The sequence below is a fragment of the Enterobacter sp. 120016 genome (assembly GCF_018383635.1).
GTDB lineage: Bacteria > Pseudomonadota > Gammaproteobacteria > Enterobacterales > Enterobacteriaceae > Enterobacter > Enterobacter asburiae_D.
This window is the reverse complement of sequence record NZ_JAHAWC010000002.1, coordinates 56,165-113,835: the sequence shown is the minus strand read 5'-3', so window position 1 is coordinate 113,835 and position 57,671 is coordinate 56,165. Positions and strand designations below refer to the sequence as shown.

The 57,671-nt window shown below is 57.8% G+C and carries 47 protein-coding genes (2 of these 47 running past the window's edge); 15 read left to right on the top strand and 32 right to left on the bottom strand.

The features are described from left to right. Positions 1 to 93, top strand: the 3' end of a protein-coding gene (ppx, locus tag KIF87_RS04800) for an exopolyphosphatase (RefSeq protein WP_121425173.1). Its footprint begins 1,446 nt before the window's first position; only the last 93 of its 1,539 coding nucleotides appear in the window; its start codon lies off the left edge, out of view; its stop codon occupies positions 91 to 93. Positions 94 to 97: 4 nt separating this feature from the next. Here the strand turns inward: ppx and KIF87_RS04795 are convergent, their stop codons facing one another. Next, a complete protein-coding gene (locus tag KIF87_RS04795; protein WP_213328081.1) occupies positions 98 to 2,338 on the bottom strand; it encodes an EAL domain-containing protein in 2,241 nt (746 codons plus the stop codon). Positions 2,339 to 2,708: 370 nt separating this feature from the next. On the opposite strand from KIF87_RS04795, the gene KIF87_RS04790 reads away from it, so the two are divergent. After that, a complete protein-coding gene (locus KIF87_RS04790) occupies positions 2,709 to 2,879 on the top strand; it encodes a YfgG family protein (RefSeq protein ID WP_023333002.1) in 171 nt (56 codons plus the stop codon). On the opposite strand, the gene KIF87_RS04785 is transcribed toward KIF87_RS04790, so the two are convergent. Continuing rightward, on the bottom strand, positions 2,876 to 3,766 hold the full coding sequence (locus tag KIF87_RS04785) for a LysR family transcriptional regulator (RefSeq protein WP_213328080.1): 891 nt from the start codon (positions 3,764 to 3,766) through the stop codon (positions 2,876 to 2,878). The genes KIF87_RS04790 and KIF87_RS04785 overlap by 4 nt on opposite strands. A 97-nt stretch (positions 3,767 to 3,863) precedes the next feature. On the opposite strand from KIF87_RS04785, the gene KIF87_RS04780 reads away from it, so the two are divergent. The 3 genes from KIF87_RS04780 to KIF87_RS04770 are packed head-to-tail and all read left to right on the top strand — an operon-like array spanning position 3,864 to position 6,367. Beyond that, on the top strand, positions 3,864 to 5,093 hold the full coding sequence (locus KIF87_RS04780) for an MFS transporter (RefSeq protein ID WP_213328079.1): 1,230 nt from the start codon (positions 3,864 to 3,866) through the stop codon (positions 5,091 to 5,093). Between the two features lie 51 nt (positions 5,094 to 5,144). Beyond that, positions 5,145 to 5,612: a DUF6130 family protein gene (locus tag KIF87_RS04775; protein ID WP_213328078.1), complete on the top strand. Its 468-nt coding sequence runs from the start codon at positions 5,145 to 5,147 to the stop codon at positions 5,610 to 5,612. Positions 5,613 to 5,623: 11 nt separating this feature from the next. Then, positions 5,624 to 6,367, top strand: coding sequence for an alpha/beta fold hydrolase (locus KIF87_RS04770; RefSeq protein WP_213328077.1), 744 nt, complete (start codon positions 5,624 to 5,626; stop codon positions 6,365 to 6,367). Positions 6,368 to 6,456: 89 nt separating this feature from the next. Here the strand turns inward: KIF87_RS04770 and iolB are convergent, their stop codons facing one another. From iolB to KIF87_RS04720, 10 genes are all read right to left on the bottom strand, one after another. Continuing rightward, complete coding sequence (iolB, locus tag KIF87_RS04765) at positions 6,457 to 7,281, bottom strand: 5-deoxy-glucuronate isomerase (protein ID WP_213328076.1); 825 nt, start codon at positions 7,279 to 7,281, stop codon at positions 6,457 to 6,459. A 9-nt stretch (positions 7,282 to 7,290) separates the two neighbouring features. Continuing rightward, positions 7,291 to 8,181, bottom strand: a complete 891-nt coding sequence (gene iolE, locus KIF87_RS04760) for a myo-inosose-2 dehydratase (protein ID WP_213328075.1) — start codon at positions 8,179 to 8,181, stop codon at positions 7,291 to 7,293. A gap of 11 nt (positions 8,182 to 8,192) precedes the next feature. Further along, on the bottom strand, positions 8,193 to 10,097 hold the full coding sequence (locus KIF87_RS04755; protein ID WP_213328074.1) for a bifunctional 5-dehydro-2-deoxygluconokinase/5-dehydro-2-deoxyphosphogluconate aldolase: 1,905 nt from the start codon (positions 10,095 to 10,097) through the stop codon (positions 8,193 to 8,195). A 12-nt stretch (positions 10,098 to 10,109) separates the two neighbouring features. Further along, positions 10,110 to 11,243, bottom strand: coding sequence for a Gfo/Idh/MocA family protein (locus tag KIF87_RS04750; protein WP_213328073.1), 1,134 nt, complete (start codon positions 11,241 to 11,243; stop codon positions 10,110 to 10,112). Between the two features lie 8 nt (positions 11,244 to 11,251). Beyond that, entirely contained in the window at positions 11,252 to 12,280 is a 1,029-nt protein-coding gene (locus tag KIF87_RS04745) for an ABC transporter permease (RefSeq protein ID WP_028014045.1), read from the bottom strand. An 11-nt stretch (positions 12,281 to 12,291) separates the two neighbouring features. Then, a complete protein-coding gene (locus tag KIF87_RS04740; RefSeq protein WP_213328072.1) occupies positions 12,292 to 13,839 on the bottom strand; it encodes a sugar ABC transporter ATP-binding protein in 1,548 nt (515 codons plus the stop codon). Between the two features lie 48 nt (positions 13,840 to 13,887). Further along, entirely contained in the window at positions 13,888 to 14,817 is a 930-nt protein-coding gene (locus KIF87_RS04735; protein WP_213328071.1) for a substrate-binding domain-containing protein, read from the bottom strand. A 31-nt stretch (positions 14,818 to 14,848) separates the two neighbouring features. After that, on the bottom strand, positions 14,849 to 15,835 hold the full coding sequence (gene iolG / locus KIF87_RS04730; protein WP_148242429.1) for an inositol 2-dehydrogenase: 987 nt from the start codon (positions 15,833 to 15,835) through the stop codon (positions 14,849 to 14,851). A 289-nt stretch (positions 15,836 to 16,124) separates the two neighbouring features. Beyond that, on the bottom strand, positions 16,125 to 18,050 hold the full coding sequence (iolD, locus tag KIF87_RS04725; RefSeq protein WP_213328070.1) for a 3D-(3,5/4)-trihydroxycyclohexane-1,2-dione acylhydrolase (decyclizing): 1,926 nt from the start codon (positions 18,048 to 18,050) through the stop codon (positions 16,125 to 16,127). Positions 18,051 to 18,061: 11 nt separating this feature from the next. Next, entirely contained in the window at positions 18,062 to 19,567 is a 1,506-nt protein-coding gene (locus tag KIF87_RS04720) for a CoA-acylating methylmalonate-semialdehyde dehydrogenase (RefSeq protein ID WP_213328069.1), read from the bottom strand. A 292-nt stretch (positions 19,568 to 19,859) separates the two neighbouring features. Here KIF87_RS04720 and KIF87_RS04715 point away from each other — a divergent pair, with 292 nt between their 5' ends. Continuing rightward, positions 19,860 to 20,693 (top strand): MurR/RpiR family transcriptional regulator, encoded by an 834-nt coding sequence (locus tag KIF87_RS04715; RefSeq protein WP_023338648.1) that lies wholly within the window; start codon positions 19,860 to 19,862, stop codon positions 20,691 to 20,693. A gap of 62 nt (positions 20,694 to 20,755) precedes the next feature. On the opposite strand, the gene KIF87_RS04710 is transcribed toward KIF87_RS04715, so the two are convergent. The 5 genes from KIF87_RS04710 to KIF87_RS04690 form a co-directional block, all read right to left on the bottom strand. After that, the gene (locus KIF87_RS04710; RefSeq protein ID WP_213328068.1) at positions 20,756 to 21,136 is read right to left on the bottom strand and encodes a DUF1641 domain-containing protein; all 381 of its coding nucleotides are present in this window, start codon (positions 21,134 to 21,136) and stop codon (positions 20,756 to 20,758) included. Then, complete coding sequence (locus KIF87_RS04705; RefSeq protein ID WP_213328067.1) at positions 21,136 to 22,332, bottom strand: NAD(P)/FAD-dependent oxidoreductase; 1,197 nt, start codon at positions 22,330 to 22,332, stop codon at positions 21,136 to 21,138. The genes KIF87_RS04710 and KIF87_RS04705 overlap by 1 nt, the downstream gene beginning before the upstream one ends. Before the next feature lie 217 nt (positions 22,333 to 22,549). Then, positions 22,550 to 22,885, bottom strand: coding sequence for a YcgJ family protein (locus tag KIF87_RS04700; protein ID WP_349628204.1), 336 nt, complete (start codon positions 22,883 to 22,885; stop codon positions 22,550 to 22,552). A gap of 886 nt (positions 22,886 to 23,771) precedes the next feature. Next, the gene (locus tag KIF87_RS04695; RefSeq protein ID WP_213328066.1) at positions 23,772 to 24,794 is read right to left on the bottom strand and encodes a hypothetical protein; all 1,023 of its coding nucleotides are present in this window, start codon (positions 24,792 to 24,794) and stop codon (positions 23,772 to 23,774) included. A gap of 131 nt (positions 24,795 to 24,925) precedes the next feature. Continuing rightward, the gene (locus KIF87_RS04690) at positions 24,926 to 25,849 is read right to left on the bottom strand and encodes a hypothetical protein (RefSeq protein WP_213328065.1); all 924 of its coding nucleotides are present in this window, start codon (positions 25,847 to 25,849) and stop codon (positions 24,926 to 24,928) included. A gap of 296 nt (positions 25,850 to 26,145) precedes the next feature. On the opposite strand from KIF87_RS04690, the gene KIF87_RS04685 reads away from it, so the two are divergent. Both KIF87_RS04685 and KIF87_RS04680 read left to right on the top strand, forming a co-directional pair. After that, positions 26,146 to 26,580 (top strand): VOC family protein, encoded by a 435-nt coding sequence (locus tag KIF87_RS04685; protein ID WP_213328064.1) that lies wholly within the window; start codon positions 26,146 to 26,148, stop codon positions 26,578 to 26,580. Between the two features lie 148 nt (positions 26,581 to 26,728). Beyond that, positions 26,729 to 26,947: a DUF7661 family protein gene (locus KIF87_RS04680; RefSeq protein ID WP_213328063.1), complete on the top strand. Its 219-nt coding sequence runs from the start codon at positions 26,729 to 26,731 to the stop codon at positions 26,945 to 26,947. Between the two features lie 146 nt (positions 26,948 to 27,093). Here KIF87_RS04680 and guaA read toward each other — a convergent pair whose 3' ends face one another. Together guaA and guaB are read right to left on the bottom strand one after the other, a co-directional pair. Next, entirely contained in the window at positions 27,094 to 28,671 is a 1,578-nt protein-coding gene (gene guaA / locus KIF87_RS04675; RefSeq protein ID WP_213328062.1) for a glutamine-hydrolyzing GMP synthase, read from the bottom strand. A gap of 67 nt (positions 28,672 to 28,738) precedes the next feature. Beyond that, positions 28,739 to 30,205 carry an IMP dehydrogenase gene (gene guaB / locus KIF87_RS04670; RefSeq protein ID WP_029741666.1) on the bottom strand — a complete coding sequence of 489 codons (1,467 nt, stop codon included), beginning with the start codon at positions 30,203 to 30,205 and terminating at the stop codon, positions 28,739 to 28,741. A gap of 159 nt (positions 30,206 to 30,364) precedes the next feature. Between guaB and xseA the strand changes: the two genes are divergently transcribed. Genes xseA through KIF87_RS04655 form a run of 3 tightly spaced genes read left to right on the top strand, consistent with a single transcriptional unit; the run spans position 30,365 to position 33,167 of the window. Beyond that, positions 30,365 to 31,738, top strand: coding sequence for an exodeoxyribonuclease VII large subunit (gene xseA, locus KIF87_RS04665; protein ID WP_213328061.1), 1,374 nt, complete (start codon positions 30,365 to 30,367; stop codon positions 31,736 to 31,738). A gap of 58 nt (positions 31,739 to 31,796) precedes the next feature. Beyond that, positions 31,797 to 32,816, top strand: a complete 1,020-nt coding sequence (locus KIF87_RS04660) for a M4 family metallopeptidase (RefSeq protein ID WP_213328060.1) — start codon at positions 31,797 to 31,799, stop codon at positions 32,814 to 32,816. Beyond that, positions 32,817 to 33,167 carry a protealysin inhibitor emfourin gene (locus KIF87_RS04655; RefSeq protein ID WP_024908659.1) on the top strand — a complete coding sequence of 117 codons (351 nt, stop codon included), beginning with the start codon at positions 32,817 to 32,819 and terminating at the stop codon, positions 33,165 to 33,167. Here KIF87_RS04655 and KIF87_RS04650 read toward each other — a convergent pair. From KIF87_RS04650 to KIF87_RS04590, 13 genes are all read right to left on the bottom strand, one after another. Next, positions 33,164 to 33,385: a zinc ribbon domain-containing protein gene (locus KIF87_RS04650; RefSeq protein WP_023294288.1), complete on the bottom strand. Its 222-nt coding sequence runs from the start codon at positions 33,383 to 33,385 to the stop codon at positions 33,164 to 33,166. The two genes, KIF87_RS04655 and KIF87_RS04650, sit on opposite strands and share 4 nt — an antisense overlap. Before the next feature lie 50 nt (positions 33,386 to 33,435). After that, positions 33,436 to 34,470 carry a Gfo/Idh/MocA family oxidoreductase gene (locus KIF87_RS04645; RefSeq protein ID WP_213328059.1) on the bottom strand — a complete coding sequence of 345 codons (1,035 nt, stop codon included), beginning with the start codon at positions 34,468 to 34,470 and terminating at the stop codon, positions 33,436 to 33,438. Between the two features lie 58 nt (positions 34,471 to 34,528). Next, the gene (locus KIF87_RS04640) at positions 34,529 to 36,073 is read right to left on the bottom strand and encodes a peptide MFS transporter (protein ID WP_032659418.1); all 1,545 of its coding nucleotides are present in this window, start codon (positions 36,071 to 36,073) and stop codon (positions 34,529 to 34,531) included. Between the two features lie 300 nt (positions 36,074 to 36,373). Next, positions 36,374 to 37,846 (bottom strand): ribosome biogenesis GTPase Der, encoded by a 1,473-nt coding sequence (der, locus tag KIF87_RS04635; protein ID WP_023308811.1) that lies wholly within the window; start codon positions 37,844 to 37,846, stop codon positions 36,374 to 36,376. Between the two features lie 112 nt (positions 37,847 to 37,958). Beyond that, on the bottom strand, positions 37,959 to 39,137 hold the full coding sequence (gene bamB / locus KIF87_RS04630) for an outer membrane protein assembly factor BamB (RefSeq protein ID WP_213328058.1): 1,179 nt from the start codon (positions 39,135 to 39,137) through the stop codon (positions 37,959 to 37,961). Between the two features lie 10 nt (positions 39,138 to 39,147). Then, a complete protein-coding gene (locus tag KIF87_RS04625; protein ID WP_213328057.1) occupies positions 39,148 to 39,768 on the bottom strand; it encodes a YfgM family protein in 621 nt (206 codons plus the stop codon). Positions 39,769 to 39,781: 13 nt separating this feature from the next. Next, positions 39,782 to 41,056, bottom strand: a complete 1,275-nt coding sequence (gene hisS, locus KIF87_RS04620) for a histidine--tRNA ligase (RefSeq protein WP_032622984.1) — start codon at positions 41,054 to 41,056, stop codon at positions 39,782 to 39,784. An 80-nt stretch (positions 41,057 to 41,136) separates the two neighbouring features. Then, positions 41,137 to 42,255 (bottom strand): flavodoxin-dependent (E)-4-hydroxy-3-methylbut-2-enyl-diphosphate synthase, encoded by a 1,119-nt coding sequence (gene ispG, locus KIF87_RS04615; RefSeq protein WP_023308814.1) that lies wholly within the window; start codon positions 42,253 to 42,255, stop codon positions 41,137 to 41,139. Between the two features lie 26 nt (positions 42,256 to 42,281). Further along, positions 42,282 to 43,295 carry a cytoskeleton protein RodZ gene (rodZ, locus tag KIF87_RS04610; protein ID WP_213328056.1) on the bottom strand — a complete coding sequence of 338 codons (1,014 nt, stop codon included), beginning with the start codon at positions 43,293 to 43,295 and terminating at the stop codon, positions 42,282 to 42,284. A 293-nt stretch (positions 43,296 to 43,588) separates the two neighbouring features. Continuing rightward, positions 43,589 to 44,755 (bottom strand): dual-specificity RNA methyltransferase RlmN, encoded by a 1,167-nt coding sequence (rlmN, locus tag KIF87_RS04605; protein ID WP_014171168.1) that lies wholly within the window; start codon positions 44,753 to 44,755, stop codon positions 43,589 to 43,591. 169 nt (positions 44,756 to 44,924) lie between these two features. Continuing rightward, entirely contained in the window at positions 44,925 to 45,356 is a 432-nt protein-coding gene (gene ndk / locus KIF87_RS04600; protein ID WP_003860625.1) for a nucleoside-diphosphate kinase, read from the bottom strand. Positions 45,357 to 45,512: 156 nt separating this feature from the next. Further along, positions 45,513 to 47,837 carry a peptidoglycan glycosyltransferase PbpC gene (pbpC, locus tag KIF87_RS04595; RefSeq protein WP_213328055.1) on the bottom strand — a complete coding sequence of 775 codons (2,325 nt, stop codon included), beginning with the start codon at positions 47,835 to 47,837 and terminating at the stop codon, positions 45,513 to 45,515. 1 nt (position 47,838) lies between these two features. Then, on the bottom strand, positions 47,839 to 52,791 hold the full coding sequence (locus tag KIF87_RS04590; RefSeq protein WP_213328054.1) for an alpha-2-macroglobulin family protein: 4,953 nt from the start codon (positions 52,789 to 52,791) through the stop codon (positions 47,839 to 47,841). 286 nt (positions 52,792 to 53,077) lie between these two features. Here KIF87_RS04590 and KIF87_RS04585 point away from each other — a divergent pair, with 286 nt between their 5' ends. The 4 genes from KIF87_RS04585 to KIF87_RS04570 form a co-directional block, all read left to right on the top strand. Further along, complete coding sequence (locus KIF87_RS04585; RefSeq protein ID WP_213328053.1) at positions 53,078 to 54,622, top strand: PTS transporter subunit EIIC; 1,545 nt, start codon at positions 53,078 to 53,080, stop codon at positions 54,620 to 54,622. Positions 54,623 to 54,634: 12 nt separating this feature from the next. Continuing rightward, the gene (locus KIF87_RS04580; RefSeq protein ID WP_042718127.1) at positions 54,635 to 56,002 is read left to right on the top strand and encodes a 6-phospho-alpha-glucosidase; all 1,368 of its coding nucleotides are present in this window, start codon (positions 54,635 to 54,637) and stop codon (positions 56,000 to 56,002) included. 90 nt (positions 56,003 to 56,092) lie between these two features. Further along, the gene (sseA, locus tag KIF87_RS04575; protein WP_213328052.1) at positions 56,093 to 56,938 is read left to right on the top strand and encodes a 3-mercaptopyruvate sulfurtransferase; all 846 of its coding nucleotides are present in this window, start codon (positions 56,093 to 56,095) and stop codon (positions 56,936 to 56,938) included. Beyond that, positions 56,938 to 57,671, top strand: the 5' portion of a protein-coding gene (locus KIF87_RS04570) for a MurR/RpiR family transcriptional regulator (RefSeq protein ID WP_213328051.1). Its footprint extends 37 nt past the window's final position; the window shows 734 of its 771 coding nt (coding positions 1-734); it begins with the start codon at positions 56,938 to 56,940; the stop codon falls past the right edge of the window. The genes sseA and KIF87_RS04570 overlap by 1 nt, the downstream gene beginning before the upstream one ends.

Here is a 57,671-nt window from a genome sequence, read left to right as displayed (position 1 = left end):
CTGCTGGACCTGGAAAAAGAGCAGCAGTACTGGGAAGCGGTCACCGGCTGGCTGCTCAAAATTGAAGAAGAGAGCGCCGACGTCGCCGCGTAACGGCTCAGGCGTCCGCGGTGGACGCCTCAGCTTCCAGCAGTGACTCAAGCGGTTCCGGCCTGCCAATCAGATAGCCCTGCACATAATCGATGCCTAGCGCGTGAACCGCGCTACGTATCTCTTCCGTCTCGACGTACTCAGCCACCACCAGCATCTTCTTCATGCGCGCCAGATGGCAGATAGACGCCACGATCTGATAATCCAGGCTATTGTTGACGATATTGCGGATAAAGCTGCCGTCAATCTTGAGAATGTCGGCATCCACGCTTTTCAGCCGCGCATAGCTCGCATACCCGGTACCAAAATCATCAATCGCAATGCGTACCCCCATTTTCTGCAGCTGCTGGAGAATATGTAGCGCCTGCTCCCCGCTGCCGAAGGTGCTGCACTCCGTCACCTCAAAAATCAGCTGCCACGGCTCAATGGCGTATTTCGCCAGCAGGCGACTGACCTCAAGCGGGAACTGCACCCGACACACGGTCGATGGGGCCAGATTAATAGCAAAGCGCTGGCCGGGCAGTCTTTCGCGATGCGCGGCAAGGAAGCGCAGGGTATGCTCCAGCACCCACAAATCCACCCGCGAGGAGAGGCCAAACTCCTGAGCGACGGGCAGGAACTGGTCGGGAGAGATCAAAAGCCCGTTGATATCCGGCATCCGCAGCAGAACTTCGTGATAGCGATCGCCGCGCAGGCCGCGAACGGGTTGAACCAGCAGGGCAAATTCGTCGTTATCGAGCGCCTTTTGCAGGCGGCTCATCATCGCGACTTTATCCTTCAGGCTGCGCTGCAAATGGACCGCCCCACGCTGCTGAAGATTTTCCGGATGGTTGGAGGAGAGCGACAGATCGGCAACCACCCCCAGTTCACCCAGCACCAGATAAAGATGGTTAACCGGGGACCGGACATAGCAATAGCTCACGCCCACCTGCGGCTGCAGCGGCATGCCGTCCCAGACAAAGCGGAACTGTTTGATATGCTCGTCCAGGGCCTCAATCCGCTGCTGGTGCGATTCCGCGTTGAGCCGTACCGCCATATCGTACCCGGTCAGGTGATAGACCTGCTCATTGGGCTGGAGCGTGCCATTGACCCACTGCGCCAGCTGCTGTTTGTACTGAATGCGCAGCAATACGCCGTAATTTCGGCCCAGAATTTCCAGCTCCGGAATCCGCAGCAGGCACAGCGCCGACCACGGGTTTTTCGCCAGTTCGCGCGACAGCGCCCGCAGGTTAGGCATATGGACGACCGGGTCGAGTAGCGCCAGCCTGCGGGAGCGTTTGTTCACCGCGCGCTGCCGGGTCGCCAGCATCGACATATAAATCACCACAAACGAGAAGACCAGGTAGCTGGAAGAGGTGATCGCCAGCTGAATGTCATACCCCTGGTTCACCGGGATATAGCGGTAAAAATAGTGAATAGACACCAGCAGTACCGGTATCCAGATCAGCGACACCAGCTTATAGCCAAAGCGCATCGCGCCCCAGAGCATCACCGGCATCAGCAGCGACAGGGTGTAGTTAGTGGTAAAAATGGAGCTGTTTTCATTCATCGGGAGCAGCAGCAGCGAAAGCAGCCCGCCAAGCGCGATAGCCCACACCAGAAACTCAACGATCGTCACCTTTTTGTCTATCTGGGAACGGATCTGCGAAACAAGGCTTTTGACATAACGCGGATGGCGAATCAGGCGGATCAGCAGATAGCTCAGCGGCACGCCCGTCAGCCCGCTCACCAGCAGCGTCTGATAGTTGATGAGCGTGCGTATATTGAGAGGGTTTAATCCCGCCAGGCTCTGTCGGCTCTCATACACGCCTAAATACACCGCAAACTGAAACAGCACCAGAAACAGCGTCGCGGGGCAGAAGGCCTGCCAGAAGATACGCTGCGCCATCAGCCGGATATCGCCGTACGCGGTCATATTCCGTCTGGGCGCAAACACCCGGTAGCCGCCCCAGCTGAGCACCAAAGGGACGATAAAATGGAGTACGCCGGCGACCGTTTCGAACATGCCGACCGAGGGGTAGTAGCGGATAAACAGCGACAATGCGATCCCGGGCAGCGCTTCCAGCCCAAAGAACATCATCAGCGAAAGCAAAAATGAGAGGGGTAAATAATAGAGTGCCACAATGCCGTCGCCCAGCTGCGTGAACGTATTCGCAACGCTCAGCACGGGAAGTAAAACCACAGGCAAAATAAGCGGCAGTGCCCACCAGCGGTTTTCATTTTTTTTCAGTAAAGCGAGAATGTTCATAGATGCCCGGTTAAACCCCTTTCGCTCCAGAGGGAAAATAAAGACAGGCATCCAACCTGACGTACGCGCCGCCCGGCGGCGTGCGGGGCGAACAGTGTGGAGGAAGGATTTTAAATATCAGGGCCGGGAACCCGTTGACTTAAATCAAACTAATTTACGCAAATATCTTTTTGCGGCGTTTTTTTGAAATTATTTTCTTCATATTATCAATATGGTAAATGCATTAATTAATTTCAATAACATTAATTAATGTAAACATTGACGGTTATTTACACACAGCAGAATTGACCCCACCTTCCCGCTGTGCCTTAATATCCTTATCGCCCAAAAGGGCTTATCCAGGATAAACAGAGTGAATCAGGTCACGCGTATGCGCAAACGACATCAATTTAACACCCGAATGACCCGCATCATACTGCTCATCAGCTTCCTGTTTTTCTTTGGCCGCTTCGTTTACTCTTCGATTGGCGCCTGGTATCACCATCAGGACAAAACCCAGTCGCAGCAGTCCAGCCTGACCGTCGACACCGCTGACCGCTAGGCCGCCGGATGGTTTTGCACTATCCGAATAATGCCTGCTATCCCTTTGCTGAGGATTTTATCCTGCCGCATCACCACCGCCAGCTGCCGCTGCAGCACGGGCGTAAGCGACATCACGCATAGCCCTTCGCGATCGGTATCCTGTTCGACCGCCATTCGCGGCACAATACTGTAGCCCAGCCCCGCGCGAACCATGCGTTTGATCGCCTCAATGCTGCCAAGCTGCATCGCCGGCGCGATCGCTAATCCACTGGCTGCAAACCAGCCGTCGATCAGCGCCCGGGTGCCGCTGCCTGATTCAAAGGCAATCAGCGGCTGAGCGTGCAGCGCCTCCGGGGTGAACGCCCTGAAAGCATCCTGCTGCTCCCGCGACGCGATAAAGACAAACTCTTCGTCCATCACCGGCATGACGTCCAGCGCTCTGCCGCTCACCGGCAGCGTCACCAGCCCCATATCGAGACGGTTCTCTTCGATGGCCCTGACGATGTCGAGGGTGTTGCCCGTCGTGACTCCCACGCTCAGGAGCGGATAGTCGCGGCGCAGCTTCTCCAGCAGCGGCGGCAGAAGATGGATGCAGGCCGTAGCCCCCGTACCCAGCGTAATGGTGCCGCTCACACCGTGGCTGAAGGCGCTCACGGACCGGATAGCGTCATCCACCGCCTGCTGAATACGCTCCCCGTGCACCAGCAATGCCTGCCCGGCGGCCGTTGCCTTAATCCCCCGCCCAGTCCGCTCCACCAGCCGCGTTTGCAGAAACTGCTCCAGCTGGCGTATTTGCAGGCTGACGGCGGGCTGGGAAATGCCCAGCACATCCGCTGCCGCTGAAAAGCTGCCGCGCTGGATCACCAGACGGAACGTGGCGAGATAGCCCAGATTAAGCGTCGTCATTCAAAGTTTCTCTTATACCGCGCATAAGGTTGCTGCCCTGCCAGCACAATACCGCGCGAGTTATGCTCAGGACAACTGCATAGCGGAATGAAAAATAATGGAAACACCTGCCCTGCCTCGCCGCCTCGCCCTCATGGCGGGATGTAATCAACTCATCAACTGGGGGATCTCGTTTTATATGCCCGGCACCTTTGCGCTGGCCATTGCAGCCGACCGGGGATGGTCATCCCCGCAGATTTACCTCGGCCTGACGCTGGCGATGCTGGTAATGGCGGCGGTTTCCCCCTTTATCGCCCGCCTGCTGGCACGCTTTGGCGGTCAGACGGTGGTGATGAGCGGAACGTTGCTGATCGCCGCAAGCTGCGCAGGGATGGCCTATACCCAGACGCTTTTTGGCTGGTACTGCGCCTGGCTGGTCACCGGCGTCGGGATGCGCCTGTCATTGTACGATGCGCTGTTCGCCGCGCTGGTGAACCTCTACGGGCAGCAGGCGCGAAGAACAATCTCACGCGTCACGCTGGCGGGCGGGCTGGCCTCCGCCGTCTTCTGGCCGCTGGGCGATGCTCTGCTTCAGGTGATGAGCTGGCAGGAGGCGCTGCGCGTCTATGCTCTCTTCGGCCTGCTAAGCGCGGCGCTGATAAGAACGCTTCCCCGGCAGCGGTTGGCGGTGACGAAAAAGGTCACCGCGCCGCCGCTGAACAACGAGCGGCGTAACGGCTGGCTTTATGCCGCCTTCATTGCCCTCATCACCTTTGTCTCTAACGGCACGTCCACCCATCTGCCGGAGTTTATTGCCCATTTCGGCCTGCCGGTCGCCATCGGCATGCTGTGGGGGATCGGCCAGACGGGCGCTCGCTCGCTGGAAGTGTTGGCGGGTGCCCGCTTAACCCCCTTCAAACTCACGCTTTTTACCGCGCTCGCCATGCCGCTCTGCTTCCTTCTGGGGATGAGCAGCGCCCTGTTTGCGTGGTGTGCGGCCGGGTTTGTGCTGGGCTATGGCGCCATCAACGGGCTGGTCACCATCGTGAAAGCCACGCTGCCGCTGGAGCTGTTTAGTACCGAAAGCTATGCCCGCCGCACCGGCATGCTGCTGATCCCCGGCCAGCTGATGGCGGCAGCCTCACCGTTTGCCTATGCGTGGCTGAATAAAACGCTGGGGATCGCAGGTGCAATGTGGGTTTCAACGGGGCTGACGCTGGTGATTGCCGGGCTGGCGATAGCGATTGTGCGCCGTCCCGGCAGGCAAACCGTATCGCACTGTATCCAGAGCGCCACGCTGACAAACGGGTACAAAACGCCGCCTCCGGCAAATATCTCCGATACATAAAAATGGTTTTCTTTCCCTGTCGCCATTCAGAACCGATGAGGAGAGAGACCGATGATTCGTCGCTATGCACTAATCCCCCTGCTTGCCCTGGCATCTGTAGCCCATGCCCAGGGCACACCGCTGGACAAACTGAGCGCCGAGGACGTTAACGGCCCCGCCGCCGTTGCGCCGCTGGCGCAGCCGCAGCCGCCCGCAAAGCTGATCGTCGATCCGCCGCTTGCCGGGCCGCTGAGCAAAGGCGCGGTGTTTATTCAGTACCGTGCCGAAAACCTGCGCATCGAGCCGGTGTTCGGCCCCGAAGCGCTCAGGGTTACCCCGCGCATCGGTCACATTCACGTGGTGGTGGATGACGAGCCGTGGCACTGGGCTGACGCCAGCGGAGAGCCGGTGATCCTGGTGGGGCTGCCCGCCGGTAAACACAAGGTGACCCTTATTCTGGCCGACCCGACGCATAAGCCGCTCGACCACAAAACCGTTGAATTCACCGTCCCGCCCCACGCGGCGGTCCATCACTTTTAAGGAGTCTGAAGATGAAAGCACTGTCTGTAGTGACGGCAGGTCTGCTGGCGCTTTCCGCCAGCGCCTTTGCGCAGAGTAAAACCAGCGTCGTGCTGGTCCACGGCGCGTTTGCCGACGGCAGCAGCTGGAATAAGGTGATTACCCTTTTGCAGAAACAGCACGCAGAGGTCATTGCCGTCCAGCTCCCGCTCACCTCGCTTAAGGATGACGTTGCGGCCACAAAACGGGCCATCGCCCGTGCGCAGGGTGACGTGGTTCTGGTGGGCCACTCCTGGGGCGGCACCGTGATTAGCGAGGCGGGCAACGATGCGCGGGTAAAATCGCTGGTGTATGTGGCGGCGTTCGCGCCGGATTCCGGCCAGTCGACGGCGGACCTGGCAGGAAGCTATCCTGCCCCGCCGGGCAGCGCGGGCATCGCTAAAACGGCGGACGGCTATTTATACCTGCCGACAGGAGCCGTCAGAAAGGACTTCGCGCCTGACGTGAAGCCAGCCATTCAAGATACGATTGCAGCCACGCAGGGGCCGATTAAGGCCGAGGCGTTTGGTGAAAAGGTTGCCCACGCGGCGTGGCATGACAAACCGAGCTGGTATGTGGTCAGCAAGAATGACCGAATGATCAACCCCGATCTTGAACGGGCGATGGCGAAGACGATCCACGCGAAAACCGCCGAGGTGGCGGCAAGCCACGTGTCGATGGTTAGCCAGCCGGAGGCTATCGCCCGGACGATTGAGCAGGCGAGGCGGATGCACTGAGAAAAATTCGCCCGGCGGCGCTACGCTTGCACGGGCCTACGATTTCGTAGGTCGGGTAAGCGCAGCGCCACCCGACAAGAAAGGCCGTCTCAGTCCCCCCTCTCCGCGGGATAATCCCGATTAATCCACGCGTGGTCCTCCTCCCAGGTGAACATCCATTTACGCACCGGCCCGGCCATCACGTTGAGGTAATAGCTGTCATACCCGGCCATCGTCGCGACCGGGTGGTAGCCCTTCGGCACCATGACCACGTCACGGTTGTAGACCGCCATGCACTCATCCAGCGTTCTGTCGTCGGTGTAAACGCGCTGCATGCAGAACCCCTGCTCCGGATTGAGGCGATGGTAGTAGGTCTCCTCCAGATAGGTCTCCTGCGGCGGGTTATCCGTGTCATGCTTGTGGCTCGGGTACGAGCTGGTGCAGCCCTCGCTGGTCCACACCTCCACCACCAGCAGGCTGTCGGCAGGCCTGTCTTCCGGCAAAATGTTGTGCACGTAACGCTGGTTGTTGCCCTTGCCGCGTGCTTCGCCAGCGATATCCTGCGGCGCAATCAGCCGCGTCGGATACGTGCCTTTGCCCGGCGCGGCGCAGACCGCCAGCTCCAGCTTCGTCAGCGCCTTCACCTGCACCGTCTCCTGCGGGGTGACGTAAACCGCCCACGGCTTGATGCGCTCGAACGGGCTCATCCGTTCGCCGATGTCGTTAAACTGCGCGGAAGGCGTGCGGATGGAGGCGCGTCCGGCCACCAGCACCAGGCAGCGCTCTTCGCGGACGGCGGGCAGCGTCAGCGTCTGCCCCTCCTGCAGCTCATACGCCTCAAAGCCGACGTACCCCCACCCGGCGCTTTCCGGCGTGACGGACTGGGTGCGCCCCTCCGCGTTCGGCTGTTGCCAGCGTGATAACAGACGTGACATGTCCCCTCCTCAAATCAGTCCGGCGTCGCGCGCCAGACGGCTCAGGTTGTTATACCCCAGACGGGCGTAGGTCAGCGGATGGGCAATCGCCGGATCCTGCTCCGCCTCGACCACCAGCCAGCCGTGATAATCCTGGGCCTTCAGCAGCCGCATAATCGGCGGGTAATCGACGCAGCCGTCGCCCGGCACGGTAAACACGCCGCTCAGCACCGCATCGAGGAAGCTGGTTTTGCGGTTTTTCACGTCCGCCAGCACGTCGGCGCGTACGTCTTTGCAGTGAACGTGGTTGATGCGCGACGCCCAGCGCTGCGCCACCGCCAGCGGATCGGCCCCGGCAAAGGTCAGATGGCCGGTATCCAGCAGCAATCCAACCGCCTCCCCGGTGTGGATCATCAGGTTGTCCACGTCGTCGGCAGATTCAATCACCGTGCCCATATGGTGATGGTAGGCAATCTGCACGCCCTGCTGCTGGGTGTAGCGGGCAAATTCAGTGAGCTTCTCGCCGTACTCTTTCCAGCGCGCCTGCGGGAAGCGCGGGCGCAGGTGAACCGGGGTCTGCTGCTCGCCGTGAATGCAGCCGCTTACTTCCGCAAAGACCAGCACCTTCGCCCCCAGCTCGCGCAGCAGCGTCAGGTGGGACTGCACGGCGGCGATCTCCTCCTCCACGCTGCGCTCCAGCAGGCGGCCGGAGTACCAGCCGGAGACCAGCTGCAGGCCGTGGCGCTGCAGGATGGGGCCAAGCAGGCGCGCTTCGCGCGGGAATTTATTGCCCAGCTCGAAGCCGGCAAAACCGGCCTCTTTCCCTTCGCTCAGACAGGTCTCCAGCGACGTCTCCGCGCCGAGAGAAGGCAGGTCGTCGTTCGTCCACGTCAGCGGGTTAATGCCTAATTGCACACTCATTGTCGTCTCCATTATGCGTGTCCGCGCTCGCGCCACCAGGCGATAAGCTGCAGGTAGTTGTCCCGGATGCGCGCCACCAGCTGCGCATCGTCAATATCGTGCTTCAGCCACGCGCGGGAGGCATCGCCAAACAGCGTGCGCCCCACGGCGAAGCCTTTCACCAGCGCCTGCCCCGCTGCGGCTTTGAAGTCGGCGCGCAGCTGTTCCGCCGGAGCGTCCAGGCCGAGGATCACCACCCCGCGGCAGTGCGGGTCCCGGCGTTCGATAATCTCGCTCAGCGCCGTCCAGCCGTCGGCGGAAAGCGGCGGCAGCTTCCACCAGTCCGGGTAAATACCCAGGTTGTAGAAGCGGGAGATGGCGCGCAGGTAGAGCTCGTCGCTGCGCGGCATGCTGGCGGGCAGGATCACCTCCAGCAGCAGCTCGTGCCCGGATCGGCAGCAGGCGTGGTACACCTCGGCGATTTTCTGCTCCTGCTCCAGGCGCAGGCCGTGGGCATCTTCCGGGTGGAAGAAGACCAGGCACTTCACCACGTGCTCCTGCGGCCAGCTGATAAGCTGGGTGCCGATGTTGCCGTGCTCCATCTCCAGCGGCCGGGAGCCCGGCAGCTCGATGGGGCGGCCAATCCACCACCCTTCCCCGGTGATCGCGTTCAGCGCGTCCTGACCAAAGGTGCCGTCGCACAGCAGGCCGGCTTTGCCCTCCAGTCCCGCGCGGCTCGCCGCCTCGCGGCTGGCCTGCAGGATCAGCTGCTTCAGCGCCGGAATGCGCTTAAGCGACGCGCCGCACTGCATCGCCATATCCTCAAGCTGGCTACGGTGGTCGAAGGCCATCACGCACAGCTCCGGCCATTTGCGGCGGCGGGTGGTCACCCGGTGGAGATGGTTAAGACGCGGGTCGAGATCCGGGCGCGGCACGTTCGCAGCGCGGGAGAGATAGTCATCCAGCTCGATTTTGCTCGGCATCGCCGGGGCGCAGCCGTGGCGCGAGACCACCAGCGCGCCGCAGGCGTTGGCGTAGCGGCACGCCTGCTCCCAGCCCTCGTCGTTCAGGTAGCCGCGCAGCAGGCCGGACATAAACGCATCCCCCGCCCCGAGGACGTTCAGCACCTCCACGCGCACGCCGGTCACCGTCAGGCCGTCGTCCAGACGGGGCGGAATGGCGTCGGTGTAGACCGAGCAGCCGAGCGCGCCGCGTTTGCAGACCAGCGCAGCTTCGCTGACGGCGCGCACCTGCCCCAGCGCCTGCAGGGTATCCGTGCTGCCGCCCGCAATGTGAAACTCCTCTTCGGTGCCGACAATGACGTCGAAGAGGTGCAGCACCTCCTGCAGCTCGCGGGTGACCTTATCGGCGGCGATAAAGCGCGTTTCGCCGTCGCCTAAGGCGGTCAGCCCCCACAGCACCGGACGGTAGTCGATGTCCAGCACCGTGCGCACGCCGTGACGGCGGGCATAGCCCAGCGCCGTCAGCACCGCCTCGCGGGTCTGCGGATGAGAAAGGTGGGTCCCGGTGATGGCAAGACAACGTGCGGAGGCAATGTAGCTTTCGTCCACATCGCTGGCGGTAATCGCCATGTCCGCGCAGTTATCGCGATAAAAAATCAGTGGAAAGGTGTCCCGGTCTTTAATGCCGAGCAGCACCAGCGCCGTGAGGCGTTGTTTATCGGTAATCAGATGGCTGGTATCGCAGCCCACCTGGTTGAGTTCTTCCCGCAGGAAGCGGCCCATATGTTCATCGCCGACGCGCGCCAGCATCGACGAACGTAAACCCTGACGCGCGGTGCCGTACGCCACGTTGCCGGACGACCCGCCGAGATATTTGGCGAAGCTCGACGCGTCCTCCAGACGGGCACCAATCTGCTGGCTGTAGAGGTCTACCGCCACGCGGCCCATGCATATCACATCAAACTGCTTTTCCACGTTGATACCTCATCAGACAATGTCGTTCACGTTCAGCCAGCGGCCTTCCCGGTGCGAGAGCGCAATCGCGTCCAGCACGCGCGACACCTTCCAGCCCTCTTCGAAGTCCGGCCACATCGGCACATCGGCGGCAATCCCGTCCACCAGGTCGCGCACCTCCACCGTTTTTTGATCGTTAAAGCCAATCCCGTGGCCCGCGCCCATGCAGAACGCGGCGTAGTCCGGGTGCGCGGGGCCAACGAGCAGCGTGCGGAACCCCTGACGGTTCACCGGATCGTCATGCAGATAGAGCTTCAGCTCGGCCATGCGCTCCTGGGTGAAGCTGATGGCGCCTTTCGTCCCGGTGATGACGTACGACAGCCCCATCTTGCGGCCGCAGGCAACGCGGGAGGTTTCAATCACGCCCTGCGCACCGCCCGCAAAACGCACTATCGCGTGGGCCTGATCCTCATTTTCCACCGCAATCATCTCTGACGATCCGGCCTTCGCCGGGCGCGCCGGGACCACAATCTTCAGATCGCCGCAGACCTGCTCAATATCCCCCACCAGATACTGGGCCATATTGACGATATGCGCCGCGAGGTCGCCCAGCGCCCCCAGCCCGGCGGTCTCTTTAAAGCAGTGCCAGTGAATGGGCGACAGCGGGTCGGCCATATAGTCTTCGTTGTGGGTGCCGTAGAAGTGGATCACCTCGCCAATCTCGCCGCGGGCGATAATCTCCTTCGCCAGCTGCGCGGTCGGGTTCTTCATGTAGTTGAACCCCACCAGCGTTTTCACCCCGGCCCGCTTCGCGGCGTCGACCATCTCGCGCGCGTCGTGGGCGTTCAGCGCCAGCGGCTTCTCCGAGTAGACGTGCTTGCCGTGGCGGATCGCCTCCAGCGCCATCTCCTTATGCAGGTGGTTGGGTGAACAAATATCCACCACGTCAATGGCCGGGTCGGCCACCAGCGCCCGCCAGTCGCCCGTGGAGCGGTTGAAGCCAAACGCCTGCGCGCGCGCTGCCGCCAGCTCCGGCGTGACTTCCGCCACCATCTCGCGCACCAGCCTGCCGCGCAGGTTGAACACCGTCGGGGCCTGGGCATAGGCGATAGCGTGCGCCTTGCCGATATACCCGGTGCCAATTAATCCAATACGAACCTCTTTCATCGTGATCCTCACAGTGCGCCGCGACGGCTTTTGGCATAGGTATCGAATGCCACCGCCAGAACGATAATTAATCCGGTGATAATCTGCTGGTAGTAGGCCGAGACGTTCATCAGCACCAGGCCGTTAATCAGAATGCCCATAATGATGGAGCCGATAATGGTGCCGCCGATGCGCCCGTAGCCGCCCATCAGCGAGGTGCCGCCGATCACCACCGAGGCGATGACGCGAAGCTCAAAGGAGATCCCGGCTACCGCCTCGGCGCTTCCCAGACGCGCGCTCAGGATGAAGCCCGCCAGACCTGCGAGACAGCCGATCAGCACGTAGACGCTGACCAGCACGCGCTTGACGTTCACCCCCGCCAGGCGCGCCGCCTCCGGATTGCCGCCGATGGCGTAGACGAAGCGGCCCCAGCGGGTTTTGTGCAGCGCCAGATAGCCGCCGACGGCAACGATGGCGAAGATCCAGATAGGAATAGAGATGCCGAGCAGCTCCCCGCGCCCCCACCAGCGGTAGCCAGGGTCGAAACCGGCAATCGGCGCGCCGTCGTTAATCACCAGCGTCAGGCCGCGCCAGATGGTCATCCCGCCGAGGGTAACGATGAACGGCGGCAGGCGCAGGCGGGTGACGCCCAGACCGTGCAGGAAGCCAATCGCCGTGCCCATGGCCAGACAAATCCCCAGCCCGATCAGCCAGCTCATGCCGCCCCAGGCGTTCGGGTCAACGGTGGTGAAGTTGTCGCCTTTGATCACGTACGCCGCGGTCATGGCGCACACCGCCAGAATGGAGCCCACGGAGAGGTCAATCCCGGCGGTGAGAATGACGAAGGTCATCCCCACGGCCATGATCCCGTAGATGGAGACTTCGGTCAGGATGTTGAAAATATTGCGTTCAGAGAAAAAATTGCTGTTCTGCGACTGGAAGAAGATCAGCAGCAGGATCATGAAAATCAGCACCCCGAAGCGCTCGAAGAAGGCGATGGGATCGATGCGTCCGGCGCGTTTGACCGGGGCCTGCGTTTTAGAAATCATCTGCGTCATGTGAAACTCCGTTATGCCGCGTTCAGGGCGTTGTGGTTGATGGCCATCATCGTCATCAGCCGTTCTTCGTTAGCATCGTCACCGTGGATCTCGCCGGTCGCCCGGCCTTCGCTGAGGGTGATGATCCGGTCGGACACCGCCATCACTTCAGGCAGATCGGAGGAGATCACGATCACCGCCACGCCCTTTTTCGCCATGTCAAACAGCACCTGGTGCACTTCCGATTTGGTTCCCACGTCGATGCCGCGCGTCGGCTCATCGACGATCAGCACCCGCGGGTTGAGCGCCATGCAGCGCGCGAGGATCACCTTTTGCTGGTTGCCGCCGGAGAGCTTGCGCACCTCCTGCTCGCTGTTGACCATTTTGATCTGCAGCGCCTGGCGGTAGGACTCAATCAGATCGTCCTCTTTACGGGTGTTCACGAACCAGCGCCACTGCAGCAGCGAGGAGAGGCAGGAGAGCGACAGGTTGTCGCGGATCGACAGCCCCAGCACCGCCCCCTCTTTTTTGCGGTCTTCCGGCACCAGCGCCACGCCCTGATCGAGGGCATACAGCGGGTCGCGCGGCTGGTACGGCACGCCGTCCAGCTCAAAGCTCCCGGAGGTAAACGCGTCTGCGCCAAACAGGCAGCGGGCCACTTCGGTACGTCCCGCGCCCACCAGCCCGGCAATGCCCAGAACTTCCCCGGCGTGGACGTGGAAGCTGATGTCGTGCAGGGCGATGCCGTGCGGATCCAGCGGCGGCTTTTCGCGGCTCAGCCCCTTCACCGCCAGGCGGACGGGTTTGTCCCCATGATGCGTTTCGCTGGCGGGGCGACGGTTAAAGGCCACGTCGCGTCCGACCATCAGGCGGATCAGCTGTTCGACGTTGGTCTCCGCCACCGCGCCGGTGCCGGTGAAGCGGCCGTCCTGGAAAACGGTGAAGCGATCGCAGAGCTGGAAAACTTCGTGCAGACGGTGGGTAACGTAAATAATGCTCACGCCGCGGTTTTTAAGCTCCCGCACCACGCGGTGCAAGCTTTCCACCTCGCTGTCGCTCAGCGCGGCGGAAGGTTCGTCCATAATGATTAACCGGGCGTTGAGGGTCAGCGCCCGGGCGATCTCCACCATCTGCTGCTGGGCCACGCTCAGGCGGGCGACCGGCGTGGTCGGCGCAACGTTCAGCTGCAGGTAGTCGAGAATGACCTGCGCCTCCTGGTTAACCGCCCTTTCGTCGACGATCAGGTTACGCCTGCGCGGCTCGCGGCCGAGAAACATGTTTTCCGCGACGGTCATGTTGGGCAGCAGGTTGAATTCCTGATAGATGGTGATAATGCCCTTGTTCTGGCGCGACACCGGGGAGTCGTCCACCGGCAGCGTTTCGCCGTTGAACCAGATATCCCCTCGCGTTTGCGGCTGCGCGCCCGCGAGCGCCTTCAGCAGCGTGGATTTTCCCGCTCCGTTTTCCCCCAGCAGGGCGTGGATCTCGCCCGCGCCAACGGTCAGCTGGGCGCTGCTCAACGCCCAGACGCCGGAAAAGCTTTTTGCCAGGTCGGTCACTTTCAGTAAGGGTTGCGACATCAGTCTGCTCCTCCTCATGATGAGCCGCCAGAGGCGGCTCGGGACATATTAGTTACCGGCCTCACCGATACGCTCAGCCTGCTGCAGGTTCTCTTTGGTGATCAGCGTCGGCGGATAGTCGGCCCCGGTGATGACTTTCTTCTCGCGCACGTTGGCCACCAGCTGGCTCATCGCCGTCTGCACCGCAAAGCCCGGACGCTGATCCGCCGTTACCGCCAGCCAGCCGTCGCGCACGCGGGCCAGCGCTTCCGGCACCGCATCAAACCCGGTCACGAGGATTTCACCCGGCTTCACGCCCTGGCTCTGCAGCGCTTCAATCGCGCCCAGCGCCATATCGTCGTTGGCGGAGAGGATCACCTGCGGGCGCTTCGGCAGCGAAGGCAGAACGCTCTCAACGATGCGCATCCCTTCCGAACGCATCCAGTTTCCGGTCTGATCGGCGACGATCTTGTATTTATCCCCGCCCGCCTTCAGGCTGTCGCGGATCCCTTTGGTGCGTTCAATATTGGAGGAGGAGCCCGGCTGGCCGGTAAGGAGAATGATGTCCGCGCCGTTGGGGAATTTGGTTTTGACGAAGTCGCCAACCGCCTGGCCGCCCTTGTAGTTGTTGGCGCCAAAGTGCGGCACTTTCTTCTGGCTGTCGACGGAGCGGTCAAGGGTGACGATCGGCAGCTTCGCATCCTGAATTTCATCCACCGCGCTGGAGACCGCGTTGACGTCGTTCGGGGAGACGATAAAGCCCTGCGCCCCGCGGGTGATGGCGTTTTCCAGGTCAGCCACCTGCTTCGGCGAGCTGCCCTGCCCGTCCAGCACCTGAATCTTCACGCCCATCTCTTTTGCGGCTTTCACCGCCGTGCGCTGCATGTGAACTTCAAACGGCATGGCCAGGTTTGGCGTACTGAAAACAATTTGCTCGTTTTCGGCGAGGGCGGCCCCGGACGTCATGGCGATGAGGGCGGCTACGATCAGTTTTTTCATTATTATGTCTCTCTGTGTAGGGTTGTTGTGTTTAGAGGACGATCTCGCGCTGGCTGCGCAGTGACTCCAGCGCTTTATCCGCAAGGTACAGCGCACGTTCACCATCATCGCCGCTGCAGTCAGGCACCGCTTCGCCGCGCAGGACCGCAACAAAGTGTTCCCATTCCGCGGCGTAAGCGGATTTGTAGCGCTGCAGGAAGAAGTGTTCCGGCAGCGCGCTGGTGCAGCCCTGTTTGCCGTAGTGCTGCACCTGGTTTTCAAGAATATTGCCCGCGCACAGCAGCCCTTCGGAGCCGTGCAGCTCCAGGCGCTGGTCGTAGCCGTAAGATGAACGGCGGCTGTTGACGATGGTCGCCATCGCGCCGGAGGCATATTTCAGAACGATAAACGCGGTATCGATATCCCCCGCCTCGCCAATCGCCGGATCCACCAGGTTGCTGCCCTGGGCATACACCGACACCGGCTCTTCGCCCATGATGAAGCGGGCCATGTCAAAGTCATGAATGGTCATATCGCGGAACATGCCGCCGGAGACGCGCACGTACTCCGCAGGCGGCGGAGACGGATCGCGGGAGATGATGAGCAGCGATTCCGGTTTGCCGATGCGCCCGGCCTGCACGTCGGTTTTCACGCGGCGAAACTGCGGGTCAAAGCGGCGGTTAAAGCCGATAAACAGCGGCACGTCGTACTCTTTGACCACCTTCAGGCAGTCGCGCACGCGGGCGAGGTCAAGGTGTACCGGCTTTTCACAGAAGATGGCCTTGCCGTGGCGGGCGGCCATTTCAATCAGATCCGCGTGGGTATCGGTGGCGGAGGCGATCAGCACGGCGTGAACGTTAGGGTCGGTCATCGCCTCGCTCAGGCTTTGCTGGCGGGCCTGATACTGCGCGGCGAGACGGGTGGCAAATTCCTGATTCGGGTCAACCACGGACCAGAGGGTGGTCGCGCCGTGGCTGGCGATGTTAGCTGCATGTACCTGGCCAATTCGGCCAGCGCCCAGTAAAGCAATGTTAAACATAACGGCTCCCGGTGTTGGTGAATGCTGTGAACTAACGACCCTATAAATAAAACATTTATTTCATTTTTATAAATAGTGAAAATTATGTTTTTGAGTGTGGGTTAACACTTTTGAGACGAATGAGATAAATTTTGTTATCAATCTCACAACATGGCGGGAGGGATGCCCCTCCATTACAAAGGGGCGAGGGAGAAAAAACCGCACCGATCCGTCCCCTCTCCCTGAGGGAGAGGGTTAGGGTGAGGGGAAAAATCAAAATGAAATGAAAATTTCGTTACGAAGAGAAAACTCAATACTGACGGGCTTTTTTCACCTGCGCCTGGGTGTGCTCCGCGGCCTCACGCACGGCAGAAGATTCCGCTACCTGCGCGTCACCGGTTCGCCACCATGAGGCATAGTCGTGGGTCATGGTTTTCGGCAGTACCTTGATGTCCAGCAGCGTCGGGCCCGGATGCGCCCTTGATGCCTCTAGCGCCGCCAGCAGGCTTTGCTCATCGTTCACCCGCCACGCGCGGCAGCCGTAGCTTTCCGCGTTTTGCGCAAAGTCGACCTTAACCAGCGGCCCGTCAAGCCGCCCGGTTTCCGGGTTGCGCCGACGGTTTTCCGTGCCAAAGCTGCCCATGCCGTGCCCCATCTGCAGGTTGTTAATGCAGCCGAAGCTGGCGTTATCAAACAGCAGAACGGTGATCTTAATGCCCTCCTGAACGGCGGTTTGCAGCTCGGAGTGCAGCATCATGTAGGAGCCATCCCCCACCATGGCGTACACCGGCAGTTCGGGTCTGGCGAGCTTCGCGCCGAGGGCCGCCGCTATCTCGTAGCCCATGCAGGAGTAGCCGTACTCCAGGTGATAGCTGTCCGGCGTCTTGACCTGCCAGAGACGCTGTAAATCGCCCGGCAGCGAACCGGCCGCGCCCACCACAATGGCGTTATCTTCAATATGCTGGTTGATCAGCCCCAGCACCCGCGTCTGGGTCAGCCGGGTGTTGAGCGCCTCGCCGTATTCCGCCAGCTGCGCGTCCAGGTGCCCCGCCACTTCGGGCGCGTCGTCAGGGCGCCACTGGCGATCCCACAGGCGGCGGCACTCGTCGCGCCAGGCGGACTTCGCCTCGGCGATCGCCTCTCCCCAGCCGCTGCGATACTCCTTGAGCAAGTGGGTTAATGCCTGCAGCCCGGTTTGGGCATCGGCAATTAGCGCGGTCGCGTCCAGCTTCAGGGCGTCAAACTCGGCCACGTTCAGCAGCAGGAATTCGACGTCCGGGTGGGAAAAGAGCGCCTTGGAGCCGGTGGTAAAGTCGGTCAGGCGCGTGCCGACGCCGATCACTAAGTCAGCCTGTGGCGCGAGCCGGTTGGCGGCCATGCCGCCCGTCACCCCTACGCCGCCCAGGTTAAGTGGGTGGTCACTCACCAGCGCCCCCTTTCCAGCCTGGGTTTCGGCAAACGGCAGCCGCAGCGTCTCGACAAACTCGCGAAACGCCTCATGCGCGCCGGAATAGCGCACGCCGCCGCCGCACACCACCAGCGGACGACGCTTGCGGGCGATCAGCGCCCGCGCCTGCGCCAGACGCTGCGGGTCAGGCGGACGGCGCTCAATGTGGTGCACGCGACGCGCGAAGAAGCTCAGCGGGTAGTCCCAGGCTTCCCCCTGCACGTCCTGCGGCAGGCAGATAGTCACCGCGCCGGTATTCGCGGGGTCAGTAAGCGTTCGCATCGCGCTTAGCATGGCGCTCATCAACTGCTCGGGGCGGTTAATGCGGTCCCAGTAGCGGGAGACCGGACGGAAGCAGTCGTTAGTGCTGATGCTGAGATCGTGATACTGCTCGATCTGCTGCAGCACCGGGTCCGGCTGGCGGCTGGCGTAGATATCGCCCGGCAGCAGCAGCAGCGGGATGCGGTTTGCCGTGGCGGTGGCCGCCGCCGTTACCATATTGGCGGCGCCCGGCCCGACGGAGGAGGTGACGGCAAAAATGCGCTGACGGCGGTGCTGTTTGGCGAACCCCGTCGCCATATGGGCAATGCCCTGCTCGTTGCAGCCCTGCATCACCTGCAGATGGCCCGGGTCCTGCTCCAGCGCCTGGCCGATACCCAGTACGTTGCCGTGCCCAAAGATGGTGGCCACGCCCTCCACGAAGGGCGTTTCGTTGCCGTCCACGCTGACGTACTGTTGATTCAGGAACCGGACCAGCGCCTGGGCCATGGTCATACGTTCGGTTTGCATAAAACCTCCTGTCAGCCCAGCGTCGGCATGGAGAACGCAGCGCCTGTCTCCTGCTGCATTTCCGGCCAGCGCGCGGTGATGGTTTTCATTCGGGTGTAGAAGCGCACGCCGTCGCTGCCGTGGACGTTGAGCGCGCCAAAAATCGAGCGCTTCCAGCCGCCGAAGCTGTGGAACGCCATCGGCACCGGGATCGGCACGTTGACCCCCACCATGCCCGCCTGCACCTCTTCGCAGAAGCGGCGCGCGCAGCCGCCGTCGCGGGTGAAGATCGCCGAGCCATTACCATATGCATGGTGGTTAATCAGATCCACCGCGCTGGCGTAATCTGCTACGCGCACCACAGAAAGCACCGGGCCGAAGATCTCTTCTTTATAGATGGTCATCTCCGGGGTGACGTTATCGAACAGCGACGGCCCGACGAAGTAGCCCTGCTCGTGCCCCTTCACGCTGAAGCCGCGACCGTCCACGCGCAGTTTCGCTCCCTGCGACTCGCCACTGTCGATGTAGCCCAGCACCTTGCTGCGGTGCACGGAGGAGATGAGCGGCCCCATTTCGTTTTCCGGCGACTGGTCCAGGCCCGGCCCGACGCGCAGCGCGGCAATCTGTTTCTCCAGCCGGGCGCAGAGGTCATCGGCGGTTTTATCTCCCACCGCCAGCACCACCGAGAGCGCCATGCAGCGTTCCCCCGCCGCGCCGTAGGCCGCGCCCATGATGGCGTTGGTCGCCATCTCCATGTCGGCGTCCGGCATCAGGATGCAATGGTTTTTCGCGCCGCCCAGCGCCTGACAGCGCTTACCGTGGGCGGACGCGGTCTGGTAAATGTATTCCGCAATCGGCGTGGAGCCGACAAAGCTCACCGCCTGCACGCGCGGGTCGGTCAGGAGCACGTCAACGGACTCTTTATCGCCCTGCACCACGTTGAACACGCCGTCCGGCAGGCCGGCCTCTTTCAGCAGCTGCGCCAGCGCGAGCGCCAGAGAAGGATCTTTTTCCGACGGCTTCAGCACGAAGGTGTTGCCGGTCGCCAGCGCAATCGGGAACATCCACATCGGCACCATCGCCGGGAAGTTAAACGGCGTGATCCCGGCGCAGACCCCGAGCGGCTGCATCAGCGAGTGGCTGTCGACGCCGGTACCGACGTTCGCCGAGTGTTCGCCCTTTTGCAGATGCGGGATGCCGCAGGCAAACTCCACCACCTCCAGACCGCGGGTCAGTTCACCCACCGCGTCGGAGAAGACCTTGCCGTGCTCTTCGCTGATAATGCGGGCCAGGCGGTCCATGTTCTCTTCCAGCAGCGCCTTGAAGCGGAACATCACGCGCGCGCGCTTAAGCGGAGCATGGCGCGCCCACGCCGGAAACGCCTGCTGCGCGGCGGCAATCGCCTGTTCGGTTTCCCGCGCCGTACTCATCACCACCTGGCGGATCTGCTCGCCGGTGGCCGGGTTGAAGATCGCCTGAACGCGCTGGCCTGAACCGGTGACACATTCGCCGTGAATAAAATTCGCTACCGTCTCCATCCTTAACCTCTCGCTGTTGATACGTGACTGTTACCTGAACACTGTGTACTGAACACTATATATGAAACAAATATTCCATTTTAAGTTGAAATAAAATAAATGATGATTATTGTGATCAAGGATGGATTTTTATGTTAACAGCCAACAACACTGACGCAGCGTGCGCTATTAAGGGATTTCGGGCGAGGAAATGACTGAAGTTTCTGTTTCATTTTTGCTGCCAGATGGATGGCCGACATTTAAAAGACGCGGTTTTGCGTTTAGAATCATAAGACTGTACTTGGGGGATAAGATGACGACAGCAACCAGCCTGAACGAACTGCAGCAGCAAATCCGCGATCGCTACGATAGCCTGAGCAAGAGGCTGCAGCAGGTCTCCCGCTACGTGCTGGATAACACCAACAGCGTGGCCTTTGATACGGTTGCCGTCATTGCCGAGCGCGCCGACGTGCCGCCCTCGACGCTGATCCGCTTTGCCAACGCCTTTGACTTCACCGGCTTCAACGAAATGAAACAGCTGTTTCGCATGAACCTGGTGGAGGAGACCGCCAGCTACAGCGACCGCGCCCGGCTGTTCCGCGAAATGGAGAGCGAGGCCGTCCCGGAAACGCCGCTCGATATCCTGCAGGAGTTCGCTCGTTCAAACGCCCAGGCGCTGCAGCAGCTGGCCGCCCGCGCCGAACCGGAGATGCTGGAGCGTGCGGTACAGCTGCTGGCCGACGCCGACACCATCTACATCGCCGGACTGCGCCGCTCCTTTAGCGTCGCCGCGTATCTGACCTACGCCCTGAGCCACCTGGAGTGTCGCCCTATCCTGCTCGACGGGATGGGCGGGATGCTGCGCGAGCAGATCAGCCGCATTAAGGCGCGCGACATCGTGGTGTCGATCAGCTTCTCGCCGTACGCGGAAGAGACAGTGATGGTCAGCGAAACCGCCGCCAGCGTCGGCGCGCGGCAGATCGTGATTACGGACAGCCAGATAAGCCCGCTCGCGACGTTCAGCGATCTCTGCTTTGTGGTGAAAGAGGCGCAGGTGGATGCGTTCCGGTCTCAGTCGGCGACGCTGTGCCTGGTGCAGTCGCTGGTGGTGGCGCTGGCGTATCGGCTGGGTGGCGGGGAGAAATAGCCCCAGGTGGGCCGGGTAAGGCATAGCCAATACCCGACCGCCTCAAGAGCATCAGCCAGACATTAACGGCTCCTTATCTCGGGGCAATCAGAATAACTGACGGAAGAGAGGGCATTCAGACGTTGCCCCGTAATCTGTAACACCCGCAGTAAAAGCATGATGCCGCGGCGGGTATCAGGATCGTTGAGCATGGCAAACACCTGCCGAAGCGAAATATCCCCTTCCCGGTTAATTTGCTCTCCCCAGGCCATGCGTAGCGCGGTTCCCCCTTCCCAACCGACGGTTACCACATCTTCAAATACGCCAGCCAGCTTTTCGACCATCGCGCTGTCGGTCATTTCCAGCATGTCTGCTGCTAAGGCCAGCAAATCAACCAGATTATTCAGGCGATTGCCTGCCATCAGCGGGGCAAGGCTTTTAAGTAACTGTTCCTGTTCACTCATCAGAACATCCCCCTCACGACACCCCAATAGAGACCACGGTTAAAACCGTTTCGCAGCATGCCGCCGAGTTTCGTCGCAGGCATGGGCGTCACGTCATTGCGATAGTCATACACCAACGGCATACCGGCCCAGAGCCCCATCTGCGCAACGGCCTGAACCCGTCCATCATAATGGTTACCGCTTCCGGGCGGTCTGCCGTACAGCTCCGCCACAATGTTATCGGCAACGATCGGCGCCTGGTTGTGGCACGATCCCCCGGCTTTACTGATCGGGAGGTCAACGGTATCGCCGATCACATACACCCCTTCCAGGCCGTAGACGCCCAGCGTTTGGTGATCCGTCGGCAGCCAGCCTTCACCGTTCTGAACCTCACTGAGCCCAGTATTACGCACCGCTTTGACCGCCCTGATGGGAGGCGTTGCCATCAGGATGTCGAAGTTCTGCGAGTCGCCCTCGGCGGAATAGGCAATTTTGCTGTCAGGATCGACATGGCTTAAGGTAAAGCCGCGCTGGTGCTGTATCCCTTTGGCAGCAAAAATATCGCCCAGCGCCTCCCCAACCGGACGCTGCAGGAACAGGCAGTTTCGCAGCAGCTGCGCTACTGTCGGATAGGTATAAACAATCTCAACCTGATTACGTACGCCGCGCTGGCGCAGATAGTCGTCAACCATCAGCGTGGTTTCAATGGGGGCGATGCCGCACTGATGGGGAACATTCGGCGTTTCCGGGAAAGAGACGGTAATAAATATTCGCCCCTTTTTAATGGTGGAGAGCTTATGCGCTAATTGTCTTGCCGCCGCGTATTGATAAAAATGGTCGCCCGCTTCGGCAAGGCCAGGGATTTTTTGCGGGAAAGGCGAGCAGCCGGTTGCGATAACCAGCAGATCCCAGTCGTAATGTTGCTTACTGGCACCGTACAGTCGACGCTGTTTAAAATCGAACGACTCAATCTTATCGGTAATAAATCGAATTTCCGGACTCAGTAACTGCCGTTCAGGCCGGGCCAGCTCATGATGATGGAAGAGGTTAAACGCGACGTACATAAACGCGGGTTTGTAGTAATGCACCGGTGATTCGGAAATCAGTACCAGCTCTACCTGACCGGCAGCAATTTCACGCCGTAATTTTCTGGCCAGCAGGTTGGCAACAATGGTTCCTCCCGTGCCGCCGCCGACAATCATTATGCGGTTTTTCATTCCTTTATTCGCTCATGGTAGTGAATGGGAATTCACGTAACCAGACCGCTTTACTGTTACGCTCAGCTAAAGGGTAGTAACAGAGTAATATTCCGCAATACAACTTTTAACGAGAAATTTAATTTTGACAATCACATCATCATTTATAATGTACGCTACAAAATATAATTTATATCCCTATAACGTAGTCTCTTGCTGAGGTCTCTTTTTATCACCATTATTCGCCAAAGAGCAGCTTTGTGTACTTTTTAGATAGCGCCCCGGAGCGCTGTCCGTTCGCGCCATAATAGCGATCTTCACGGCACAGTCGTTCCTTCACATCGCAGAAAATGCCGTTGGCAAAGGTGAATTCAGTCAGATCGACATTGCTCGACGTGAACACCTCGTTTGCAGCAGCCTTCTTACCGAGATACGTCTCTGTTAACTCGCGGGATAATCCCTTGTCATTGGCGCATACATATCGGTCGCAGAGCACGCCCGATACTGGCGACTTGAGCCTGGCGGGGGTCCTGGCCTGAGCGGACATGGCGGACACGGCCAGCAGCGCGGCCACAGAGCATGCGAGTATTGACTTATTCAAGATGATAATCTCCGTTGGTTAATGAGTGCCAGCTTTGCACCGGGCGCGGTGGAACCATGATGAGGGTGAAAAACCCTGGATGGTTCTGGGTTTCAACAGGAAATGCCTCGTTTAGCTTTTTGGTGACCTAACAGTTGTCGAAAGTTCGGCTCCGAGTTAATTGTAAGGGCCCTATCCAGGTGAGTCATGCGATTTTAGAAACCTGAACTACTATGCTCTAAACGGAGTGGGCTTGTGGGGCGGGTCCGCTCTGAGCGAGGAGCGGACATCGACTTTAAAAAAACACCAGAGTAGACAGGAATGACAGTTATGATCCAGAATGAATCCCTACTAACTCTTTGACTAAGATGATGATAAGTGTTCATTTGATGATAATTAACATGTTTTTTTAATAATTAAAGCTAACATGATAATTTAACGAATGATCTTTTCTTTCTGAACAATAAACCTAGAGCAAACTAAATGACATCACCAGAACTTAATGCCATAGGGTTGATTTCGAATATCCTTGGTGTGATTTTGATTTTTTTCTTTGGATTACCACAGCCCTCTCATGATGAGGGAGTTTCGCTGGGATTGGAAGATAATACGCGATTGAATGATGGAACTACTGTTAAACAAAGGAATTTAAAAATAAAAAGAAGGAAGTTTATTTATAAATCTTTCGCGTGCTTAGCTTTAGTATTAATGCTCACGGGGTTCACATTGCAATTCTTGTCAATCCTACCTGACTTGCAAAAATTTAAGTGACTCGTAACAAACTGCAGGCCCACATTTAACAAATGGCAGATAGAATAATTTAAGGATATAGTCTGGTCAAGTTAAATGTGGGTGCTTTTTATTTTACATTAATATATTTTTAATTTAAAAAGCCCAAATCCAGACACTTTTTATAGCTGTTGGGATGAAGATCTTCAAGGTCTTTTAAAAAACCTTTATCAAGTGTTAAAATCAAAGCATCTGGCATATTTAAAGAAATAACTATTAGGAAGTCAAATATGTCATTTTTTCGTAATTTACGACCATTTTTATATGCATCCTCAACCTTGCTCATTAGAAAACTCAACGAATTCTCAGTAAGCCCGAAAACGCCAGAAAGACCTTTCTCCATTTCTTTCAGGTAGTTATCAACTACTGATTTGTGTTTTTGTTTGGAAGCAAGGGATATTGGATTATCTATATATTTTTTAAACTTTTTATCAAAATTATCATTTTCTAAACTATCATGCAGATTTTTGATGCTGTCTTGGCTTCTGGATATTTTAACTGTGTCAGTTTTAATCATATGATAGTTTACATGAAAACCATTTAGGAGTCCGATAAGTATGGTTTCAAAAGCGTTCAACGCTGATTGCTGCTCATTTCCATTAATATATCCATCCCGCAACTCAACTTTAAAGAAATCTAAAATAAATTCCATATTAGATTCAAGTAGAGTCTGCACAAGCTCAAGTTGACTCTGATTTTGTACGTTGTTATCAAACTTATATCCATCTTCTCTAATAACCTCAAACAAACCAGAGACAACCAGTATGAGTATGAACCTATAGAATTCAGCCTCTCTAGATATTTTTAGTGTTCTAACATTATCAATAATATCTTTTACTTCGTCTATTTTGTTTGCAAAATGCAACCTATAAAGAAATCCATTTGAGATTGGAGTATGACCAATGCTAATTAGCTCAATGCTTTCGTTTATGATTGGGCTAATGCATTTTTTTATAGAGTCTAAGTCATTGTGATATTTAGAGATAACTTCTATAAGTGATGGTGTCGTAATGGATAATTTAAATTGATCTATAGGGGAGTTAATAACTTTTTGGTTTGGCGATAGACCAACTAGCGAGTAAAGAATATTTGTATCAATTATCATCCTGCTCATATAAACTCTCCTTTTTGAATGGTTGATTATTGTTATATCACATATCAATGCGCATTAGCAGAGTGATTGTCTTGTAACGTCCGCTCCTGGCACGGAGCGGACATTAAGATCAACCGCTGATGCGATCAGCTTTATTTTTCGCGAAAGAAAAAATGCACTTTCCCTTGCTGTAATACAACGGCAGGTAAACCCTTATCTTCTTTGGGTGAGAGGTAGATAATTACCCACGCTGGAAGATGGCGGCTAACTTGTTGCATGAAGGCATAATTCATACGCTGATTTTTTGCATCCGATTGTCCGGCACTGTTTATAAATACCGGGCTGAGGTGACTTCCATTTAACCCATCGTGCCTTACGAGATAACTTTTCCCGGTCGCATTCGCACCTATGAAGTCAGGAGTACGAACAATTTTTTCTGCGTCGTGGAAGCTGGTGTAGAAGCCGCAGGTCGGACTATTCTGGCTTGCAGGATCATAATATCCATTTTTTGGAAGCTCACATCCCGCATCTTTATCTGCAAATTTTACGACCAGATAGCGGGATTCATTGGTCTGAAACACGTATTTTCCTAACCAGTTATTATATCCCTCTCCCTTACGGACATCGCCATGTTTGCGTTTAGATTCTTTTAAGGTCGCTAGCACAGCAGATTCAATTTTATCTGAGAGCACCAGTGATGCCGCCTCGGGGGTAGGGGCCAATTCAGTAGGGATCCACGCCAGAATTCCATCGGTTTGCCACTCTTCCACGCCCATACCCGTTGGTCGATACTGCAGTAACGGGGTTAAAGGCAATGACGCTTCATTTAATTTATCATTTTCCACTATCGGAAAAGTAAAATCGTAATCCGTGCGGCTGAACATTTCGCTTTGAGAGTGGCTGACCTGGGCATCGCTAAAAGGATCCATACCCGATGCATTGCTGATATTCCAGGCGATGCTATGTTCAGCGTGGTATGTGTACGTCTTTGCAGAATTGTCGCGAACGCCTGAGCAGGCCGTCAGTAGCAGAGTTGTAAACACAATTGAAAGTGATCTCGATAACAAACTATTCATTCATACTTCCCGTTGTTTAATCATACGAAACTAATATCGGCAACACCGGCCAATAGCTTAATTTTTATGGGTATATAAAAAAGGGAGGTTGGCTGGAAACCTTTCAAAAAGAATAAACTGGAACGACAGTCGCTCGGGAAGCGGACGAACTCACTGAGCGGAGGTTCTGCTGAGAGCGAGAAGCGATCGTGATTGTTGCCGCTGACAGGTGGCAAAGATGCCAAAATTGGGCGTGGTGATTCAGTGAGTCGTAGGATAAATTCAGGGTTCAATTTCAGATAATTAAGGAAGCAGGTATGTCGCAGAATTTATCGGGAATTGACGTTTTGTTTTTCGCTGGGTTTGGGCCCATCTCGCAGAACGCTCAAGTCAGTTCCGGGTTTTATGTACAGGTACTCGGTCTGCCGCTTAAGCCAATGGAGGGTAACGGCGATTATCTGCTATCGGAAAACAGGCTGAAGGGTGTTAAGCATTTTGCCGTCTGGCCGTTATCACAGGCCGCCACTTCATGTTTTGGCTCTGAGGAGTGGCCAGCCGAACACCCAATCCCGCAGGGATGGATTGAATATGAGGTTCAGGATCTCGATTCCGCTACCCGTATCTTAAGTGAGAAGGGGTATCGCCTGCTGGTGGCTAACCGCACAGAGCCCTGGGGGCAAACTGTGACTCGTCTGCTTAGCCCTGAAGGATTGCTCACAGGGCTTACGATAACACCCTGGCTTCGTGGATAAACATCCGTCCGCTTCTGGAACAGAGCAGATACAGAAGCATGATGTCCGCTGTGAGCGAGCCTTTCATATTTGTACGATTCACTCTCTGGCCTGATCTGACGTATGTATCATAGATACAGGAATTCACTAGCATGATCGGAGATTGCATATGCTGATATATAACGTTTTTGGACGTCATATTGGCGTTCAACGTAAGCATGATCGGTGGCTGGTATTTCGTGCTGACCTGACGGAGAGAAAGTTTTCTCGACTCTATGACATCGCTATTCCAGACGATATGACTGAAGGCGAGATTGCCGACTGGCTGGGTGACATTTTCCATGAAGCCGCAACCGAGCGTTTTCCAAATGTGGAACGTATTGAATAAGGATTTAATGGATAGCCTTACATTGCGCCCGCTCCTGACACTAACCTGACATGATGTTGCCAGCCATGGCCCAAAAAAAAGCCCGCAATCCGCGGGCTTAGAGATAATTTAGAACCTGTTACTACCAGACGTTTCCGGTTGGGAAATCATTCCCACTCGATCGTAGCCGGTGGCTTACCGCTGATGTCATACACCACGCGGGAAATACCGTTCACTTCGTTGATAATGCGGTTAGACACGCGGCCTAAGAAGTCATACGGCAGGTGCGCCCAGTGCGCGGTCATGAAGTCGATGGTTTCCACCGCACGCAGGGAGACAACCCAGTCGTACTTGCGGCCATCGCCCATTACGCCGACGGAGCGAACCGGCAGGAACACGGTGAACGCCTGGCTCACTTTGTTGTACAGGTCAGCTTTGTGCAGCTCTTCGATGAAAATCGCGTCCGCGCGACGCAGCAGGTCGCAGTACTCTTTCTTCACTTCGCCCAGCACGCGCACGCCCAGACCCGGACCCGGGAACGGGTGACGGTAGAGCATGTCGTACGGCAGACCCAGTTCCAGACCGATCTTGCGCACTTCGTCTTTGAACAGTTCACGCAGCGGTTCAACCAGGCCCATCTTCATCTCTTTCGGCAGGCCGCCCACGTTGTGGTGAGATTTGATGACGTGTGCTTTACCGGTTGCGGAAGCCGCAGACTCGATCACGTCAGGGTAGATAGTGCCCTGCGCCAGCCACTTCACGTCTTCCAGCTTCAGCGCTTCTTCGTCGAACACTTCCACGAACACGCGGCCGATGATCTTACGTTTCGCTTCCGGATCGTTCTCGCCTTTCAGCGCGTCAAGGAAGCGCTGCTCGCCTTCCACGTGAATGATGTTCAGACCGAAGTGGTCACCGAACATGTCCATCACCTGCTGGGCTTCGTTCAGACGCAGCAGACCGTTGTCCACGAACACGCAGGTCAGGTTTTTGCCGATGGCGCGGTGCAGCAGCATCGCGGTCACGGAGGAGTCCACGCCGCCGGAAAGGCCGAGGATCACTTTGTCATTGCCAACCTGCTGGCGGATACGCTCAACGGCGTCGTCGATGATTTTTGCCGGGGTCCACAGGGCTTCACACTGGCAGATGTCACGGACGAAGCGCTCCAGCATGCGCATACCCTGACGGGTGTGGGTCACTTCCGGGTGGAACTGCACGCCGTAGAAGCGTTTTTCTTCGTTCGCCATGATGGCGAACGGGCAGCTTTCGGTGCTGGCAACGGTCACGAAGTCAGACGGGATGGCGGTAACTTTGTCACCGTGGCTCATCCACACGTCCAGCAGCGGTTTGCCGTCTGCGGTCAGGGAGTCTTCGATACCGCGCACCAGCGCGCTGTCGGTGACGACTTCTACCTGCGCATAGCCAAACTCGCGCTCGTTGGAGCCTTCTACGTGGCCGCCCAGCTGCATTGCCATGGTCTGCATACCGTAGCACACGCCGAATACCGGCACGCCAGCTTCGAAAACGTACTGCGGCGCGCGCGGGCTGTTCGCTTCGGTGGTGCTTTCCGGGCCGCCGGACAGGATGATGCCGCTTGGATTGAATTCGCGAATCTGTGCTTCCGTGACATCCCACGCCCACAGCTCACAGTAAACGCCCAGTTCACGTACGCGACGCGCCACCAGCTGAGTGTACTGAGAACCGAAGTCCAGGATGAGAATGCGATGTTTATGAATGTTTTCCGTCATTGACGCTAATTCCGAGGCAAGTGAAACAAAAACAGAGCGCCCGGCAGAAGCCGGGCGCGGAAACTTATCAGGAGCCCAGACGGTAGTTCGGGGACTCTTTGGTGATCGTCACGTCGTGAACGTGGCTCTCCTGGATACCCGCACCGCTGATGCGTACGAATTCCGCTTTAGTACGCAGCAGGTCAATGGTACCACAGCCGGTCAGACCCATACAGGAGCGCAGGCCGCCCATCTGCTGGTGAATGATCTCTTTCAGACGGCCTTTATAGGCAACGCGACCTTCGATACCTTCCGGTACCAGTTTGTCAGCGGCGTTATCGGTCTGGAAGTAACGGTCGGAGGAACCTTTGGACATCGCGCCCAGGGAGCCCATACCGCGGTAGGATTTGTAAGAACGGCCCTGGTAGAGTTCGATTTCGCCCGGGGATTCTTCGGTACCGGCCAGCATGGAGCCTACCATCACGGCAGCGGCGCCAGCGGCGATCGCTTTAGCGATGTCGCCAGAGAAGCGGATACCGCCGTCGGCGATAACCGGAATACCGGTGCCTTCCAGCGCTTCAACCGCGTCAGACACCGCGGTGATCTGTGGAACGCCCACGCCGGTAACGATACGGGTAGTACAGATGGAGCCAGGGCCGATACCCACTTTCACCGCGCTGCAGCCAGCGTCAGCCAGCGCGCGAGCGCCTGCGCCAGTGGCCACGTTGCCGCCGATGATCTGCAGGTCAGGGTATTTGGCACGGGTATCACGAATACGCTGCAGAACGCCTTCGGAGTGGCCGTGAGAGGAGTCAATCAGCAGGACGTCAACGCCCGCAGCGACCAGTGCGTCAACGCGCTCTTCATTACCGGCACCTGCACCAACCGCAGCGCCAACGCGCAGACGGCCATGCTCGTCTTTACAGGCGTTAGGTTTACGTTCTGCTTTCTGGAAATCTTTAACGGTGATCATGCCGCGCAGGTGGAAGCTGCTGTCAACAACCAGCGCTTTTTCAACGCGTTTTTCGTGCATTTTTGCCAGCACCACGTCGCGGGTTTCGCCTTCGCGAACGGTAACCAGACGCTCTTTTGGCGTCATGTACACGCTGACAGGCTGGTTCAGGTCAGTCACGAAACGTACGTCACGACCGGTGATGATACCGACCAGCTCGTTCTCTTCGGTCACAACCGGGTAACCGGCGAAGCCGTTACGTTCGGTCAGGGCCTTCACTTCGTGCAGCGTAGTGGTTGGCAGAACGGTCTGTGGGTCAGACACGATGCCGGATTCATGTTTCTTCACCAGGCGAACTTCTTCCGCCTGACGTTCGATAGACATGTTTTTGTGAATAAAGCCAATGCCACCTTCCTGTGCCAGGGCGATAGCCAGGCGCGCTTCAGTCACGGTGTCCATTGCCGCAGAGAGCATAGGAATGTTCAGGCGAATGGTTTTCGTCAACTGCGTGCTGAGATCGGCAGTATTCGGCAGAACGGTGGAGTGAGCGGGAACGAGGAGGACGTCGTCAAACGTCAGTGCTTCTTTAGCGATACGTAGCATGGGCAATATCTCTGACCTGGGTGGTTAAATATTGCCGTGGCATTATACAGAGCGTAACCGATTGCATCCACACTTTTTTAAAAAAAATGCTTGCGCTCACCTCTCAGCAGGTTACTATCGACTGAATAACTTGCTGATTTAGAATTTGATCCCGCTCACATGTTATCCTCTCAATCCCCCTCAATTTATACTGTCAGCCGCCTTAATCAGACGGTGCGTTTGCTGCTTGAGCAGGAAATGGGGCAGGTCTGGATCAGCGGTGAGATCTCTAACTTCACGCAGCCGTCCTCCGGACACTGGTACTTTACCTTAAAAGACGACACCGCTCAGGTGCGCTGCGCGATGTTCCGCAACAGCAACCGCCGCGTGACGTTCCGCCCTCAGCACGGCCAGCAGGTTCTGGTTCGCGCCAATATCACCCTGTATGAGCCGCGCGGCGATTATCAAATCATCGTCGAGAGCATGCAGCCAGCGGGCGAAGGGCTGCTGCAGCAGAAGTATGAACAGTTAAAAGCCAGGCTCTCTGCCGAGGGGCTGTTCGACCAGCAGTTCAAAAAACCTCTGCCCTCTCCTGCCCATTGCGTTGGGGTCATCACCTCGAAAACCGGTGCGGCACTGCACGATATCTTGCACGTACTGAAGCGTCGCGACCCTTCCCTGCCCGTCATCATCTACCCGACAGCCGTTCAGGGTGACGATGCGCCAGGCCAGATTGTGCGCGCCATTGAGCTGGCGAACGCCCGTCAGGAGTGCGACGTGCTCATCGTCGGGCGCGGCGGCGGCTCGCTGGAAGATTTATGGAGCTTTAACGACGAGCGCGTGGCGCGGGCAATCTTTGCAAGCCTTATCCCCGTGGTGAGCGCCGTCGGCCACGAAACGGACGTAACGATAGCCGATTTTGTGGCGGATCTGCGCGCGCCTACGCCGTCCGCGGCGGCGGAAGTGGTCAGCCGCAACCAGCTGGAACTGCTGCGTCAGATTCAGAACGGTCAGCAGCGCCTTGAGATGGCGATGGACTACTTCATTGCCAACCGTACCCGCCGCTTTACCCAGCTTCATCATCGACTTCAGCAGCAGCACCCGCAGCTGCGTCTGGCGCGTCAGCAGACCGTGCTTGAGCGTCTGCGCCAGCGCATGAACGTTGCGGTGGACGCGCAGCTCAAGCGCGCGGTATCGCGCCAGCAGCGCGCAACCCAGGGCCTGAACCAGCAGAACCCGCAGCCGAAAATTTATCGCGCGCAAACGCGTATCCAACAGCTGGAGTATCGTCTGGCGGAGACTGTCCGCGCGCGCCTGAGCACCACCCGCGAACGTTTTGGCAATGCGGTGACCCATCTTGAAGCGGTCAGCCCCCTCTCCACGCTGGCGCGCGGCTATAGCGTGACGACGGCGACGGACGGCAAAGTGCTGAAGGAAACTAAACAGGTGAATACCGGCGATGTGCTGACGACGCGTCTTTCAGACGGCTGGGTAGAAAGCGAAGTGAAATCAATTAAACCGGTGAAAAAGACGCGTCAGCGTAAAACCGGATAATTCTTCGCCGGTTACTTACTATACTGCTGCTATTCCCTTTTTTAATAAGGAGAGCAGCATGCCCCATCTTCATAGCGTTATTCCCCCTTATATTCTTCGTCGTATTATCGAAAGCGGTTCCGAGCCGCAGCAGCGCTGTGCCCGTCAGACCTTAACCCACGTCCAGACGCTGATGGCCCACATGCCCGGCAAACCCGCCGCGCCGCACGTGAATAAAGCCGGACAGCTGGAGCGCGATATTTACGACGCGAAGCAGACCCAGGAGCTGCCGGGTACGCAGGTGCGTTACGAAGGCCAGCCGTCGAACGGCGATGTGGCGGTGGATGAAGCCTACGATTATTTGGGTATTACCCATGATTTCTTCTGGAAAGAATATCAGCGTGATTCGCTCGATAATAAAGGGCTTATTTTGACCGGCACCGTGCATTACGGTCGGGAATATCAAAACGCCTTCTGGAACGGTCAGCAGATGGTATTCGGCGACGGCGGCGAGGAAATATTTAACCGCTTTACCATCGCCATCGACGTGGTGGCGCACGAGCTGAGTCACGGCGTGACCGAGACCGAAGCCGGGCTTATCTATTTTGAACAGTCGGGCGCGCTGAACGAGTCTCTGTCTGACGTGTTTGGCTCGCTGGTCAAACAGTACCATCTGAAGCAAACCGCCGATAAAGCTGACTGGCTCATTGGTGAAGGGCTGCTGGCGAAAGGGATCAACGGCAAAGGGCTGCGCTCGATGTCTGAACCCGGCACCGCCTATGACGATCCTCTGCTCGGCAAAGACCCGCAGCCCGCGCACATGAAAGATTTCATTAAAACGCGCGAGGATAACGGCGGCGTGCATCTGAACTCCGGCATCCCCAACCGGGCATTTTACCTGGCCGCAACGGCGATCGGCGGCTACGCCTGGGAAAAAGCGGGTTATGCCTGGTACGACACGGTTTGCGATCGCAATCTGGCGCAGGATGCGGATTTTGAGGCCTTCGCAAAACTGACGATCGCGCACGGAGAGAAACGCTCCGGCGGCGACGCTGGTGCGGCCATTAAACAAGCCTGGGAACAGGTGGGAGTGTTGTAAATGCAGGTTCCGGAACTGACGGATGACGCCGTGGTTGAGCTGGCTCGGGAAGGCGGCGTCGCTTTTATTCCCAAACTGAGCGGACAGCGCACCATCGCGCTCTCCTCGCTCAATGAGGCCCAGCGCCAGCGCCTGGTGAGCATCCTGGAGCAGGCTTTTCCACGCGGCCAGCCGCCCGGGCAAGCCTCTTCACCCGGCAGCGGCGACCAGCGCTATTTCCGCATCCAGATTATCTGGACCGGACAAAATCAGGCGCACTACGCCGATATCATCGTGCTGGTGCCCGAGCAGGAAGCGCCCGAGTCGCTGGTCGAGCTGTGGAAGAAAGGCGAAGGCTGCGTCTGCGATTAACCTTCGGCCCGAACAAACTCCACGCGTTTTTTAGAGATAAGACCGTGGCCGTTCTGGCAGAAATAGTCCACCGCGCCGCAGGCTTTTAATACCTGGAGCGGCTGATGGCACTCCGGGCAGCGGGCTTCAAGCGCGATGTCCTTGTTACAGCTCTCGCAGTGTGCCACCCCGTTCAGGGGCTCCAGCGGTGCCTGGCAGTCCGGGCAGGTAATCGTCATGGTGACTCCTTAAAAGCGTTCAGATCTGCGGTAATTTTACCACGTTACGTTCAGTGCGGGCCACGCAGCTGCTGCTGTAACGCCAGCAGCAGCGTCACTTCCTCGACCCTGCGGCGCGTCGTGCGGCTCACCTCTTGCGGATCCCGTTCAAACAGGCTGTTGGCACCCAGAATATGCTCTGCAAGACAGCGCTCGTAGATCGTGCCGGGTATGTTCCAGCGTTGACGCGTGTCGCCATTCATCAGATCCAGCACATCTTCAGCACCGTGCCGGTCGTAACTGATAATGCGCCCATCGCGCAAATAGAGCCGTAAACCTTTTTGCCCGCCCGCGGGTCCCGCGTATTTGTTAAGCCAGATATCCACCGGCACGCCGCTGATGCTTCCCTGAAGATGCGCCTCGCCTTCCGCCGTGGTCAGGTCGCCTTTTGCAATATCGCGACCCAGGCGGTCTTTAGCCGTAACGACCCGCAGCGTCATCTCATCATTCCCGCCCAGATAGCGCACCGTTTCGCGCAGCATCGCCAGCACGTGCGTACCGATATCCAGAATCACGCCATCAGGGTGGCGAAGCGTACGCGCGTCCGGCTCGCCCGTGGCAAAGTTAAGCGCGATAGGCTCCCCTGCAGCGTTATATCCGCTCGGCTCCTGCAAAAAACCGTCGATTTTGACGATGTCAGAGACATTGTCAACCAGCGACCGCTTCACCGTTTCGATACGCGCCATCCAGTGATCGAGCGCCAGCACGCGGGAGGCGACGTTGGGGTTCGCCAGCAGCGCATTGAGCTTTTCTGTTTGGGGAAGCGTGGCGACAATCGGTTTTTCAACCACGATGCGGGAAACCGATGAGGCGAGAGCGTGTTCAAGCACCTCAAGATGGTGCAGCGACGCCGTGGTAATAAACAGGGTATCAAGCGGCCGGGAGAGGAGTTCAGCCAGTGTGGCACAGCGCGTTACGCCCTCCGGCTGTTTTACGGGCTGGATATCAAAGCCTAAACAGTGAGGGGGAGTATCAAAGATTTTTCGTATTGCGGGCAGGTAAGCTGTTTCAACGACTGCGCCAAGACCAACAAACCCTAACAGCATGTTCTTACCTCGTCGAGTAAATTGCCGGGGCATAACGCCGCCCCGGCAAGATCGAGGTTTAAGAGGCGTTAGCTGCCGGTTTAGTCTGCGCATTTTCCAGCATGCGGCGCACCGGAACAATGAGGACGATCAGTACCGCGGCACAAATCAGCAGTGCGACGGAGCAGCGGGCAAAGAGATCCGGCAGCATATCCAGCTGATCGGCCTTCACGTGGCCGCCAATCAGGCCCGCCGCCAGGTTACCCAGCGCGCTGGCGCAGAACCACAGCCCCATCATCTGGCCGCGCATTCTTTCCGGCGCAAGCAGCGTCATGGTCGCCAGGCCAATCGGACTCAGGCACAGTTCGCCGAGCGTCAGCATCAGGATGCTGCCCACCAGCCAGAACGGCGACACGCCCGCCCCACCGCTGCTCAGCACGTTCTGTGCCGCCAGCATCATCAGGCCAAAGCCCGCTGCCGCGCACAGAATACCAATAACAAACTTGGTGATGCTGCTCGGGCGAATGTTTTTGCTCGCCAGCTTCGGCCATGCCCAGCTAAACACCGGTGCCAGCAGGATGATGAACAGGGCGTTGATCGACTGGAACCACACCGCCGGGATTTCAAAATCTCCAATCATGCGGTTAGTGTAGTCGTTGGCAAACAGGTTGAACGAGGTTGGCTTTTGTTCGAACGCGGACCAGAAGAACGCCGCGGAGATCAGCAGAATAAAGCAGACCAGCAGCCTGGCGCGCTCTTTACGGTTCAGCCCCGCAAAAACAAACAGATAAATGAAGTAGAGGGCAACGGACGCCGCAATCACGTAGACCAGCACGCTGGCTACCGCGACCGGGTTAATCACAATCACGCCCTGCGCAATCAGCGTCACGATCGTTGCCACACCTGCCGCCAGCGCCAGCAGCCAAACGCCCACGCCGTTACGCTTCACCACCGGGCTGTTCCAGGTAGAGTCGAGGCCGACTTCGCCGTCATAGCGTTTCATTGCCGGAACGGCAAACACGCGGAAGATAATCAGCGCCACCAGCATCCCGATGCCGCCAATACCAAAGCCCCAGTGCCAGCCGTGGGTTTTGATCAGCCAGCCGGAAATCAACGGCGCGATGAACGAGCCCATGTTGATGCCCATATAGAACAGCGAGAAACCGCCGTCACGACGCGCGTCGCCTTTTTTATACAGGGTGCCGACCATCACTGAGATACAGGTCTTAAACAGCCCGGAGCCAAGCACGATGAACATCAGGCCGATAAAGAACAGGTTGTTCCCCATCACCGCTGAGAGCGCGATCGACAGGTGTCCGAGCGCAATCAGGATCGAACCGTACCAGACGGCTCTCTGCTGACCGAGCCAGTTATCCGCCAGCCAGCCGCCCGGCAGCGCGGCCAGGTACATGGTACCGGCAAAGATACCGACAATCGCCGAGGCGTTTTCACGCGCCAGGCCCATCCCGCCGTCATAGACGGTAGCGGCCATAAACAGGATCAGTAACGGACGGATGCCGTAAAACGAGAAACGCTCCCACATCTCGGTGAAGAACAGGGAACCGAGCGGATACGGATGGCCGAAGAACGTTCGGCTCTCTTTTTGATTAACAGTGGATTGCATAATTCTCCCGAAAGGTATGTCGTCGTGCTTGTAAACACCAGCAGGTACGCCGGCCAGTTACGTATCTGGCCGATTTTTTACATGCGGCGAAAAGTTAGTTAACCATTTGATAACCAGGCGCTAGTTTTGTCTAGTACCGGACCCTGGACTTTAAGATGAAAATTCGACGATTGTCTACTTTCTTAGATTTAAACTTGGTTAAAAGTGAATAGTGATTGACTTCACACAGAGAAAACCGACGGTCTGACCAGGCAAAAAAAAGCCCGCGATAATCGCGGGCTTTCGTGAAGCAGGCAAAGCTTATTTGCTTTTCTTAATGTGCTTAATCAAGCGCTTACGCTTACGCATCTGGTTTGGCGTCAGGGTGTTGCGCTTGTTGGCAAACGGGTTTTCCCCTTCCTTAAACTGGATACGGATAGGCGTGCCCATTACGTCCAGCGATTTACGGAAGTAGTTCATCAGATAGCGCTTGTAGGAATCCGGCAGGTCTTTTACCTGGTTGCCGTGAATTACTACGATTGGCGGGTTATAACCACCGGCGTGGGCATATTTCAGCTTCACGCGACGGCCGCGCACCAGCGGCGGCTGATGGTCTTCCGCAGCCATATTCATGATGCGCGTCAGCATCGCGGTGCTCTGACGACGGGTGGAGCTGTCATACGCTTCACGTACGGATTCGAACAGGTTACCCACGCCGCTGCCGTGCAGCGCAGAGATAAAGTGCACGCGGGCGAAGTCGATAAAGCCCAGACGGAAGTCGAGGGTCTCTTTCACCTGCTCGCGCACTTCATTGCTCAGGCCATCCCACTTGTTGACCACGATAACCAGTGAGCGCCCACTATTGAGGATAAAGCCGAGCAGAGAGAGGTCCTGATCGGAGATACCTTCACGCGCGTCGATGACCAGCAGCACGACGTTGGCATCTTCGATCGCCTGCAGGGTTTTGATAACGGAGAATTTTTCCACCACATCGGTGATTTTCCCGCGCTTACGCACCCCGGCGGTGTCAATGAGGACATACTCACGCTCATCGCGCTGCATAGGGATGTAGATACTGTCACGGGTGGTGCCCGGCATGTCGTAAACGACCACGCGCTCTTCACCCAGAATACGGTTAGTAAGCGTAGACTTACCTACGTTTGGACGACCCACGATAGCCAGCTTGATCGGCAGATCCTGCGGGTTGAAGTCGTCTTCAGGCTCTTCTTCGCCCTCTTCTCCGTCTTCGAACTGCGCCCAGTATTCAGCGTCTTCGTCGACTTCTTCCGGCGGGTTTACTTCATCAACCCACGGCAGCAGCACGGTTTCCAGCAGGCTGGTCACGCCACGGCCATGCGATGCCGCAATCGGGTAGATTTCACCCAGGCCCAGAGACCAGAAATCCGCGACGGCCTGATCGGCATCGATACCGTCAGTTTTGTTCGCCACCAGGAAGGTCGGCTTTTCGCGAGAACGCAGATGTTTGGCAATAGCGGAATCCGCCGGCATCAGGCCAGCGCGCGCATCCACCATAAACAGCACCACATCCGCTTCTTCAATCGCCAGCAGCGATTGTTCCGCCATGCGGGTTTCAACGCCGTCTTCTGTGCCGTCAATACCACCGGTATCAATACAGATGAACTCGCGTCCTTCCACCTCTGCACGACCGTACTTACGGTCACGCGTCAGCCCCGGGAAATCCGCAACCAGCGCATCACGGGTGCGTGTTAAACGGTTAAAAAGAGTGGATTTTCCAACGTTAGGGCGCCCGACAAGCGCGACCACAGGTACCATGTTTGAAGCCTCATAAAATTCAAAATAACGTCGCTTTCGCGGCGTTTTTAAAAATGTCAAAACGGCTCCTGAGTGAACAGGAGCCGTTTAGTATACTACAACCGCCGGGTAATTAACGCGTGATCGCGTACAGCGTGCCGTCTTTTGCCTGAATCAGCAGTTTGCCGTCGGCCACAACCGGATCGGTCAGGAAACCAGAGCTGTCGACTTTTTGCTGTGCAACAAAGCGGCCGTTATCCGGATCGATCCAGTGCATATACCCTTCGCTGTCACCGACCACCAGGCTACCGTTGTAAAGCGCAGGCGCGGTCAGCAGACGGTGCAGCAGATCGCTTTGCGTCCACAGCGTTACGCCGCCTTCGGTGCTCAGCGCCAGCAGACGGTCGTTCTGATCGACCATATAAATGCGGTTACCCTCAACGATGAAATCGTTCACAGAGCCCAGCTCACGTTTCCACATGATTTGGCCGCTGCGCAGATCCATCGCGGTCAGGTTTCCGTTATAGGCCAGCGCGTACACCACACCGTTAACGATAACCGGCGTTGTGTCTACGTCGCTCAGACGATCAATTTCCGTTGAGCCAGTGGCCTGAGAGATACGCTGCTGCCAGATCATCTGGCCCTGCTGCATCAGCACTGCGCTCACGCGACCGTTGTCACCGCCCACAACGGCAGCACCAAATGCGGTGGCCGGGGCAGATTCGCCGCGCAGAGAGAGCGCAGGCATATCCAGGTTAACGGTCCATTTCACCAGACCGTCCGCTTCGTTCAGCGCCTGCAGCTGGCCGTTGCTGGTATGAATCAGCACCAGGCCATCGCTCACCACCGGACGAGACAGGGATTCACCCGCCACGGTTGTTTGCCAGGCAATGGAGCCGTCGCTGCTGTTCAGCGCATAAACCTGCGCTTTTTCGCTGCCCACGTAGACATGACCACCGGCAACGGTCAGACCGCCAGACAGGAGTGCAGGTTTACGGGAGAACCAGCCGTCTTTTTCCGCCAGGTTAACGGACCAGACTTCTTTCCCGTCATCGGCGTTCACCGCTTTCACGGTACCTTTGCGGTCAGCAGCATAGACAACGCTGTCTGCATACGCCGGATGAAGGTTGGAATAGAAATCACCAATCCCATTGCCCACGGAGACATCCCACGCGGTGGATGGGGTAAACTGGTTTTCAACCGTCGGCAGTGGGGACATTTTCACAACGTCTTCTTCGCCACTGAACAGTGAACAACCACTCAATAACGTAACAGAAAGCAGTCCTGGCAGAAGTAATTTACGCAATTGCATCGGGTCCCTCTCAGACGGACAAATTATTTATTTTCATCTGCATCATTTCGCTCAGCGCAGGTGAAGCATTGCTCTCTACGCCAGCTTGCCACGCTTTACGCGCGCCCGCTTTGTCACCTTTGCTCAGCAGTGCTTCACCGCGCAGATCGGCAACGATGGCAGCAAAACCTTCGCCTTTGATGGTTTCGAGCGTTTTCAGCGCATCGTCAACTTTCTTCTGCTGAACCTGAATACGTGCCAGGCGCAGATTGATCACCGCTTTCAGGTTCTCATCGCTGGCCGCAGCAAGGCTCTGAGAGAGCTGAGCAGCAGCTTTATCCAGTTCGTTCTTATCAACGTACTGCTGAGCCACTTCCAGCGCAGCCAGTGCACCGTAGGTGTTTTTGTTGTCAGCCGCAAATTTTTCTGCCGCAGCCAGCGTTTGCGGCTGATCGGCACGAATTGCGCTAACGGTAGTTTCATAGGACAGTGACGCGCCGCGCGCGGAATCCGCCTGATGACTGTTCCAGTAACGCCAGCCCATCAGCGCACCGACACCTAAAATAACCCCAACAACCAGCGCTTTGCCGTTTTCAACAAAGAAGCGTTTAATCGCGTCGACCTGATCGTGTTCGTTCTCGTAAATTTCCACGCAGTCCTTCTCCTTAGCCCAATAGAGTGCGCAAGTGCGCCGCAACGCCGTCCTGCGTTACCGTTGTCTGCTCACCAGAGCGCAGGTCCTTCACCACCACTTCGCCGTTAGCCACTTCGGACTCGCCCAGCACCAGTGCAATACTTGCGCCCCACTTATCGGCACGAGCAAACTGTTTTTTGAAGTTGCCGCCGCCATGGTTGGTCATCAGCTTAACGCCCGGTAGCGCATCGCGCACGCGTTCGGCAAGCTGCATCGCCGCAGACTGCGTTTCCGCGCCTGAGGCCACCAGGTATATATCGACAACGGAATCTGCTTTAAATTCCGGATTAACTGCCTGAACCAGCAAAACAAGTCGCTCAAGGCCCATCGCGAAGCCAACAGCAGGCGCTGCACGACCGCCAAGCTGCTCAACCAGACCGTCATAACGGCCGCCCGCACATACGGTGCCCTGAGAGCCGAGGCTGGTGGTCACCCACTCAAACACGGTACGGTTGTAGTAGTCCAGACCGCGCACCAGGCGCTGGTTCACGGTATAGGCGATGCCTGCCGCTTCCAGCAGCTTGCACAGGCCCGCGAAGTGTTCGCGAGATTCTTCATCCAGGTAGTCACCCAGCGCAGGCGCATCGTTCAGCAGTGCCTGAACGTCCGCGTTTTTGGAATCTAGAACGCGCAGCGGGTTGCTGTACATACGACGTTTGCAGTCTTCGTCCAGCTTCTCTTTATGCTGTTCCAGGAACGCTACCAGCGCATCGCGGTAGTTAGCGCGTGCTTCCAGAGAACCGATAGAGTTCAGCTCCAGGGAAACGTGATCGGCGATACCGAGGGCGCGCCACCAGCGGGCGGTCAGCATAATCAGCTCAGCGTCGATGTCCGGGCCCTGTAGGCCAAAGACTTCCACCCCCAGCTGATTGAACTGGCGATAACGCCCTTTCTGAGGACGTTCGTGGCGGAACATCGGGCCGATATACCACAGGCGCTGCTCCTGATTGTACAGAAGACCATGTTCGATGCCGGCGCGTACGCAGCCCGCCGTACCTTCCGGACGCAGGGTCAGGCTGTCGCCGTTGCGGTCCTCAAAGGTGTACATCTCTTTTTCAACCACGTCGGTGACTTCACCAATCGCGCGTTTGAATAACGGGGTCTGCTCTACAATCGGCAAACGGATTTCGCTGTAACCGTAGCTGCCGAGCACCTGCTTCAGCGTGCCTTCAATGCGCTGCCAGATGGCGGTTTCGCCAGGCAGATAATCGTTCATGCCGCGGATGGCTTGAATGTTTTTTGCCACGTTTATTCTCTTTCTATATACAAAAAAAACCCAAAGAATGGGTTCAATCATACATGGGAAGCGGCACGCTTCCCATCACGTTATTTTTCAACCTGCTGAACGCTGATACGCTGTGTTTCGTCCATCATGGCGGCTTTGGCGCGGATGCGGGCTTCAAGCTGGTCGATCATGTCGCTATTATCCAGACGATCTTTACGAACGCCATCTTCATAGAGACCACTTTTCTTGTTACCGCCGGTGACGCCCAGGGTTGACACCAGTGCTTCACCCGGACCGTTTACCACGCAGCCGATGATGGAGACGTCCATCGGGGTGATAATGTCTTCCAGACGTTGCTCCAGGGCATTGACCGTCCCGATCACATCAAACTCCTGACGTGAGCAGGTTGGGCAGGCAATGAAGTTGATCCCGCGCGCGCGAATACGCAGTGACTTCAGGATATCGAAACCGACTTTGATCTCTTCGACCGGATCGGCCGCCAGCGAGACGCGCAGGGTGTCACCGATCCCTTCAGAGAGCAGCAGCCCCAGACCGATCGCGGATTTTACAGAGCCGCTGCGCAGGCCGCCCGCTTCGGTGATCCCGAGGTGCAGAGGCTGGTCGATCTGCTTTGCCAGCAGGCGATAAGATTCAACTGCGAGAAATACATCTGACGCTTTTACGCTGACTTTAAACTGATCAAAGTTCAGACGATCCAGATGATCCACATGGCGCATCGCGGATTCGAGCAGCGCCTGGGGCGTCGGCTCACCGTATTTTTCCTGCAGGTCTTTTTCCAGAGAACCGGCGTTAACGCCGATGCGGATAGGAATATTTTTATCGCGGGCGCAGTCCACTACCATGCGGATACGCTCTTCGTTACCAATGTTGCCCGGGTTAATACGCAGGCAATCGACGCCGTATTCGGCCACTTTCAGGGCGATGCGGTAGTCGAAGTGGATATCAGCCACCAGCGGAACGCTGACCTGCTGTTTAATCAGCTTGAACGCCTCAGCGGCATCCATGGTTGGGACGGAGACGCGAACAATGTCCGCGCCTACACGTTCTAATGCTTTGATTTGATTGACCGTCGCTTCCACATCGGTGGTGCGCGTGTTGGTCATCGACTGAACGGCGATAGGTGCCCCATCGCCGATTGGCACATTCCCAACGTAAATCCGTTTCGATTTTCTACGTTGAATCGGAGCCTGGTTATGCATGAAAAATCTCCCGCGTTGCCCGTCTGTTACTGTGCTGCTGATTGTTCGGCATTAACGGTAAGACGCGCAACCTGGTTAGTTCTGATAAAGCGGCTCAGGTCGACAGGTTTTCCTTGATACTGGATCTGTACCGCTGCCGGAGCGCCGATTTTAAGTTTATAGGGAGCCTGGCCAGTTAGGTTTAACGTGCCATCTTTACGCTGCAGGCCGCTGAACAGTTTTTTACCTGTCGCGTCAGTCACTTCCAGCCAGCAGTCGGCGCTGAAGTTCATCACCAGCGCGTTGGGATCGGCTGCTGTCGCCGTACCCGCCGGGCTGGTTGGCAGAGTCGCTGCGCTATTGTCTGCAGGCTGAGTAGCCGCAGGCACGTTCGCCGCAGTATCAACATTCGCCTGAGAAGGGGCCACAACCGCGTTTTGATCCTGAGCCTGCGGCGCAGCGGTGTTAGCCGTTGCTGCCGGGGCCTGTGCTGCACCGGTCGCCGACATGTCTGGTGCTGCGGTCTGTGGCTCGCTGGAGGAAGCTGCACCGTCGGTATTCAGCGGCACGTTCTGGCCATTCTCACTTCCGGCCTGGTTGAGTTCAGCGGAGGATTGATCGGCCATGGTGGTGATCTCTTCCTGCTGCGCCTTGTGGTTTTGCCACCACCATGCACCGGTCAGACCGATCACCACAAACAGCACCAGCCAGGTAAAGCTCATCAGCCAGCCATCACGTTTTTTACGACGTTTCCCCAGGGAGAAGGTCTGCATCGGCGCAACTTTTGCTGCACGGACCGGGGCCTGCTTTTCCATCATTGGCAGTAATTCGTTTTCGGGGATATGCACCAGTTTTGCGTAAGAGCGGATATAACCGCGCAGGAACGTTGAAGCCAGATCGGCGGGTGCCTTATCTTCTTCAATATCGCGAACCGTGGAAACCTTCAGGCACAAGCGTTCCGCAACGGCTTGCTGGCTGAGTCCGAGTTGTTCACGGGCGTTGCGAAGACGAACGCCAGTGGAGAGTGCTTCATGTTGGTCGTGAGTGGCTTCAGTATTCATTCGCTACAACTACTGGTACGTGAAAAATAAGGGTTCAGGTGCCGGTGAGTCACAATGCCACCCGCACCGCGAAACTTCTGGTCAGTTAACCTTGAACAGAGAGTATAAGACTGTCAGCCCGGAGATGACAGTACAGCCCTGCCCGTACGGCTAAACTGTTGTTACGTCGTTACATACTGCCCGAAAGTCGAATGAAACGCACCGTAATTATTGATCAGTCATCACGAATCTGACTGATTATTCAGTAAGGTTATGCTTCACGGCGCAGATAATGCGCCGCGAGTGCATAATAATCAAACAGCTTTAACCGCGATCGTCTCGCCCTGCATGCGTTTACGCAGAGTACGTTTGGTACGGTCAATAACATCCCCTGCCAGCTGTCCGCATGCTGCATCAATGTCATCACCACGGGTTTTACGCACGATGGTGGTGAAACCATACTCCATCAGCACCTTGGAGAAACGGTCGATACGGCTGTTCGAGCTACGGCCATACGGCGCGCCCGGGAACGGGTTCCATGGGATCAGGTTGATTTTGCATGGCGTATCTTTCAGCAGTTCAGCCAGCTGATGCGCATGTTCGGTACCGTCGTTGACGTGGTCAAGCATCACGTACTCGATGGTCACGCGGCCCTGGTTGGCGTTGGATTTCTCCAGATAGCGACGCACCGCAGCGAGGAAGGTTTCGATATTGTACTTTTTGTTGATCGGCACAATTTCGTCACGAATTTCGTCGTTTGGTGCATGCAGGGAGATCGCCAGCGCAACGTCAATCATATCGCCCAGCTTGTCCAGCGCAGGCACGACGCCAGAGGTAGACAGCGTGACGCGACGCTTGGACAGGCCAAAACCGAAGTCATCCAGCATGATTTCCATCGCCGGCACCACGTTGGTCAGGTTCAGCAGCGGCTCACCCATCCCCATCATCACCACGTTGGTGATAGGACGCGTACCGGTTACTTTTGCCGCGCCCACGATTTTCGCGGCACGCCAGACCTGGCCGATAATTTCTGACACGCGCAGGTTACGGTTAAAGCCTTGCTGCGCGGTTGAGCAGAATTTGCACTCCAGCGCACAGCCTACCTGAGAGGAGACGCACAGCGTGGCGCGGTCTTCTTCCGGGATGTAGACGGTTTCAACGCGCTGATCGCCGACCGCAATCGCCCATTTGATGGTGCCATCCGCGGAGCGCTGCTCTTCCACCACTTCCGGTGCGCGGATTTCAGCCACTTCTTTGAGCTTGTTGCGCAGGACCTTATTGATGTCGGTCATGTCATCAAAGTTGTCGCTGCAGTAATGGTACATCCACTTCATGACCTGATCGGCACGAAACGGCTTTTCGCCCATCTCTTTAAAGAACTCGCGCATCTGCTGACGGTTCAGATCCAGCAGGTTGATTTTTCCATTTTTATTGGGAACCGCAGGAATGGCGACTTCGGAGGTATTCACTAGTTCAGACATAATATTTTCCGGCCTCGTTGTTACACGTTATGGCCCGTGGAGGGTTGAATAGAAACGCCCCGGAAAGCAGTCTGCTCGTCCGGGGCGTTGCATTGTACAAAGTCTGACGCAGGGATGCCACGTCTGGACGCGGCATTTACGAAAATAATGTGTAAACGAAACCGTTAAATTAACGGGTACGTGGACACACTTCGCCTTCTGCGAAGAAGAAAGCGATTTCGCGTGCAGCAGATTCAACAGAGTCAGAACCGTGGGTGCCGTTCTCGGTGAAGCTGTCCGCATAGTCAGCGCGCAGAGTACCTGCCAGCGCGTTGTCCGGGTTGGTTGCGCCCAGCAGGTCACGGTGACGCTGTACTGCGTTTTCGCCTTCCAGCACGGATACCACGATTGGACCGGAGGTCATGAACTCAACCAGGCCGTCAAAGAATGGGCGACCTTCGTGCTCAGCGTAGAAGCCGCGAGCCTGCTCAACGGTCAGGTGCAGCATTTTGGTGCCAACAATTTTGAACCCTGCAGATTCAAAGCGAGCGAAGATGCTGCCAATAACGTTTTTTGCCACCGCGTTTGGTTTGATGATGGAAAAAGTACGTTCAATAGCCATGATAACCTCTGTCAATGTTCTGTTGTTTTGCATACCTGAGTATGGTGTGGCGCGGATTATAATGAGCAATAGCGCCATTGCCTATGGATTCAGGTAACATTTTTTTAAAATAAGACGAGTTTTAGCAACAGCTCACATCTGAAAGCTGTTTTCAGATCACTGCAGCGTAAAATTCACCGTCGCGACCTGCCCGGTCTCATCCATAACGAGTAACTGATAATCGCCCGACTTATCAAGCTGTAATGTGTAAACTCTTCCCTTCACACTCAGCGGTTCACCGTTCAAAAACCACCAGCGCTCACCGCTGTTGCCGGTCGCCTGAAGCGGCAGCGAAACGCGGGATTCACCCGGCAGACGTTTGATAACGGCCCCTTCGCGCACGCCTGTCAGGATGAGTGGCGCAGGTGCGTCCTGCGACAGCGGAGGGCACGTTGTTGATGAAGGAGGGACCCGTACCGCGCGACGCTCGGTCGCAGGCAGCCACGGCTCCAGCGGCAGCGGCCAGACATCCAGGACTTTTTCCGTTGCATCAGGGCAATCTGCCGCCACACGCTTACCCGTTTTATCCAGCCAGACCGGGAAGCGAATGCCGCGAATACCTTCCTGCTCCGGCAGCAGCAGCGTGGGCGGTTCACTCCCTTCCAGCAGCCAGGTCGACAGGCGACGCCGACAGTTTTCACTCCCTTCCGGCAGCGACTGGCCGCCAGGCCAGCAGATCACGCCCCGCCCGACGCTCTCCGGCCGCGGATCGCGCGGCAGGCGGGCTTCGTCTACCGTTGAGCGTGACTGAAGCAGGTTATTGACCTGGTTTAATAGCGGAACCGCGCTGGCGAAACCAAACTGCCCCGCCACCGGCGTGCCGTCCGGTCGTCCGGTCCAGATGCCAATCACGTAACGGGCATTCAGACCGATGGCCCAGGCATCGCGGTAGCCGTAGCTGGTGCCGGTTTTCCACGCCAGCGGCGCGATTTGCGGTAGCGCATTATCCGGCAGCGGCTGCGCCTCGTTCGCCAGAATACGGCGAATAATCCACGCCGAGCCTTGCGATACCAGCGGACGTTCAATCAGCGGGTCACCCGGCTGTAACCGCAGCCTTCCCGCCTTACCGTGTCGGGCAAAGGCGCTGTAGGCCGCGGCGATATCGGCCAGCCGCGCGCCTGCCCCGCCGAGGATCAGAGAAAGATTCGGCTGCGCCCCCGCGGGCAGGATCAGCGGCAACCCCGCGTTGCTCAGCATCCCGGCAAAACGTTTAGGCCCGTAGGCTTCCAGTACCTGTACCGCGGGCAGGTTAAGGGAGCGCACCAGCGCTTCACTCATGCTGACCGGTCCGTGGAACCCGCTGTCAAAATTCCCTGGCCGATAATCACCGGTTTTTCGGGGAACGTCCTGGAGCAGCGAGGCGGGATGGATCAGGCCATCGTCCAGCGCCATACCGTAGATAAAAGGCTTTAACACCGATCCCGGGGATCGGATCGCGTTGACCATATCCACGTGGCTGAAACGACTATCATCGTTAATATCCACCGATCCGACCCAGCCGCGCACTTTCATATCGGTGTGATCCACGACGATCATCGCCAGCGAGCTGCGCGCCGGCAGGCGAGATTTCCAGTTCATCGCCAGCTCTTCCAGCTGCCGCTGCAGTCCGGCATCCAGCGTGGTGACTATTTTAGTGTCGCGGCTTTTGCCGAGCATCATGCGCGCAAAGAGCGGCGCCAGCTGCGGCATCTGTCGGGGTGCCAGCCATACCGATTCTTCCCGCGATTCTTTGACCTGCTTCGCGGACCAGACGCCCTGCGTGACCATGCGGTCGAGCACTTTATTGCGCGCCGCTTCGGCCCGCTCAGGCCAGCGGTCCGGGCGTAAGCGGCTGGGTGCCTGCGGCAGTACCGCCAGCAGCGCCGCTTCGGAATAGCTGAGCTGCGACGGCGGTTTGCCGAGATAGGTCCAGCTTGCAGCTCCGACGCCCTGCAGCGTGCCGCCAAAGGGGGCACGGTTGAGATAGAGCGTCAGGATATCGCGTTTAGAGAGGTGCCACTCCAGCTGCATCGCCCGCCAGAGCTGACGAACTTTGCCGCCAAAGGTGCGCGGATGCGGGTCCAGCAGGCGGGCTACCTGCATGGTGAGCGTACTGCCGCCAGAGACGACTTTGCCAGAGCTGAGATCCTGCCAGGCGGCGCGCAGAACAGAGAGCGGGTTTACGCCAGGATGATCCCAGAACCAGCGATCTTCGTACTGGATCAGCGCCTCAAGATAGCGGGGAGAGACCTCTTCAATCGTAACCGGGTAGCGCCAGATCCCGTCGCTGTCCGCAAAGCGCCACAGCGGCGTGCCCTTCTCGTCCACCACCACCCGGGCGGGGTTAACCTCTTTCAGAGGCAGCGGCCACAGGCGGTCGGCGGCAACGATCAGCCCCCATAAAACGAGAAGCGCTCCCGCCAGCCATAGCCAGCGGGAGCGTGTCAGACGAGCTATCTGCATATTACGGAACAACAATCAGCGGGCCGCTGGCCGCACCCGTTGCCCGCCACTGCGGAACGTACATAGACTCCACCATCGGCACCGGCACCTGGTAGGTTCCCGGCGTCACGGCGCGGGCCAGATAAACCAGCGTGACCGGCTGACCTTCGTTTACCGGCACGGCAGCCACAAAGCGGTCGTCGCGGAACTCCATGTGCTGAATATCCGCCTGCTGCATCTGGCTCAGCAGGTTCTGTACCTCACTGCCGCTGTCCTGCAGGCTGGCGCTGCTGCTCGCCAGGTTCTGGTTTTCCAGCTCCAGACCAGCAGGGAGGAGATCCACCACCAGCGCATCCGGCACGTTCTGGCTGGCTTTAACGTCCAGCCACACCAGCACCAGTTCGCCGCTCTTCAGGGAAGAGAGCGATTTACTGCTGCCGTCGGTTGCCAGGATATGACGTTCAACCTGCAGCACGTTCGAGCTCGGCTGAGGGGCATATTCCGGATAGCCGGTGCTGTCCAGACGCACCCACAGCGGTGTCGTTCCGGTATTGGTGACCTGCAGCGCGCCAAGCTGGTCGCCGCTCACGTTTTGTACCAGTGACTTATCGCCGCCTGATGCGGTCTCAGACAGAGACGTTTTCGCCTGCCATGTACCGGACAAGGTTTGCAGCGAACGTCCTGCCAGGAACAGCGCATTGCTCTCCTGCGTTGACAGCCAGCGCTGGCTGAAGGCCTCTTCAGACAGCGCATTCAGCAGCGTATTCTGCGCATCCGGCAGCAGCTTGTACTCCTCCAGAAGGGAGAGCATCAGCGCGTTATCGCGAAGCGTGCTGCCGTAATCGGCCATCCAGGTTTTGCTGTCGTTACGCGGCGTTTTGAGCGCCAGGTCCAGCGCCTGCTGGCTGCGCGGCGCATCGCCCATCAGTTTGAGCGCCATGCCCAGCTGCATCAGCGGCAGCCCGGAAGCCGCCTGCCCGTGGCGATCCCAGATTTCACGCAGCGCGCCCAGCGGCGCTTTCTGCTGACGGGCCAGCACCAGCGCGGCATAGGCCTGCACGGCGAACTTGCTGGCCTGAGTATCGTCACTGTAGCGAATGGACATCATGCCCGGATCCTGCAGATAGCGCAGCAGACGGCTATTGGCGTTATTCACTGCATTGGCAGGTACGCTGTAACCCTGCTCGCCCGCGCGCACCAGGAAGTCGGTCACGTAGGCCGTCAGCCAGTACTCTTCCGGACCGTTTTTATCCCACAGCGCAAAACCGCCGTCTTCACGCTGCATCTGCAGCAGACGGGAGATGCCAATATCAATCGCTGCGCGGCGCTTGTCATCGGAGTCGCCCTTGATGCCAAGTGCAGCAAGCTGCGCCGCGTTGGTATAGAGCGACGGGAACAGGCCACTGGTGGTCTGCTCCAGGCAGCCATAAGGATACGCCTGCAGCTCGCGAATATAGCGCGCCAGGTTGAGCGGTGGTTTACCGCTCAGCAGCAGTTGTCCCTGCAGGGTGGCAGGAGAGAAACCGTTGCTGTGCTGCGCCGGTGCGGTCCAGGACTCGCCGGGGTTCAGCATGGCACCGGTATTCACCGTTTGCGCCGGGAACGCCGGACGCACGCCGATTTTCCAGCTCTTCTGCTGCGGTGCGAAAGTCTCGCCCGGAAGCTGCAGACCGGTCACCTGCGCGGTCACCTCACCGTCACCATAACCTTCCAGCGCACGCACCGGAATAAACAGGGTGCTCCGCGCGCCAGGAGACAGCTGAACCGGCTGCGGCTGTGCGCCCTCCAGAGACAGTTTGCCGGTTGCGGTCAGGGCGACGTTCAGCGTTTGCGGCTTGTCGGTCAGGTTGGTGAGATCCAACGTCAGCCGAGAGGTGTCTCCGCTTGCCAGGAAGCGCGGCGTATTAAGCTCGGTAATGACCGGCGCGGCCACCACAACCTTGCTTTCACTGCTGCCGAAATCGTCTTCCGTCCAGGCCTGCGCCATCAGACGCAGCTCGCCGTTGAAATCCCCAATAGGCAGCGTAATCGTGCCTTCTCCGTTGGCATCCAGCGTTACCGGCTGTGCCTGCTGGGCAATAATGGTGACGTGGTTCACCGGCGGTTTGCCGCCGCGCTTCAGTTCATCACCGTCACCACCAAAGCGCAACGCGGCCAGGCGGCCCTGCCCTTCAATGACCTGGCCGTAGATATCGTAGATATCCGCGCCGTAGCGCTTCTGGCCGAAGAAAGCCTGCCACGGATCGGGCGTAACGTAATCGGTAATGTTCAGCACGCCGCTGTCCACCGCCGAGACCAGCACGTTCACTTTCTGCGGCACCGCCCCCTCTTTAACGCTGGCTTTCACCTTCACCGAGAGCGTCTGGTTTGGACGCATCTTCTGCGGGTTATCGAGCGCAATATTCAGGCGGCGATTTTCGTCGCCCATCGGCAGATGCAGCAGGCCGACCGCGCGCTTCGGGGTGGCGGATTTGGATTTATCTCCAGGACGTACTACCAGCGTGCTCAGGTAGAGATCGTGACGTTTCCAGGCCTTGTCGACCGGGATAGCGAGATCGAGCCCGTTTGCCGGTACGTCGATCTCTTTCCACCACAGCGGCCCTTCGCTGGACTCGATCATCGCATAGCCCTTACCTGCGGCCGGCGCTGCAATGTGCAGGTTGATGGTGTCGCCAGGCTGATAGGCGGGTTTATCCAGCTTCAGCGTCACGCGGTCAGGGCGCGCGGCCCCGGTGCCGTCGCTGTTATCCTGCCAGCTATACCCTGCCCAGAAGCGCACGCTGCTGACCATCTCATCAGGCGCTTTAACCTCCAGACGATATGAGCCCCACTCCACCGGGAAGGTGACTTTACCCGTCTCGTCGGCCTTGAGGGTCAGCTCCTGCTCGCCTTCAACCAGGTCTTTCTGATCGAACTGAGACTGCCAGCCTTCGCTCTCAGACCAGTTCCAGAAGTAGTCACGGCGCTCGCGGATCAGGCGAACCTGCAAACCGGACACCGCTTTTTTCGCGCCGCTGGCATCGGCGTAAACGATATCGAAGCTGGCGTTGCCGTTCTCGTCAACAATCGGCTGGTTGACGGTGGTATCGGTGCGGTAGTCGTAAACGGCCTTGCTGGCGAACTGAGGGCGAATACCCGGCAGCTCAGCCGCTGGCCAGATGGCCTGCTCAGCGCGACGCGTCACCGGACGGCCGCCGGACTCCAGCAGGCTGGCCTGCAGGATCAGCTGCAGCGGAGAGTGCACCTCTTTCCACTGGCTTTCGGTAGAAACCTGTCCACGCCCCTGCTCATCAAGCGTAAGCTGAACTTCATCCAGACTGCGGCTCAGGTTCTCCTCGGCGATATCGCCAAACTGGAAACCCGGCAGCGCAGCCACCGCGTCACGCAGCGGACGCAGGAAAAGCTGGCCCTGCAGAGAATTACCGTTGGCCGGGGCGCCATACAGGTAATAACCCACCACGTTAAAGTCCACGTTATCCTGCGGTGAAACCGGCGTTTTTTGTCCGCTCAGGTTGAGCGCCATACGCTCTGGCATGAAGTCTTCGACGTGGAAGTCCCACAGGCGCTGCAGGTTATCGCCCGTGTTGGCGCGGATATGCCACATACCGGTCTGCGCTCCGCTGTCCAGCGGATAGTTAAAGCGATAGAGTCCGTTCTCTGGCTTGACGACAATCGTACGCGCGACCTGTCCATCCGGACGCAGCACGTCAAGCTTCACAGGCTGATCCGGAAGTGGCTTACCGTCACTGTCGCGCAGGAGACCGTTGAGGATCACCGTTTCACCCGGGCGGTAGAGATCGCGTGGGCCAAACATAAAGAATTGCTTGCTGTAGCCCGGGCTCCCCGCGATATCAAACTCCGCCAGGTCGAGTGCCGGTAGCTTGAGGTCAAGCAGCGTGGTCTGGCCATCTTTACTGGCCAGGATCAGCGCGGCCTCTTTGTCGGTTTCAAGCTTCGCATGGCCGTCGGCATCGCTGTTTGCTTCGGCAAGCGTCTGGCCTTTGTCATTCAGCAGGGTAACGGTCACGCCGGACTGCGCCGCACCGTTTTCCAGGCTCTGGGTGAAGATGTCAAGGCGGTTGTGATAACGGTGAGCGGACAGTCCAATATCGCTTAAGGTAAAGAGCGTCGCGGCGTTGCTGTAGTTGTAGTGCCCTGCCTGGTTCATGACCGCGATATAAACGCCAGACTGCTGGAGCGGTTTAATATCCTTCAGGGGCAACAGCAATTTTTCGCGCGTATTGCGCGCCGGATTAAGATCGAATCGACCGGTGTAAACCAGCTCCGCCATCTTCAGCAGGTTATCGGACTCCCAGTTGGTCAGCGAGTTACGGTACTCCCACTGGCTGACAAGGGAAGCCAGCGATTCAGGCTTCACGCGGTAAAAGTTGACATCAACATTGTTGACGTTGAGCGCCATCACCGGTAGACCTTCCACCACTTTGCCCGGCAGGAGCGAGCCGCGGCTGGCAAAACCAACGGTGGGTTCAACGTCCCGGGTGGTCAGGGCTTTTTCATAATCAATGCCGAACGTCGCCTTGTTCAGCGCCTGCAGGTCACGTTCAACGGTGACGACCAGGTTGCGGTTAGGCTCCAGATGGCGCAGGCGAAGCTCTTTCAGGTTAGGCGCAAGTTCCCACGCCCCATCAACCTTGCCGCTTTTCTTGTCCACGACATGCACGGTTTTTGCAAAATCCTGATCGGGATTTAGCGGAACAGAGAATGTCAGCACCAGCGTTGAAGCGCCGTCCAGCTGCACCTCTGAGGCATCCAGCAGGGTTAACGCTTTGCCCTGACTCTGCGCCGCCAGTTTTGCCAGCTTATCAGCGTCGGGCTTTTCCGCGGCTTTCGGTGTCGATGGGGTGGAGGCGGCGGGAGCCGCAGACTGAGTGGTATCGTCGCTGTTATCACAGCCGACAAGCGTAAACGTGGTAAACAGCGCGAGAGAAATCGCGGCTAGGCGAAACGGTTTCATCCTTTGTCCCTGGCCTATGGGGCCTGTTGGTCGTCGTCCGGATAAGTATTATCCGCAAGTTTCATTAATTCAAAAAGTCCAATTTTAGAATCCTGAAAGCGCCTCGCAGAACGGTCCCCTACTGTCACCCGGCAATGCTACACCGATCACAGCACCAAACGTTACATGTTACCTTTGAGGTCATTTGTTTTTAAAACAATAAGATAGCTGGATAAGCACGCCTGAAGACTGCTAGTTTTATGACCATGACGCACCCCGAGTGCGCGGTTCAAAAAGAGAGAAAGCCATGAAACGAGCCGTGAACGCCCTACAAAATTTCGGAAAATCATTGTACGGACCGGTACTTATCTTACCGATCGTCGGTCTGTTTATCGCCTTTGGTAACGTGCTGGGTAACGGTAATCTCGCTGAATACCTGCCGTTTCTTGGCCATCCCCTGATTCAGCATACTGGTCAGCTTATCGCGAAATCTGCCGTGTCGGTGCTGGTGAACCTGGCGCTGGTGTTTGCCGTCGGGATCCCGATTGGCCTGGCGACGCGTGATAAAGGCTATGCCGCGCTGATTGGTCTGGTGACCTTTGTCGTGTTCATCAACGCCATGAACGTCACGCTGCAGCTGCAGGGCGCGCTGGCGCCAGCTGCCCAGATGAAAGCGGCCGGGCAAACCATGGTGCTGGGCGTGCAGGTGCTGGAGATGGGCGTTTTCGCCGGGATCCTGACCGGGGCGCTCTCCGGCTATCTGTACAACAAATACTCCGGCGTACAGTTTAACGGCGCGATGGCGATTTACTCCGGCCACTGTTTTGTCGCTATCGTCATGCTCCCCGTCTCCATGCTGCTCGGCGTGGTGATGAGTGAACTGTGGCCGTTTGCCCAGCACGGCATTAGCGCCCTGGCGCTGGCCATCAAAGGCTCGGGGCCGTTTGGCGTGGCAATCTACGGTTTCCTGGAACGCATTCTGGTCCCCACCGGCCTGCACCATCTGGTTTATACGCCGTTCCTCTATACCGAGCTGGGCGGCACGCAGGAGGTGTGCGGCGCAACCTACCAGGGCGCGCGCAATATCTACTTTGCCGAGATGGCCTGCCCGGACGTGAAGCAGCTCAGCAGCACCGTGGTGTGGGACGCGCGCGGCATCAGCAAGATGTTCGGCCTGCCTGCCGCCGCGCTGGCGATGTATATGACCGCAAAGCCGGAGCGTAAAGCGATTGCGAAAGCCATTCTGATCCCGGCGGCGCTGACCTCGCTGCTGGTCGGCGTGACCGAGCCGATTGAGTTCTCCTTCCTGTTCGTCGCCCCGCTGCTCTTCGTGGTGCACGCGGTGCTGACCGGCATCGGCATGATGCTGTTCTCGCTGCTGGGCGTTCACGCCATCGGCGCCAACGGGATTATCGACTTCATCCTTTACAACCTGCCGCTCGGCACGGAGAAGTCCAACTGGCCGATGTACATCGTGGTCGGGCTGATTATGTTTGCCCTCTACTTCGTGGTGTTCCGCTTCCTGATCCTGCGCTTCAACATGAAAACGCCAGGCCGTGAGGATGACGATAAGGAGACGCGCCTCTACAGCAAGCAGGATTACCAGGCCAAAGGCAATAACGACGGGCTGGGCGAATCCATCGTGGTGGGGCTGGGCGGCCGGGAAAACATTGAAGTGGTGGATAACTGCTACACCCGCTTACGCGTCACGGTGAAGGACGTCGACATCATCGACGAGCCGCGCCTGAAGGCGACCGGCGCGAAAGGGATTATCAAACAAGGTAACAACGTTCAGGTGGTCTACGGGCTGCACGTCAAAAAAATGCGAGAAGCCGTTGAGACGTTTCTCTGAAAGGAGCTAAAGATGTTTACACCCCCATTCATTCTGTCGATCGCCGGCGGCGGCAGCACCTACACGCCGGGTATTGTGAAAAGCCTGATGGTGCGCCTGCAGGATTTCCCGCTGGCCGAAATTCGCCTTTATGACATCGACGAGGCGCGTCAGAACACCATTGCGCCCGTCGTAGAGAAGGTCATTCGCGACCACAGTCAGAGCATCAAATTTACCGTCACCAGTGACCCGGAAGTGGCCTTTAGCGGCGCGCATTTCGTCTTCGCCCAGATGCGCGTCGGCCAGTATAAAATGCGCGAGCAGGACGAGAAGATCCCGCTGCGTCACGGCGTGGTAGGCCAGGAGACCTGCGGACCCGGCGGCCTAGCCTACGGCCTGCGCACGATCCTGCCGATGGTGGAGCTTATCGATCTGGTCGATCGCTACGCGCATGAAAAAGCCTGGATCGTGAACTACTCCAACCCGGCGGCGATCGTTGCGGAGGGCGTGCGCCGCCTGCGGCCAAATGCGCGGGTGCTGAACATCTGCGATATGCCGGTAGCCGCGATGCGCAATATGGGGGCGATTCTGGGCGTCGATCGCCGTAAACTGGAGGTGGACTACTTCGGTCTGAACCACTTCGGCTGGTTTACCCGCGTACTGGTGGACGGCGAAGACAAGCTGCCGGAGCTGCGTAAGCATATCGCGAAGTTTGGCCTGCTGACGGAAGATGCGGCCAAAACCGACCCGCAGCACTCGGATCCTTCGTGGGTAAAAACCTGGCGCAACATTAAGCCAATCATGGACAACTTCCCGGAGTATCTGCCGAACCCGTATCTGCAGTACTACCTGATGCCGAACCAGATTGTGGAGCATCAGAACCCGGACTATACCCGCGCCAATGAAGTGATGGACGGGCGCGAGAAAAAGCTGTTCGCCGCAGCCGAAGAATATAAGCGCACCGGGATCCTGCCGGACGCCTTCCACGTGGGCGTGCACGGCGAGTTTATCGTCGACGTCGCCTGCTCGCTGGCCTTTAACCTGCGGAGCCGCCATCTGGTGATGGTGGAGAACCGCGGCGCGATTACCAACCTGCCGTACGATGCCGTGGTGGAAGTGCCCGCGTATATCACCTCCGAAGGCCCGGAACCGATCCGCGTCGGTCAGGTGCCGCTGTTCCATCAGACCCTTTTGCAACAGCAGCTCGCCTCCGAACAGCTGCTGGTGGAGGCGACCATCGAGGGCAGCTATGAGAAAGCCCTGCAGGCGTTCACCCTCAACCGCACCGTGCCGACCATGGAACATGCAAAAGCGATTCTGGATGAGATGATCGAGGCCAACCGCGACTACTGGCCAGCGCTGCAAAAAGCCTGGCAGGACGGCGAAACGGTGAAAAAATAGGGGCTTGCTCGCGAGTTGAACGTGGTTTGCTTGTCGGTGTCAGAAAAAACACCGACAATCCTTTTTTACGGAAAAGAATGGAGGCAACCCATGTCCACCTCATATTTTGTCGCCGCCGACTGGCTGATTGAGCACGGTGACGATCCGGAAGTTCAGATAATTGACGCGCGTATGGCCCCGCCGGGGCAAGAGCATCGCGACGTGCCCGGTGAATACCGCGCAGGGCACCTGCCTGGCGCGGTATTTTTTGATATCGAAGCCCTCTCCGATCACAACTCTCCCCTGCCGCACATGCTGCCGCGCCCGGAAGCATTTTCCGTGGCGATGCGCGAGCTGGGCGTCAGCAAAGACAAACACCTCGTTGTCTATGATGAAGGTAACCTCTTCTCCGCACCGCGCGCGTGGTGGATGCTGAAGAACTTCGGCGTGGAAAAAGTGTCGATTCTGGCGGGCGGGCTTGCCGGCTGGAAGCGTGACGAGCTGCCCCTTCAGCAGGGCGACGTGACGCTGCCGGAAGGCGAATTTGATGCCACGTTCGACGCGCACGTGGTGAAACGCCTGACCGACGTACTGGTCGTGAGCCACGAAAAAACAGCGCAAATCGTCGATGCCCGTCCTGCTCCGCGCTTCAATGCCGAAGCGGATGAACCGCGTCCGGGGCTGAAGCGTGGACATATTCCGGGCGCGCTGAACGTGCCGTGGGGCGATCTGGTGTTTGAGGGTGAACTGAAAACCACCGACGAGCTGCGCGCTATTTTTGACCGTGCAGGCGTGGATTTACATCGTCCGATTATTGCCAGCTGCGGCTCCGGCGTCACGGCCTGCGTGGTGATCCTGGCGCTCGCCACGCTCGGCGCGAACGACGTCACGCTATACGACGGCGCCTGGAGCGAATGGGGTGCGCGAGACGATCTGCCTGTCGAACCCGCGAAATAATGGATAACCGCCTGGCCACGCTGTTAACGCGCGGGGCATCGCTGACCCGCGCGGAGTATCGCGTCCTCGCCCACCTCACGGAGCATCCGCTGCTGGTGGGCAACATCACGGTGCGAGAACTGGCGCAGGCGACGTTTGTTTCTACCGCCACCATCATGCGGCTGTGCCAGAAGCTGGGATTCAGCGGCTTTAGCGAGTTTATCTGGCACTGTAAGCAGCTGCTCTCCGACACGCCGCATATTGCCGCCCAGGCTCCCTCCCTTCCAGAACTCCCGGCGCTGTTTAATCAGTTTATCGCCAACTATCAGCACACCTTCCAGTGGGTCACGCAGGAGAAGCGCCAGCAGTTTGCCGACCTGCTGCGCCAGAAAGAGAGCTTCTTTCTCTACGGCGCCGGGTTTTCCTATCTGTTTGCGGAGTACCTGACCAAGAAGCTGCAGGTGCTGGGCAAAACGGCGTTTATCTCCGGGCCGGGGGACAGCCGGAATATTTTCCTCAGCAACGCTGCCCGCTATCAGGTGTTTATTGCCGTCTCGCGCAGCGGCGAAACGGAACAGGTGCTGGATAAAGCGCGCATCGCCAAAAACGTCGGCATGACGATCGTCGCGTTTACCCGCGCCTCGGCCAACACGCTGGCGGGGATGGCGGACGTGCATTTTGCCCTCTATGACGAAGCGGTACACTTCGCCGCCGAAGCCGCAGGGGTGACGTCGTTTGAGTCGAATCTGGTGCT

Excerpts from the sequence above, each read along its gene's own strand:
- KIF87_RS04775 (WP_213328078.1), top strand. The coding sequence starts at position 5,145 with ATGATTCGTCGCTATGCACTAATCCCCCTGCTTGCCCTGGCATCTGTA.
- KIF87_RS04640 (WP_032659418.1), bottom strand. The coding sequence starts at position 36,073 with ATGCAATCCACTGTTAATCAAAAAGAGAGCCGAACGTTCTTCGGCCAT.
- KIF87_RS04780 (WP_213328079.1), top strand. The coding sequence starts at position 3,864 with ATGGAAACACCTGCCCTGCCTCGCCGCCTCGCCCTCATGGCGGGATGT.
- KIF87_RS04785 (WP_213328080.1), bottom strand. The coding sequence starts at position 3,766 with ATGACGACGCTTAATCTGGGCTATCTCGCCACGTTCCGTCTGGTGATC.
- iolG (WP_148242429.1), bottom strand. The coding sequence starts at position 15,835 with ATGTTTAACATTGCTTTACTGGGCGCTGGCCGAATTGGCCAGGTACAT.
- KIF87_RS04695 (WP_213328066.1), bottom strand. The coding sequence starts at position 24,794 with ATGAGCAGGATGATAATTGATACAAATATTCTTTACTCGCTAGTTGGT.
- iolD (WP_213328070.1), bottom strand. The coding sequence starts at position 18,050 with ATGCAAACCGAACGTATGACCATGGCCCAGGCGCTGGTCCGGTTCCTG.
- iolB (WP_213328076.1), bottom strand. The coding sequence starts at position 7,281 with ATGTCACGTCTGTTATCACGCTGGCAACAGCCGAACGCGGAGGGGCGC.
- KIF87_RS04715 (WP_023338648.1), top strand. The coding sequence starts at position 19,860 with ATGACGACAGCAACCAGCCTGAACGAACTGCAGCAGCAAATCCGCGAT.
- rlmN (WP_014171168.1), bottom strand. The coding sequence starts at position 44,755 with ATGTCTGAACTAGTGAATACCTCCGAAGTCGCCATTCCTGCGGTTCCC.
- xseA (WP_213328061.1), top strand. The coding sequence starts at position 30,365 with ATGTTATCCTCTCAATCCCCCTCAATTTATACTGTCAGCCGCCTTAAT.
- guaA (WP_213328062.1), bottom strand. The coding sequence starts at position 28,671 with ATGACGGAAAACATTCATAAACATCGCATTCTCATCCTGGACTTCGGT.
- KIF87_RS04735 (WP_213328071.1), bottom strand. The coding sequence starts at position 14,817 with ATGAAAAAACTGATCGTAGCCGCCCTCATCGCCATGACGTCCGGGGCC.
- KIF87_RS04740 (WP_213328072.1), bottom strand. The coding sequence starts at position 13,839 with ATGTCGCAACCCTTACTGAAAGTGACCGACCTGGCAAAAAGCTTTTCC.
- sseA (WP_213328052.1), top strand. The coding sequence starts at position 56,093 with ATGTCCACCTCATATTTTGTCGCCGCCGACTGGCTGATTGAGCACGGT.
- KIF87_RS04655 (WP_024908659.1), top strand. The coding sequence starts at position 32,817 with ATGCAGGTTCCGGAACTGACGGATGACGCCGTGGTTGAGCTGGCTCGG.
- ndk (WP_003860625.1), bottom strand. The coding sequence starts at position 45,356 with ATGGCTATTGAACGTACTTTTTCCATCATCAAACCAAACGCGGTGGCA.
- KIF87_RS04770 (WP_213328077.1), top strand. The coding sequence starts at position 5,624 with ATGAAAGCACTGTCTGTAGTGACGGCAGGTCTGCTGGCGCTTTCCGCC.
- KIF87_RS04685 (WP_213328064.1), top strand. The coding sequence starts at position 26,146 with ATGTCGCAGAATTTATCGGGAATTGACGTTTTGTTTTTCGCTGGGTTT.
- KIF87_RS04680 (WP_213328063.1), top strand. The coding sequence starts at position 26,729 with ATGCTGATATATAACGTTTTTGGACGTCATATTGGCGTTCAACGTAAG.
- ispG (WP_023308814.1), bottom strand. The coding sequence starts at position 42,255 with ATGCATAACCAGGCTCCGATTCAACGTAGAAAATCGAAACGGATTTAC.
- der (WP_023308811.1), bottom strand. The coding sequence starts at position 37,846 with ATGGTACCTGTGGTCGCGCTTGTCGGGCGCCCTAACGTTGGAAAATCC.
- KIF87_RS04745 (WP_028014045.1), bottom strand. The coding sequence starts at position 12,280 with ATGACGCAGATGATTTCTAAAACGCAGGCCCCGGTCAAACGCGCCGGA.
- KIF87_RS04650 (WP_023294288.1), bottom strand. The coding sequence starts at position 33,385 with ATGACGATTACCTGCCCGGACTGCCAGGCACCGCTGGAGCCCCTGAAC.
- bamB (WP_213328058.1), bottom strand. The coding sequence starts at position 39,137 with ATGCAATTGCGTAAATTACTTCTGCCAGGACTGCTTTCTGTTACGTTA.
- KIF87_RS04585 (WP_213328053.1), top strand. The coding sequence starts at position 53,078 with ATGAAACGAGCCGTGAACGCCCTACAAAATTTCGGAAAATCATTGTAC.
- rodZ (WP_213328056.1), bottom strand. The coding sequence starts at position 43,295 with ATGAATACTGAAGCCACTCACGACCAACATGAAGCACTCTCCACTGGC.
- pbpC (WP_213328055.1), bottom strand. The coding sequence starts at position 47,837 with ATGCAGATAGCTCGTCTGACACGCTCCCGCTGGCTATGGCTGGCGGGA.
- guaB (WP_029741666.1), bottom strand. The coding sequence starts at position 30,205 with ATGCTACGTATCGCTAAAGAAGCACTGACGTTTGACGACGTCCTCCTC.
- KIF87_RS04660 (WP_213328060.1), top strand. The coding sequence starts at position 31,797 with ATGCCCCATCTTCATAGCGTTATTCCCCCTTATATTCTTCGTCGTATT.
- KIF87_RS04720 (WP_213328069.1), bottom strand. The coding sequence starts at position 19,567 with ATGGAGACGGTAGCGAATTTTATTCACGGCGAATGTGTCACCGGTTCA.
- KIF87_RS04590 (WP_213328054.1), bottom strand. The coding sequence starts at position 52,791 with ATGAAACCGTTTCGCCTAGCCGCGATTTCTCTCGCGCTGTTTACCACG.
- KIF87_RS04710 (WP_213328068.1), bottom strand. The coding sequence starts at position 21,136 with ATGAGTGAACAGGAACAGTTACTTAAAAGCCTTGCCCCGCTGATGGCA.
- KIF87_RS04705 (WP_213328067.1), bottom strand. The coding sequence starts at position 22,332 with ATGAAAAACCGCATAATGATTGTCGGCGGCGGCACGGGAGGAACCATT.
- KIF87_RS04790 (WP_023333002.1), top strand. The coding sequence starts at position 2,709 with ATGCGCAAACGACATCAATTTAACACCCGAATGACCCGCATCATACTG.
- iolE (WP_213328075.1), bottom strand. The coding sequence starts at position 8,181 with ATGAGTGTGCAATTAGGCATTAACCCGCTGACGTGGACGAACGACGAC.
- KIF87_RS04690 (WP_213328065.1), bottom strand. The coding sequence starts at position 25,849 with ATGAATAGTTTGTTATCGAGATCACTTTCAATTGTGTTTACAACTCTG.
- KIF87_RS04750 (WP_213328073.1), bottom strand. The coding sequence starts at position 11,243 with ATGAAAGAGGTTCGTATTGGATTAATTGGCACCGGGTATATCGGCAAG.
- KIF87_RS04580 (WP_042718127.1), top strand. The coding sequence starts at position 54,635 with ATGTTTACACCCCCATTCATTCTGTCGATCGCCGGCGGCGGCAGCACC.
- KIF87_RS04645 (WP_213328059.1), bottom strand. The coding sequence starts at position 34,470 with ATGCTGTTAGGGTTTGTTGGTCTTGGCGCAGTCGTTGAAACAGCTTAC.
- KIF87_RS04795 (WP_213328081.1), bottom strand. The coding sequence starts at position 2,338 with ATGAACATTCTCGCTTTACTGAAAAAAAATGAAAACCGCTGGTGGGCA.